47 protein-coding genes (2 of these 47 only partly in view) are annotated in these 57,671 nt (G+C 47.1%); 31 read left to right on the top strand and 16 right to left on the bottom strand.

The genetic code is table 11. From position 1 onward, the window contains the following. On the bottom strand, nt 1-1,046 hold the 5' portion of the coding sequence (locus tag BGP75_RS04255; protein WP_083704612.1) for a DmsC/YnfH family molybdoenzyme membrane anchor subunit. It extends 943 nt beyond the left edge of the window; the window shows 1,046 of its 1,989 coding nt (coding positions 1-1,046); its start codon is at nt 1,044-1,046; the stop codon falls past the left edge of the window. Between the two features lie 68 nt (nt 1,047-1,114). Next, nucleotides 1,115-3,304, bottom strand: a complete 2,190-nt coding sequence (locus BGP75_RS04250) for a molybdopterin oxidoreductase family protein (protein WP_076715520.1) — start codon at nt 3,302-3,304, stop codon at nt 1,115-1,117. 509 nt (nt 3,305-3,813) lie between these two features. Here BGP75_RS04250 and BGP75_RS04245 point away from each other — a divergent pair. Beyond that, a complete protein-coding gene (locus BGP75_RS04245) occupies nt 3,814-4,875 on the top strand; it encodes a hypothetical protein (RefSeq protein ID WP_076715517.1) in 1,062 nt (353 codons plus the stop codon). A 176-nt stretch (nt 4,876-5,051) separates the two neighbouring features. Then, nucleotides 5,052-7,877, top strand: coding sequence for an XrtA/PEP-CTERM system TPR-repeat protein PrsT (gene prsT / locus BGP75_RS04240; protein ID WP_076715514.1), 2,826 nt, complete (start codon nt 5,052-5,054; stop codon nt 7,875-7,877). A 52-nt stretch (nt 7,878-7,929) separates the two neighbouring features. Here prsT and narL read toward each other — a convergent pair whose 3' ends face one another. Both narL and BGP75_RS04230 read right to left on the bottom strand, forming a co-directional pair. Next, nucleotides 7,930-8,577 (bottom strand): two-component system response regulator NarL, encoded by a 648-nt coding sequence (narL, locus tag BGP75_RS04235; protein ID WP_076715511.1) that lies wholly within the window; start codon nt 8,575-8,577, stop codon nt 7,930-7,932. 83 nt (nt 8,578-8,660) lie between these two features. Then, the gene (locus BGP75_RS04230; RefSeq protein WP_076715509.1) at nt 8,661-10,520 is read right to left on the bottom strand and encodes a histidine kinase; all 1,860 of its coding nucleotides are present in this window, start codon (nt 10,518-10,520) and stop codon (nt 8,661-8,663) included. A gap of 231 nt (nt 10,521-10,751) precedes the next feature. On the opposite strand from BGP75_RS04230, the gene BGP75_RS04225 reads away from it, so the two are divergent. The 25 genes from BGP75_RS04225 (at nt 10,752) to BGP75_RS04105 (ending at nt 39,216) form a co-directional block, all read left to right on the top strand. After that, complete coding sequence (locus tag BGP75_RS04225) at nt 10,752-12,020, top strand: nitrate/nitrite transporter (protein WP_076715506.1); 1,269 nt, start codon at nt 10,752-10,754, stop codon at nt 12,018-12,020. An 83-nt stretch (nt 12,021-12,103) separates the two neighbouring features. Beyond that, nucleotides 12,104-13,708, top strand: coding sequence for an MFS transporter (locus BGP75_RS04220; RefSeq protein ID WP_076715503.1), 1,605 nt, complete (start codon nt 12,104-12,106; stop codon nt 13,706-13,708). 218 nt (nt 13,709-13,926) lie between these two features. Beyond that, nucleotides 13,927-17,679, top strand: a complete 3,753-nt coding sequence (locus BGP75_RS04215; protein WP_076715500.1) for a nitrate reductase subunit alpha — start codon at nt 13,927-13,929, stop codon at nt 17,677-17,679. Nucleotides 17,680-17,691: 12 nt separating this feature from the next. Continuing rightward, nucleotides 17,692-19,230: a nitrate reductase subunit beta gene (narH, locus tag BGP75_RS04210; RefSeq protein ID WP_076715497.1), complete on the top strand. Its 1,539-nt coding sequence runs from the start codon at nt 17,692-17,694 to the stop codon at nt 19,228-19,230. A gap of 2 nt (nt 19,231-19,232) precedes the next feature. Further along, entirely contained in the window at nt 19,233-19,958 is a 726-nt protein-coding gene (gene narJ, locus BGP75_RS04205; RefSeq protein WP_076715494.1) for a nitrate reductase molybdenum cofactor assembly chaperone, read from the top strand. A 20-nt stretch (nt 19,959-19,978) separates the two neighbouring features. Further along, on the top strand, nt 19,979-20,662 hold the full coding sequence (gene narI, locus BGP75_RS04200; RefSeq protein WP_076715491.1) for a respiratory nitrate reductase subunit gamma: 684 nt from the start codon (nt 19,979-19,981) through the stop codon (nt 20,660-20,662). 443 nt (nt 20,663-21,105) lie between these two features. Further along, the gene (locus BGP75_RS04195; RefSeq protein WP_083704610.1) at nt 21,106-21,939 is read left to right on the top strand and encodes a peptidylprolyl isomerase; all 834 of its coding nucleotides are present in this window, start codon (nt 21,106-21,108) and stop codon (nt 21,937-21,939) included. Between the two features lie 74 nt (nt 21,940-22,013). Further along, nucleotides 22,014-22,418, top strand: coding sequence for a putative zinc-binding protein (locus BGP75_RS04190; RefSeq protein WP_076715488.1), 405 nt, complete (start codon nt 22,014-22,016; stop codon nt 22,416-22,418). Nucleotides 22,419-22,532: 114 nt separating this feature from the next. Next, a complete protein-coding gene (locus tag BGP75_RS04185) occupies nt 22,533-22,952 on the top strand; it encodes a ribonucleotide reductase subunit alpha (protein ID WP_076715485.1) in 420 nt (139 codons plus the stop codon). A gap of 395 nt (nt 22,953-23,347) precedes the next feature. Further along, nucleotides 23,348-23,836 (top strand): HPP family protein, encoded by a 489-nt coding sequence (locus tag BGP75_RS04180; RefSeq protein ID WP_076715482.1) that lies wholly within the window; start codon nt 23,348-23,350, stop codon nt 23,834-23,836. Between the two features lie 211 nt (nt 23,837-24,047). Then, complete coding sequence (locus BGP75_RS04175) at nt 24,048-24,377, top strand: hypothetical protein (protein ID WP_076715479.1); 330 nt, start codon at nt 24,048-24,050, stop codon at nt 24,375-24,377. A gap of 68 nt (nt 24,378-24,445) precedes the next feature. After that, a complete protein-coding gene (locus tag BGP75_RS04170; protein WP_198939264.1) occupies nt 24,446-25,564 on the top strand; it encodes a PQQ-dependent sugar dehydrogenase in 1,119 nt (372 codons plus the stop codon). 94 nt (nt 25,565-25,658) lie between these two features. Beyond that, the gene (locus tag BGP75_RS04165; protein WP_076715476.1) at nt 25,659-26,417 is read left to right on the top strand and encodes a sulfite exporter TauE/SafE family protein; all 759 of its coding nucleotides are present in this window, start codon (nt 25,659-25,661) and stop codon (nt 26,415-26,417) included. 65 nt (nt 26,418-26,482) lie between these two features. Next, on the top strand, nt 26,483-26,965 hold the full coding sequence (locus tag BGP75_RS04160; protein ID WP_076715473.1) for a cyclic nucleotide-binding domain-containing protein: 483 nt from the start codon (nt 26,483-26,485) through the stop codon (nt 26,963-26,965). Between the two features lie 358 nt (nt 26,966-27,323). Continuing rightward, complete coding sequence (locus BGP75_RS04155) at nt 27,324-27,830, top strand: hypothetical protein (RefSeq protein WP_076715470.1); 507 nt, start codon at nt 27,324-27,326, stop codon at nt 27,828-27,830. Between the two features lie 10 nt (nt 27,831-27,840). Next, entirely contained in the window at nt 27,841-30,816 is a 2,976-nt protein-coding gene (locus tag BGP75_RS04150) for a cytochrome D1 domain-containing protein (protein WP_076715467.1), read from the top strand. Between the two features lie 220 nt (nt 30,817-31,036). Next, nucleotides 31,037-31,255: a hypothetical protein gene (locus BGP75_RS04145; RefSeq protein ID WP_076715464.1), complete on the top strand. Its 219-nt coding sequence runs from the start codon at nt 31,037-31,039 to the stop codon at nt 31,253-31,255. Between the two features lie 62 nt (nt 31,256-31,317). Continuing rightward, nucleotides 31,318-31,863 (top strand): hypothetical protein, encoded by a 546-nt coding sequence (locus BGP75_RS04140; protein WP_076715461.1) that lies wholly within the window; start codon nt 31,318-31,320, stop codon nt 31,861-31,863. 134 nt (nt 31,864-31,997) lie between these two features. Next, nucleotides 31,998-32,369, top strand: a complete 372-nt coding sequence (locus tag BGP75_RS04135) for a hypothetical protein (protein ID WP_076715459.1) — start codon at nt 31,998-32,000, stop codon at nt 32,367-32,369. 43 nt (nt 32,370-32,412) lie between these two features. Next, entirely contained in the window at nt 32,413-32,898 is a 486-nt protein-coding gene (locus tag BGP75_RS04130) for a hypothetical protein (RefSeq protein WP_076715456.1), read from the top strand. A gap of 220 nt (nt 32,899-33,118) precedes the next feature. After that, nucleotides 33,119-35,701, top strand: a complete 2,583-nt coding sequence (locus BGP75_RS04125) for an RND family transporter (protein WP_076715454.1) — start codon at nt 33,119-33,121, stop codon at nt 35,699-35,701. A 7-nt stretch (nt 35,702-35,708) separates the two neighbouring features. Next, nucleotides 35,709-36,584 (top strand): outer membrane lipoprotein-sorting protein, encoded by an 876-nt coding sequence (locus BGP75_RS04120; protein WP_083704609.1) that lies wholly within the window; start codon nt 35,709-35,711, stop codon nt 36,582-36,584. Nucleotides 36,585-36,636: 52 nt separating this feature from the next. After that, nucleotides 36,637-38,013, top strand: coding sequence for a hypothetical protein (locus BGP75_RS04115; protein WP_083704608.1), 1,377 nt, complete (start codon nt 36,637-36,639; stop codon nt 38,011-38,013). 63 nt (nt 38,014-38,076) lie between these two features. Then, nucleotides 38,077-38,328 carry a DUF2892 domain-containing protein gene (locus BGP75_RS04110; RefSeq protein ID WP_198939263.1) on the top strand — a complete coding sequence of 84 codons (252 nt, stop codon included), beginning with the start codon at nt 38,077-38,079 and terminating at the stop codon, nt 38,326-38,328. Between the two features lie 120 nt (nt 38,329-38,448). Beyond that, nucleotides 38,449-39,216, top strand: coding sequence for a hypothetical protein (locus tag BGP75_RS04105; RefSeq protein WP_076715451.1), 768 nt, complete (start codon nt 38,449-38,451; stop codon nt 39,214-39,216). A gap of 176 nt (nt 39,217-39,392) precedes the next feature. On the opposite strand, the gene BGP75_RS04100 is transcribed toward BGP75_RS04105, so the two are convergent. Continuing rightward, complete coding sequence (locus BGP75_RS04100; protein WP_143820972.1) at nt 39,393-39,677, bottom strand: DUF1127 domain-containing protein; 285 nt, start codon at nt 39,675-39,677, stop codon at nt 39,393-39,395. 549 nt (nt 39,678-40,226) lie between these two features. Here BGP75_RS04100 and BGP75_RS04095 point away from each other — a divergent pair. Then, nucleotides 40,227-42,158 (top strand): PhoX family phosphatase, encoded by a 1,932-nt coding sequence (locus BGP75_RS04095; RefSeq protein ID WP_143820971.1) that lies wholly within the window; start codon nt 40,227-40,229, stop codon nt 42,156-42,158. A 78-nt stretch (nt 42,159-42,236) separates the two neighbouring features. On the opposite strand, the gene BGP75_RS04090 is transcribed toward BGP75_RS04095, so the two are convergent. Both BGP75_RS04090 and BGP75_RS04085 read right to left on the bottom strand, forming a co-directional pair. Further along, nucleotides 42,237-42,779, bottom strand: coding sequence for a thioredoxin family protein (locus tag BGP75_RS04090; RefSeq protein ID WP_076715445.1), 543 nt, complete (start codon nt 42,777-42,779; stop codon nt 42,237-42,239). 391 nt (nt 42,780-43,170) lie between these two features. Further along, on the bottom strand, nt 43,171-44,349 hold the full coding sequence (locus BGP75_RS04085; RefSeq protein ID WP_076715442.1) for a hypothetical protein: 1,179 nt from the start codon (nt 44,347-44,349) through the stop codon (nt 43,171-43,173). A 146-nt stretch (nt 44,350-44,495) separates the two neighbouring features. On the opposite strand from BGP75_RS04085, the gene BGP75_RS04080 reads away from it, so the two are divergent. Further along, nucleotides 44,496-44,843, top strand: a complete 348-nt coding sequence (locus tag BGP75_RS04080) for a cupin domain-containing protein (RefSeq protein ID WP_076715439.1) — start codon at nt 44,496-44,498, stop codon at nt 44,841-44,843. 99 nt (nt 44,844-44,942) lie between these two features. Here BGP75_RS04080 and BGP75_RS04075 read toward each other — a convergent pair whose 3' ends face one another. The 4 genes from BGP75_RS04075 to BGP75_RS04055 form a co-directional block, all read right to left on the bottom strand. Next, the gene (locus BGP75_RS04075) at nt 44,943-46,550 is read right to left on the bottom strand and encodes a M48 family metalloprotease (RefSeq protein WP_076715752.1); all 1,608 of its coding nucleotides are present in this window, start codon (nt 46,548-46,550) and stop codon (nt 44,943-44,945) included. 130 nt (nt 46,551-46,680) lie between these two features. After that, the gene (locus BGP75_RS04070) at nt 46,681-47,184 is read right to left on the bottom strand and encodes a YgjP-like metallopeptidase domain-containing protein (protein ID WP_076715436.1); all 504 of its coding nucleotides are present in this window, start codon (nt 47,182-47,184) and stop codon (nt 46,681-46,683) included. A 133-nt stretch (nt 47,185-47,317) separates the two neighbouring features. Then, nucleotides 47,318-47,773, bottom strand: a complete 456-nt coding sequence (locus BGP75_RS04065; protein ID WP_076715433.1) for a hypothetical protein — start codon at nt 47,771-47,773, stop codon at nt 47,318-47,320. A 551-nt stretch (nt 47,774-48,324) separates the two neighbouring features. Next, nucleotides 48,325-48,936: a trans-aconitate 2-methyltransferase gene (locus BGP75_RS04055; protein WP_083704607.1), complete on the bottom strand. Its 612-nt coding sequence runs from the start codon at nt 48,934-48,936 to the stop codon at nt 48,325-48,327. Nucleotides 48,937-49,383: 447 nt separating this feature from the next. On the opposite strand from BGP75_RS04055, the gene ppk1 reads away from it, so the two are divergent. Beyond that, nucleotides 49,384-51,567, top strand: coding sequence for a polyphosphate kinase 1 (ppk1, locus tag BGP75_RS04050; RefSeq protein WP_076715749.1), 2,184 nt, complete (start codon nt 49,384-49,386; stop codon nt 51,565-51,567). A gap of 42 nt (nt 51,568-51,609) precedes the next feature. Here ppk1 and ppx read toward each other — a convergent pair whose 3' ends face one another. From ppx to BGP75_RS04025, 5 genes are all read right to left on the bottom strand, one after another. Further along, nucleotides 51,610-53,097, bottom strand: a complete 1,488-nt coding sequence (gene ppx / locus BGP75_RS04045; protein WP_076715428.1) for an exopolyphosphatase — start codon at nt 53,095-53,097, stop codon at nt 51,610-51,612. A gap of 29 nt (nt 53,098-53,126) precedes the next feature. Then, nucleotides 53,127-53,606 carry a hypothetical protein gene (locus tag BGP75_RS04040; protein WP_076715425.1) on the bottom strand — a complete coding sequence of 160 codons (480 nt, stop codon included), beginning with the start codon at nt 53,604-53,606 and terminating at the stop codon, nt 53,127-53,129. A 509-nt stretch (nt 53,607-54,115) separates the two neighbouring features. After that, a complete protein-coding gene (locus BGP75_RS04035) occupies nt 54,116-54,457 on the bottom strand; it encodes a YciI family protein (protein ID WP_076715422.1) in 342 nt (113 codons plus the stop codon). Between the two features lie 172 nt (nt 54,458-54,629). Further along, nucleotides 54,630-55,451, bottom strand: a complete 822-nt coding sequence (locus BGP75_RS04030; RefSeq protein ID WP_233152835.1) for an alpha/beta hydrolase — start codon at nt 55,449-55,451, stop codon at nt 54,630-54,632. A gap of 44 nt (nt 55,452-55,495) precedes the next feature. Further along, nucleotides 55,496-56,917, bottom strand: a complete 1,422-nt coding sequence (locus BGP75_RS04025) for a PLP-dependent aminotransferase family protein (RefSeq protein ID WP_076715419.1) — start codon at nt 56,915-56,917, stop codon at nt 55,496-55,498. A 247-nt stretch (nt 56,918-57,164) separates the two neighbouring features. Here BGP75_RS04025 and BGP75_RS04020 point away from each other — a divergent pair, with 247 nt between their 5' ends. Further along, nucleotides 57,165-57,671, top strand: the 5' portion of a protein-coding gene (locus BGP75_RS04020) for a DMT family transporter (RefSeq protein ID WP_076715743.1). 420 nt of this gene lie beyond the right edge of the window; the window shows 507 of its 927 coding nt (coding positions 1-507); the start codon lies at nt 57,165-57,167; its stop codon lies beyond the right edge, outside the window.

Below are 57,671 nucleotides of genomic sequence, written 5' to 3'. Positions count from 1 at the left end.
CCATAAGCACCTATTGCCGTCTGAGCAGACAAGGTAAACAGGACCAATGGATTCTCCCGCGAACTGAGACGAGTAAGATTCCAGTGCTTAGCCTTACCTTTTTTCTGATCAAGCTTCTTATTTCGATCAACAACAGGCTGGTAATTACCCTCTTCATCCCGATGATATTTTACTGGCATGGAGTCGGTACGAGTCATCTCTTCCGGCATAGAACGGGTTTGCTGAAAACGAATGTTGGGGTGAGTGATTTCAGGACTTGGGAATCCAGGAATGGAGCATTTGGCTTGCTCACGATTTTCAGGAATATCTTCAATCACACCAAAATCCAGCGCGTTACCGACACAGGCAGATACGCAGGCGGGTTTAAGCCCCTCTTCAAGCCGGTCAACACACATATTGCACTTGGAAACCTGCCCTTTGATTGGATCTAACTGAGGGGCATTGTACGGACACACCCAGGTACAATAGCCACACCCGAAGCAGGTTTCCGGATCCTGTAATACTGCACCGTACTCCACATGCTTGGTATAGGCTCGGGTCGGGCAGCCTTTCAGGCATACCGGATCGTCACAATGATTGCAGGCCATGGAAATATTCATGCGCTTGTAGTCAGGATAACTTCCCCCTTCAACGTACCCCACGGAGCGGAACGCCAGATGAGCTGGATTCTCATTCTTCTCACTACAGGCCGCTTCGCAGGCATGGCAGCCGATACAGTTATCAGCGGTAAAGAAAAAGCCGTGCTGCTTGTTCCGGTTGGGATTTTCACCCACTGCCGGATTTTCGTTGATATACATCGAGCGACCTTCCGGTAGCTGATGATCGGTCAGGTCCAGTAGATCAATCTTCTGTCCATAGGTATTGGTTTCTTTCGCTTCCACATCGCGCAGAAAAGCATAGGGGCGCTCTTCAGTACGCACCTCCCAGAGACCAACACTCCCTTTGGCGCCCGATTTCTCTAGGGCTACACCCTTATAAGCAGTCCCAAGATCGTCGCCAGGAATACCTTCGTACTTATTGTGAATTTTTGTATCTAGTGTGCTCATGACAACACCCTCTTTCTAACAATCTGGCTAGCAGGCTTTGATTGGCTTCAGCAATAGCGTTCAAATAATCAGAATGCACGGCGCTCAGCATTCAGGCGGGCAGCTTCCAACTGATCGACAGGCTCAACCCGAACCGCACACTGTTTAAATGCGGGCTGACGGGAATAAGGGTCCAGTAATCCGAGCGTTAATCGATTGACACAGTCGTGAAAATGAAAGGGAATAAACACCATATCCCGAGGGACTCGTTGCGTTAACTGCACCATCACAACGGCATCACCCCGGCGGGAAGCCAGCCTAATGTAGCTTTGGTGCTCGATACCCAAAGCCTCGGCAGCATCTGGATTCATTTCCATATACGGAGTCGGGCTGAACTTATTACAGTTACCAATTTTTCCAGTGCGGGTTCGGGTATGAAAATGCTCCACCACCCTGCCGCTGTTCATCCAGAACGGATAGTGCTCATCAGGACGTTCGTTATTATCGACAAAGTCCACACAGATAAGATTGGCTTTACCGTCAGGCGTCTGAAATTGTCCATCAGTATAGAGGCGTGAATGTCCCTTCAGGCCCATTTGACCTTCCCGAAAAGGCCACTGAATACCCTTGGCTTCTTCAAGCTTGTCGTAAGTCATACCGGAAATATCAAGAATACGACCATCACCTTTGGACAGCTCTCGCATCTCATTAAAGGCTTCTTCGGCGGTTTCAGGAAAACTGATAACATGGCCGTTTTCAAACCGCTTTGCCAGCTGATTAAAGATCCAGAAATCCGATTTTGATTCAGCATACGGAGGTAATGCATTACGAGTCAGATTTACCCTACGTTCCGTATTGGTATGACAGCCCTCTTTTTCAGCCCATACCGAAGCGGGGAAATAGACATGGGCATACTGATTTGTCTCCACATCCTGATAGCTATCCTGTACCACCAGAAATTCAAGCTTTTCCAGGGTTTTACGAATACGAGAAGTATTTGGCATTGAAGTCATGGGGTTGGTTGCAACCAGCCACAATCCTTTGATCTGGCCGGTTTCGATAGCCGGGAAGATATCCGTTTCAGCCAGACCTCGCTTTTCGGGAAAAAATGCCTGATCAATCCCCCAATAATCGGCAACTTCCTGTCGGTGTTGTGGATTTTCTAACAGGCGATATCCAGGCAGACCGGAACATGATGACCATTCGCGCGTCCCCATCGCATTACATTGCCCGGTAATCGACAGACTAGTCCCTCCGGGCTTACCGATATTACCGGTGACCAGATTAAGATTATTGATATTGGAAACACCATCGGAGCCATGAGTACTCTGATTGATACCCATCGTCCAGATACTCATCGCAGCACCAGCATTGGCATAAAGACGAGCGACATGACGAATAGTGTCTTCGTCGATTCCACAAATATGCTGTGCCGTTATGGGATCATAATCGTTGATAAGCTCTTCCAGCTCCGCCAGACCATGGGTATGCGCTTCCAGATAGGTGCGATCTTCCAGTCCTTCCTTGAAAATCACGTGCATCATTGCATTGATCAGCACGCAATCAGTGCCAGGGGTGATGGGTAAATGAATATCCGCAAACTGGGCCAGCATCGTCACTCTGGGGTCCACTACAATCAGCGGAAAACTGCGCTTCTCACGGGCTTCTTTCAAACGCCAATAAATGATGGGATGCTGCTCTGGAAGATTGGATCCGAATGCCATCAGGCAGTCTGTGTGTTCAAAATCATCATAACAACCCGGAGGGCCATCAGAACCGAAAGAGCGCTTATAGCCTGAGACTGCAGAAGCCATACAGAGGGTCGTATTGCCATCGTAGTTATTGGTGCCGATGCAACCTCGAACCAACTTACCAAGAGTATAAAACTCTTCTGTCAGCAACTGGCCGGTAGAAACCACAGCAAAGGAGTCGCGGCCATATTGGTTCTGAATTTCTTTGATTTTATCGGCTGTATGATCCAGGGCTTTGTCCCAACTGGCCGGAACAAAGGCTTCATGAAAGCGTTCACGCATCAGTGGCTGAGTACCCCGACCGGAAGAGTTAAACAGCTCATGCTCCAGCAGCCCCTTGATACACAGCTTTCCTCGGTTAACATCAGCGCCGGCATGCCCACGACTGGTAATAACCTTTCCTTTATCATTCAGCCCTAATTCGATGGAACAACCGGTTGAGCAGTAATTGCAGGTCGAGTATTTCCACTCTGTCACCTGCTTTTGGGGAATTGAGATCGGTTTCCTTTTTTTGCGACCAAACAACATACATCTACCTGCTGGATAAAGCTAAATCGTTAATTACCCTGATTTAGCAAAAATCACACCAGATCGACTAATAGAGCACCAATAAAAATATTATCTGTTTTTATTCAACGAGTTAAAAGATAAACAAAAGAGAAAAAGGAAAGGAAATAATCTTATTATTAGAATAGTCTAATTGACTTTTCGCACTATTTACGAACAAAAGCGCCCTATTTGAGAGCGCTTGTTAGCTTCCTGTAAACATTACTGCAGTCTGGATAAAAAATTAAAGGCAGTCAATGACACCCACAAGTGTCAGCTTTTTTAACACCCTCGATAATACAGTCGTTTGTATAACATATAACTCATTGATTAAATTTATATTAAAAATCGTAGTACAGTTTATGCATGTGCTTTTAACAGATAAACATGAGCTTGATAGTGCTAAGTCAGCTAGCGGCTCACAGAAAGCTTAACCTCAACTTGAAAATCAATCTGGTGAGAGTTGAGTAAGTTATAAGAAGGTGCATGCAATGATAAATATCACCAACAGCACAACCTTCCCACTCCGTTCCATGCTTGTAAAAGCTCTTGTACCCGTAGCACTTGTTATCAGCCTTGATGCAAAAGCCATCATCGACGATGTGCCATACTTTGAGCTTTATCCGGGAGCGACGGGGGTTAACAGTAGTGAAACTTCGGTCAGCCTCTGTGGTATTTCCGGGTGCGACTCCAGTTTGGATATGACCATCAGTGTCTTTGCTGAAAAAGGAGCGGGGTCCGGTAATCGTGATACTTTTCTTCGCTTACAAAATGACAACGCCAATATCACTACAGAAACTGCCTACAATACGGACGGTGGATTTAATGGGGGTACGACAGTCGATCCAACCTTTCTACAGGATGATAGTTTTTATGTAAATGGCGCCAAAGATACGACGGCAGGCAATGGTGATGATTTTAACAACGCTGTATTGCTTAGCGATCTAATGATTGTCGACGGGAAGTATCAGATAGTCTTGGATATTAATGAACCCGGTGGAAATAAGTCCCTAATTCGTCTGGATGAATTTGAAGTCCATTTATCGACGAATGGTATTCTTGAGCAATACCGTCCTGATGAAGACAAAACAACGCCGACCGATGACTCAGGAATGAGCACCTTTGCCGACTCGTCTTGGGCTGGGCTAGTCTACGATATGGATTTTGATCGTTTTGGTGGTGACCGCGATAATGATGGTACAGCCGGTAACGGTGCTCCTAAGCAGGATGATGGATTTGGAGGGCTGATATTGGATAGTCGTGCCAGCTCTAACGGCAGTGGTGATGAAGACTACCTGTTTGAATTGCCAACCAGTTTATTCACCAATGCCATCGACTCTGGGGGCATGTATCTTCATTTGGTAACCACTTTTGGAGAAGCCAATACCGATGTTGATCCAAATACCGACGGTTTTGCCGAATCCGGGTTTGAGGAGTGGGCTGCCGTATTAGGTGAAAATACATCTGGTGGAGACATACCCGTTCCCATACCCGCTACCGCTATGTTGTTGGTACTTGGATTAGCAGGGCTTATCAGATACCAGACACACTGAAACAACATTTAAGAAAAACCGGCAGATCGCCGGTTTTTTTTATGCATCTTCAATTTTGTCTGGGAGTCACAGCAAACAACCAATCACCTAAGGAACCTAAACTACAATAATCATTAACGACTATCATTAATAACAACTGTCATCAATTACGGTTGCTTAAGAGATTCGGTAGCTCGGTGAAAAAACTAAAACTTTCGACTCAAAGCCTCTTAATACTAGTTGCTATATGTAGCATTAGCACACTATCTTTTTTCACTAACAGTACTTTAGCCTCCACCGGCAACAATTATGAAAATGCGGTGCTTCAATACAACCTGAAACGCTATGACGAAGCCAAGATCCACCTCAAGAACGCCCTCAAAGATAACCCTGAGCATCTGCCTTCAAGACTTCTGATAGCACAGATTTATTTTAAAACAGGGAACATTCGGGCTGCTGAAAAAGAAGCTCAATTAGCATTTACCTTGGGTGCCAGCCCCGAGAAAGTGCAGCCATTATTAGGAAATATTCTTCTATCTCAACGAAAATACTCAGAATTATTGACAACAATCCAGGCAGTCAATCCAAGGGATTCCCTGGCAAGTGTTATTTACAATTTACGAGGTAGAGCCTATCTGGAGTTAGGTCAGTTAGAAAACGCAATGGAGAGCTTTAACTTTGCGGCGCTTAATTCGCCTGCAGATATCGAAGCTATTCTCGGCATTAGCGCAACACTGGCGGCGGGGGGTAACCTGCAAGAAGCAAAAACAAAACTCGCTCAGGCCATTAGTTTAGCTCCGGACAATTATGCGGTTTGGTATGAAAGTGGGAATATCAATGAAGCAATGGGGAGTTTCACAGCGGCCCTGGATAACTTTAATCAGGCAATTACCCTCAATCCTAAATCACATAAAACTCAAATAGCCAGGGCTCGGGTAAATCTAAAGCTTGGCAATCTGGATGAAGCTTTATCAGGTATCGAAATAGCTTATGAAAATAAACCCTATGACCTTAATGCCGGGTTGATTCTAAGTCAGGTCCTGGCCCGTCGAGGAGATCAGGAAAGAGCTGTTTTTATTCTCAAATCAATGCATGAACAGGTAGGGCGCATTCCACCAAACGTACTGATGAACGAACCGCTATTGCTGCGGGCAGCGATTATTATCAAGTACATGTCAAAGGAACTTGAGCAGGCAAGTGTACTGGCCACACAGTATTTAACAATTCAACCAGACAGTCCTGAAATTGGAAAATTGCTGGTCACAATAAAACTAGCGATGGGCCAAACGGATAAAGCCATCGATATCCTCTACTCAATTATAAAAAGTAGTCCGAATGACGCAGAAGTCTACTATCTTCTGGGTGAAGCTTTACTCCGCAAAAAAAGATTTGTTCAAGCGTCGAACACCCTTGAACAGGCGGCGGCATTAATGCCGGACAACCCCCGCATCAACACTAGCCTCGGCCTCAGCAGGTTTGGGATGGGGTACGTCGACCAAGGATTTGAAAACTTAACCAAGGCTTATCAAGCGAACTCTCAAAAATCAATTGGGGCGGGAGTAATACTGACACAAGTTTTTTTGAGGAAAGGCGAGATTAAAAAGGCCCAGAACATCGCCAATGAACTGATTCACAAGCAGCCTGATAACCCAATCCTATACAATTTGCTGGGAGCTACCTATCTCAGCAGTCATCAGTATGGTGAAGCCAGACTTTCTTTTGAGAAGGCATCCCGTGTATACCCTGGATTTCAGGGCTCTGAATACAACCTTGCGTTACTTGACATCTATGAGAAAAAATATGAGGAAGCCGGGCAGCGATTAAAATTACTACTGAATAACCATCCAGAGTCAGTGCTTGTATTGACAGCCCTTGCAGAATTGAGCCTTGCGCAATCAAACAGAAAACAAGCACAAGAATGGTTGGAAAAAGCAGCACGACTGAAAAACGCCTCTCCTAAAGCTATATCAGAACTCATTAAGCTCTATCTATATTTTGGTCAGCATAAAGAAGCTTTGAATCAAGCCTTACACCTCAAAAGAAAGCATCCAGATTCAAATCTGGCACTTTTCTTTTTAGCCAAAGCACAAATCAGGAACAATCTGATAATAGATGCGAAAAACAACCTCAGTAAGGCAACTCGTCAACACGAATATCCTTCCGACATGTTAATGGAAATATCAAAACTACAGATTGAAATCGGTGATTATTCAGGAGCCCGTTTTACCCTCTACAATTTGTCAAAAACGGACCATTTACTAGAGGCACGCGTTGCACAGATCCGTCTCAATATACTTGAAGAAAACTACGACTCAGCATTAATTAAAGCACTTGAGTTAAAAGCGACTGAAAACGATACAGCCATCGCTGATTTGCTGTTAGGTGAAATATCCACCAGCAAAGAACATTTTCCGGAAGCTTACCTGTCCTACAAAGCAAGCTTTGATCAGGAACCATCCTCAGCAGCGGTTATTGGCATGGCTAATGCCAAGTACAACTTGGGCGATAAGGCCTCAGTGATAAACCTGCTTCAGCTCTGGCTGGATCAAAACCCTAATGACGCAAAGGCCAGGCGCTATCTCGCACGAACATTCTTGTCCATGAATCAGTTTGAAAATGCTCAAAGACATTATGAAACCCTGTTAGCACAAGGTCGTTCCGACGCTCTTGTTTACAGTCGGCTATCCAGGATCTACCAGTTGCAGAATGACCACAGAGCCCTGGAGACCGCCGCAAAGGCTCTGGAAATCGCGCCGAAATCATCTGTCGCTTTGGATTCATATGGGTGGATTCTGGTTACAAATGGTGAGCTTCAAAAAGGGCTGGAATATCTCAGAGAAGCCTCATCAAGAAGCAGTGATCCAATGATCAAGTATCATCTTGCATCAACCCTGATAGAACTGGGAAGACAGCAGGAAGCCATCCACGAACTCAAGCAGATATTGCATACCAATAACAAAAAGCCATGGATGTCGAAAGTAGAAACGCTTTTGCGGGAATTAACTCAAGCAAAAACTCAATGAGTTCACTGAGTACAGCCAGTATTCAGCATAAATAACCGACGATAAACAGCCACTACTTCAGCTTGTTCTCCACAGCCCAGACAGCCGCTTCCACCCGAGAACGAAGATTCATCTTCTTTAACAGGTTTTTGACATGAACCTTGACGGTGCCCTCAGCTATATCAAATTTTCGGCCAATCTGTTTATTACTCTGACCCGCCGCAATTTGTTTGAGGATTTCTTTTTCCCGTTTGGTTAAGTTACTGATTTCGGGCTCTTTCGGGACCTTTGGATCATGGCGTAGTTCAGATGCAAGAATATGCATCAGCTCCGGGCTCAATACCATCTGTCCTGAGATGGCGCTTCTCAGGCGCTCCAGTAATTCTTCCGGCTCCATGTCTTTTAGTAGATAACCGTCAGCGCCACTACGCAGGGCATTGATTACATCTTCATTTTCGTCTGAAACGGTAAACATGATGATTTTTGCGCCGACATCATTTTCCCGCAGCAGCTTTAAACTTTCGATGCCATCCATTCCTTTCATATTCAGATCCATCAAGACAACGTCTGGATCCTGTTCAAGCACAACCTTAAGTGCATCTTCGCCGTTACTCGCTTCTCCTACAACACTAAAACTCTGCTCCAGGGCCAGTAGCTGAATAATTCCTTGTCGCATTAGAGGATGATCATCAACAACAACTATTTTACTCTGTTCGGTCAATTGTTATTCCTCAAATATTTGAAAACTTCAATTGGAGCAGTTAACTATTCCAGTTTCATTGATCTTCATTTTATCCAGTCGCTTTAGCCACTGAGCGTCTTTAATTCTGCAAAGGCCTGAGGCGCAAATTCAAGTTCAACACAGGTTCCGGTCGGTTCGATCCGTGAAACAGTCACACGCCCTTTCAGACTTTCTGCTCGGTCCTGCATTATTGCCAAACCATAATGGGCTGTTTTGCCTGGATTGTCCTTGATACCAATGCCATTGTCGCGTACCTGGACCAGAATTTTATCCTGATTGTTATCAAATAAAGAAATAGTAACCTGGTCCGCTTGCGAGTGGTGGAAAGCATTGGAAAGAGCCTCCCGTACAATCTGAATGACATTGACTTCTTCATTTGGGCTTAGTGCTTGCTGGGAAAGTGAATAATCCAGGGTCGCAGTAAAAACCCCTTTACGATTAAATTCTTCCACGGTACTACGTAAGGTTGGTTCCAGGCCAGAGCCATCAGTGGTTAACCTGAAGGTGGTCAGCAGCTCACGGAGCTGACGGTAGGCTGAATTCAACCCGTTACTCAGCTCGTCCAACACGGCTTCGGTTTTTTCGGCAGGCGCATCGTTACGCCAGAGGTTTTTGAACAGAGTAACTTGAATTTTCAGATAAGACAGTGCCTGGGCCAAAGAGTCATGAAGTTCCCGGGCAATCACCGTGCGCTCTTCCATCAGCACGATACGGCGCTGCTGTTCAGTATGGGTGCTGAGACGCAAACGTGTGGCAAAGGATTCAGCAACTGTTTCCATCAGCCGCCTCTCCCAGGCTTCAATCCCATTGGCAGTGCTGGCCTGCAAAGTACCATAGCGCTTTTCATTGTCACGGATCGGAAAATAATGAAATTCTCTGGAGCCACTGCCATCCGGTTTTTCCTCACAGGTATCGCAGGTATCACAACGCAGCAGTGAATCGCAGCTACTGGATATTCCTGATTGCTCAGAGGTCGTAATTAGCAACGCATTCTTAATGCTGGGTTTTTCAATGCATAACTGAATATCCCGCAAAGATGTAGCCGTTTCCAGTTGAGCCAGAATTTTGGTGAATTGGCTCTCTGGGTGCTGTTCATAGCTCAGCCGTTGAGTAATATCGTAAACCAGCGCCAAGGCATTATTGGCCTGGGTCAGTTTCCTGGTTTTAGTCACGACCCGTTGTTCTAAATCATCATAGAGCCGACTTAACTCATCGGTCATCAGATTAAAGGATTCACCCAACAGGCCCAGCTCATCGTCTCCCTTATAGGTAACACGAGCCGACATATCTCCCTTTCGAATTTTCTCAGCCGCCAGCACCAGATCATTCAATGGCGCAACAATGGTTAACCGTAAGCCATACATGGCGATAACCATAACGATGACGACGCCGAACATGCTGATTCCGCCAACAGCACGAAGCAACGTTATTTTATCCTCGGCTTTGTTCTGAATGAGCAGTACGACCTGGTCGACATCATTTACAAAATCATCAACCAGAGCCAGAAATGCCTGCCGATTCTCATCAATCTGTACGCTGGCGGGGTCAAGCAACGGACGCATTTTGTTATTCCACAAAGACGTCACATTCTGATATGCAGGAGTCAGCTCATTATGATCACCGGCAATACGAATATACTGAGTAAGCACAGGACTGTTTAAGCGAGCCTCGAAAGAAGCCGTTTCTGCTTCCAGCTTATTGAGGTCAACATTGGGTGCAGCCAATACCGTAGCAATACGATACGCCTGCATGCGCAAAGATCCGGAGATATTAATCGTGGCGGCATCACCGTCCGTACTCTCAGTGACGATCACCGATGCCAACCAGCTGAAAAACACTAACATCCCGACACCGAACAGAATGAGCGCAGCCCGAAACACGATGGAATGGTGTTTAGTGGAGCCTAATTCTTCATTCTGCACACGAATACCTCCAAATATTTCCGAATACTTTCAGAATCTGTCAAAACATCAAAAAGATATACTTTTATCTTATTTATCAAGAAATTAAACAGCATCAAGACACTACCACCATAGAGGTAGATGGAGCCCGATTGCCAAAAGCCGAATGATCTAGATCAAGTTTCCATATCACTGATATGGGTACCTTACACATCCATAACCATACCGAGCATTTTATCACGGAGTTGTTAAATGGCATCATTTCGAAGAAAGCAGCTGTCGGTGTTGACCATGAACACCTACGCCTTCACTGCTTGCTTTGCAGTCTGGGTGATGTTTTCGATTATCGGAATCCCAATCAAAGAGCTGCTAACACTGACCGAAACACAGTTTGGTCTGCTGGTCGCAACCCCTATTTTGACTGGTGCCATCTTTAGACTTCCTGCGGGGATGCTGACCGACAAATTCGGTGGCAGAGTGGTATTTATGTTACTGCTGTGCACCATGCTGGTGCCCCTGTGGTTGATTGGAGAAGCCACCCAATACTGGCAGTTTCTGATTCTGGGCCTTTTTGTCGGCATTGCAGGTGCATCCTTTTCCGTCGGTATCAGCTACACCGCCAAGTGGTTTGACAAAGATACCCAGGGACTGGCAATGGGTATCTTCGGTGCCGGAAACGCCGGAGCGGCTGTGACAAAGTTTATTGCCCCTTCCATCGTCGTCGCTTACGGTTGGACTGCCGTTCCGAAGGTCTATGCGGTATTCATGGCAGTCACTGTGGTGCTGTACTGGATGTTCACTTACTCCGACCCGGACCACAAAGTTTCTTCCAACGTAACCTTCAAAGAGCAACTTTCAGTCCTTAAAGATCGCAACGTCTGGCGCTACTGCCAATATTACTCCATCGTATTCGGTGGTTTCGTAGCCCTTTCTCTATGGATGACCAAGTATTACATCAACGAATATGGTTTTGAAATCCAGCAGGCTGCGCTACTCGCCAGCATCTTCGTTCTACCATCGGGTATCATCCGCGCTTTGGGTGGTTGGTTTTCCGATAAGTACGGCGCTTACAAAGTCACCTGGTGGGTGATGTGGATTTGCTGGGTCTGTTTGTTCCTGCTTTCTTATCCGCAAACAGCCTTCACTGTTCAGACCGCCGATGGTGGCAGCGCCACTTTTGAGTTTGGTCTGAATGTCTGGGTATTCACAGCTCTACTGTTCATCGTTGGTATCGCCTGGGGCTTCGGTAAGGCTTCGGTATTCAAATTCCTCTCTGAAGAATATCCGGAAAATCTCGGCGTCGTCTCCGGTGTGGTTGGTCTGGCCGGTGGTCTCGGAGGCTTCCTGCTACCGATCATGTTTGGCTTCTTCATCGACATGTTCAACATCAATTCCGCGATTTTCATGATTCTTTACGGTGCAACCTGCGTTTCATTGGTATGGATGCACTGGTCATTCGCCAAAGAAAAAGGCGCTGAGGAAAACAACTTTAAGGAGAACATGGCCGCTGAGCTGGAATAAGCGTGGCAGCTGAATTTGTAGTTAGTGTTTATGGTTTACGTTTTTTGGTTTGAAGTACTTTTTGCTCATTTGGAGGCAATTCAATGTCAGATATAAAAAACTGGGACGTCGAAGATCCCAAGTTTTGGGAGAGCGAAGGAAAGAAGGTTGCTAATCGCAATCTCTGGATCTCCATCCCAAGCTTGCTTTGTGGCTTCGCCGTATGGCTGTACTGGGGCATCATCACCATTCAGATGCTGAACCTCGGATTCCCATTTGCCAAGTCAGAACTCTTCACTCTAATGGCTGTGGCCGGGCTTACCGGTGCAACCCTGCGAATACCGAGTAGTTTCTTCATTCGTCTGGCCGGTGGTCGCAACACCATCGTCTTCACCACAGCCTTGCTGATGCTTCCAGCAATCGGTGCCGGTATCGCTTTGCAGGACAAGAATACTCCTCTCTGGGTGTTTCAGATCCTGGCCCTGCTTTCTGGTTTCGGTGGTGGTAACTTCGCATCTTCCATGTCCAACATCAGCTTCTTCTTTCCTAAGAAGCAGCAGGGTTTGGCTCTGGGTTTGAATGCGGGCTTAGGTAACTTCGGTGTTACTACCATGCAGATCCTGGTACCTCTGGTTATGACCTTTGGTATCTTCGGTGGTGAGCCGATGGAGCTGGTCAACACTTCCGGTACCCTGATCGGTAAGATTCCTGCCGGGTCTGACGCCTGGATTCATAATGCCGGTTACGTATGGCTGGTGTTCCTGATTCCACTGGCCCTGATCGGCTGGTTCGGTATGAACAACATCAAGGCTGACCATGTCACTCCTGATTTGCCGTCTCCAATCGCTTCCTTCTCAATGATCAGCGGCATGCTGGGCATAGGCTTCATTGCTGCGCTGTTCGGCTTATGGCTGCTGCTTCCTGAGAAAGTCGGTGGTTCCGGCTTTGGTGTCAGTAAGTGGATCGTACTACCGATCGTTATTGCCCTGACTGTATTTATGCTGAAATTGCTGCCTGGCCAGATCAAGCAGAATCTTAACCGTCAGTACAAAATTTTCAATAACCAGCACACCTGGGCCATGAGTGTTATCTACACCATGACCTTTGGATCGTTCATTGGTTTTGCTGCTGCTTTCGGTCTTTCCATCAAAGTAATCTTCGGCTACCAGCACGTACTGGTTGACGGTGTAATGAACCATGATCTGGCCAATCCTAACGGTCCAAGTGCCTTAATGTACGCCTGGATGGGCCCCTTCATCGGTGCTCTTATCCGCCCTGTGGGCGGTTGGATTGCGGACAAGGTTGGTGGTGCCAAGGTTACTCAGCTATGTGCCATCGTTATGATCGCAAGCGCAGTAGGCGTTGCTTACTACATGAAGCAAGCATATGCCTCAGCGACTCCTGAAGAGTTCTTTGTACCCTTCCTGATTCTGTTCCTTGTGTTGTTTGCAGCAACAGGTATCGGTAACGGTTCCACTTTCCGCACCATCTCAATGGTATTCGACAAAGAGCAGGCTGGCCCGGTACTGGGTTGGACTTCAGCAGTTGCCGCTTACGGTGCTTTCATTATTCCTAAGGTTCTTGGTGAGCAGATCAAGCTGACCACTCCAGAGAATGCACTTTACGGCTTCGCTGTTTTCTATGCCCTGTGTATTGCTATCAACTGGTGGTACTACCTGCGTCCAGGTGCTGAATTCAAGAATCCTTAATTTGTAACTCTTAACCCCTCCGCTTAACTGGAGGGGTTAATTACGACGCGCTTGTTACATGATTTGAGGAAGATCCACAAATCAGCCACCTGAGAGAGCGCTTTCAGGTGGCATTTTGGTCAACGGTTTACCGCCGTAATCATGGAAGATAACTAATAATAATCATGCGCTGAGGGGCCGAGTCCCTAAAAAACTCAATCCATTTGGAGTTAAAGGCAATGAGTCATTTTTTAGATCGCTTACAGTTCTTTAAGAAAAAACAGGGCGAGTTCGCAGATGGTCACGGTGAAGTGACCAACGAAAACCGCGCCTGGGAAGATAGTTACAGATCCCGCTGGCAGCACGACAAAATCGTACGCTCCACTCACGGTGCAAACTGTACTGGTTCCTGTAGCTGGAAAATTTATGTTAAAAACGGCCTGATCACCTGGGAAACCCAGCAGACCGACTACCCTCGTACTCGCCCTGATCTGCCAAACCACGAACCTCGTGGTTGTCAGCGTGGTGCCAGTTATTCCTGGTACACTTACAGTGCCAACCGTCTTAAGTACCCTAAGGTGCGTAAGCCATTATTAAAGCTATGGCGCGATGCCCGTCGCAGCATGTCTCCAGTAGATGCCTGGTCATCAATTGTTGAAGATCAGGCCAAAGCCGACTCCTATAAGACCAAGCGTGGCATGGGTGGCTTTATTCGTTCTTCCTGGAACGAAGTTAACGAAATGATCGCCGCCGCCAACGTATACACGGCGAAGAAATACGGTCCTGACCGTATCATCGGCTTCTCGCCAATTCCTGCGATGTCCATGGTTTCCTATGCAGCAGGTTCTCGCTACCTTTCCTTGATTGGTGGTGTCTGCATGAGTTTCTACGACTGGTACTGTGACCTGCCTCCATCTTCTCCAATGACCTGGGGTGAGCAGACTGACGTACCAGAATCTGCAGACTGGTATAACTCCAACTACATTATTGCTTGGGGTTCCAATGTTCCTCAGACTCGTACTCCGGATGCTCACTTCTTCACTGAGGTACGCTACAAGGGAACCAAGACTGTTTCCATCACCCCGGATTACGCCGAAGTATCCAAGCTGACCGACATGTGGCTAAACCCCAAGCAAGGCACTGATGCTGCCCTGGCGATGGCGTTCGGTCACGTTATCCTGAAAGAATTCCACCTCGACAAGCCTAGCGAATACTTCACTGAGTACGCTCGTCAAACTTCCGACATGCCAATGCTGGTTATGCTGGAAGAGCATAAAGACGGTGTCCTGAAGTCCACTCGCTTCCTTCGTGCAGCAGACCTTGACGGTAATCTGGGTCAGGACAACAACCCGGACTGGAAAACTATCGCTTTTGATGAAAAGAGCGGTGAAATGGTTGCACCAAACGGATCTGTCGGTTTCCGTTGGGGTGAAGACGGTAAGTGGAATCTGGAACAGCGCGAAGGTCTTAAGGGCGCCGAAACGAAACTGCAACTATCCCTTATTGACGGTGAAAAGAACGCAGTACCTGTTGGCTTCCCTTACTTTGGTGGCCAGGAACATGCTTACTTCACGGCTAACAACCAGGATGATATCCAGGTCCGTAACGTTCCAGCCCGCACCATTAAGCTGGCTGACGGCTCTGAAGCCAAGGTCGCTACCGTGTACGACCTGATGATGGCCAACTACGGCCTTGATCGTGGTCTGGGTGGCGGCAACGTGGCAACCAGCTACGACGACGATATCGCTTACACTCCGGCATGGCAGGAAAAGATCACCGGTGTCAGCCGTGACAAGGTGATTCAGGTAGCCCGCGAATTCGCAGACACCGCCGACAAGACCCGGGGTCGCTCGATGATCATCGTTGGTGCCGCCATGAACCACTGGTACCACATGGACATGAACTACCGTGGCCTGATCAACATGCTGATGATGTGTGGTTGTATCGGTCAGTCCGGTGGTGGCTGGGCTCACTACGTAGGTCAGGAAAAGCTGCGTCCGCAGACGGGTTGGCAGCCACTGGCATTCGGTCTGGACTGGAGCCGTCCACCTCGTCACATGAACTCCACCTCCTTCTTCTACGCGCACACCAGTCAGTGGCGCCACGAGAAGTTGAATGCCAAGGAAGTTCTTTCTCCACTTGCTGACGAAAGTACTTTCCCTGAGCATATGATTGACTGGAACGTTCGCGCAGAGCGTATGGGCTGGTTGCCATCTGCTCCGCAGATCAACAAGAACCCACTGGAAGTCACCAAAGCTGCTGAAGAAGCAGGCATGGATCCAAAGGATTATCTGGTACAAGAGCTGAAGAGTGGCGGTATCAAGTTTGCCTGTGAGAATCCAGACAGCCCAGAGAACTTCCCGCGCAATATGTTCATCTGGCGTTCCAACATCCTCGGTTCTTCCGGTAAAGGTCACGAGTACTTCCTCAAGTACTTCCTGGGCACCAAGAACGGCGTGATGAATGATGACAATGGTGTCGACGGCGTACGTCCGACAGAAGTCGAGTGGGTTGAAAATGCACCGACCGGTAAACTGGATCTGGTAGTCACTCTGGACTTCCGCATGTCCTCTACCTGTGTGTTCTCTGATATCGTACTGCCAACAGCAACCTGGTACGAAAAAGACGATCTCAACACCTCTGATATGCACCCCTTCATTCACCCGCTGACCGAAGCTGTTGACCCTGCTTGGGAAGCGCGCAGTGACTGGGAAATCTACAAGGGCATCGCCAAAGCGTTCTCAGAAGTTTCCGAAGGTGTTCTCGGCGTAGAGAAAGATATCGTTACTGTTCCATTGCTGCACGATACCGCAGGCGAGCTGGGTCAGGCTTACGGCGCCAAAGACTGGAAGAAAGGCGAATGTGACCTGATTCCAGGAAAAACAGCTCCTAGCATGGTTGTCGTTGAGCGTGATTACCCTAATACCTACAAGAAGTTCACCTCCGTAGGTCCTCTACTGGAGAAACTGGGTAACGGCGGTAAGGGCATCAGCTGGAACGCCGAAGAAGACGTTAAGCTGCTGGGTGACCTTAACCATCGCGTGACTGACGAAGGCATCAGTGAAGGACGTCCAAACCTGGAGTCCGCAATAGACGCCGCAGAAATGATTTTGACTCTGGCCCCTGAAACCAACGGTAACGTTGCAGTCAAGGCCTGGGACGCACTGGGTAAATTCACTGGTCGCGACCACACTCACCTGGCTAAGCCAAAGCAGGAAGAGAAGATTCGATTCCGTGATGTAGTGGCTCAGCCTCGTAAGATTATTTCATCTCCTACCTGGTCCGGACTGGAAGACGAACATGTGAGCTATAACGCGGGTTACACCAACGTTCACGAATTGATTCCATGGAGAACCATTACCGGTCGTCAACAGTATTACCAGGATCATGAGTGGATGCAGGCCTTCGGTGAGCAACTATGTAGCTACCGTCCACCGATCGACACCAAGACTGTTAGTCCGATCATGAACAAAAAGTCCAACGGCAATCCTGAGATCGCCCTGAACTGGATCACACCTCACCAAAAATGGGGTATCCACAGTGTGTACACCGACAACCTGTTGATGCAGACCCTGTCTCGTGGTGGACCAATCATCTGGATGTCTGAAGTAGACGCACAAAAAGTTGGCATCGAAGACAACGACTGGGTTGAAGTCTTTAACGTCAACGGCGCAATTACCTGCCGTGTTGTTGTCAGTCAGCGCGTTAACGAAGGTATGACCCTGATGTATCACGCACAGGAACGTATCACCAACATTCCAGGTTCTGAAACAACCGGAACCCGTGGTGGTATGCACAACTCCGTGACCCGTGTTGTGACTAAGCCGACCCATATGATCGGTGGTTACGCACAGCAGTCTTATGGTTTCAACTACTACGGCACCGTAGGTTGTAACCGTGATGAATTTGTTGTCGTTCGTAAGATGAGCAAGATTGACTGGCTCGACGGCGAAGACGATCAAATTCCACAGCCACTGCCTACAGAAGTTTAAGGAGCCAGCATTATGAAAATTCGTTCACAAGTCGGCATGGTGCTGAACCTTGATAAGTGTATCGGTTGCCATACCTGTTCCGTAACCTGTAAAAATGTCTGGACCTCCCGGGAAGGCATGGAGTACGCGTGGTTCAACAACGTTGAAACCAAGCCAGGTATCGGTTATCCGAAAGAATGGGAAAACCAGGACGTCTGGAATGGCGGCTGGCAGCGCAAGGCAGACGGTAACATTGAACTGAAGATCGGTGGCAAGTTCCGTATTTTGTCCAACATCTTTGCGAACCCTGATCTGCCTCAGATCGACGACTACTATGAGCCGTTCGACTTTGATTACCAGCACCTGCACACCGCGCCGCTGGGAGATCACATGCCTACTGCACGCCCTCGCTCGCTGATCAGCGGCAAGCGCATGCAGAAGATCGAATGGGGTCCAAACTGGGAAGAAATTCTTGGTACTGAATTCGCCAAGCGTAGCAAGGACAAGAACTTCGACAACATCCAGAAAGAAATGTATGGCGAGTTCGAGAACACCTTCATGATGTACTTGCCACGTTTGTGCGAGCACTGTCTGAACCCAGCCTGTGTTGCATCCTGCCCATCAGGTGCAATCTACAAGCGTGAAGAAGACGGTATCGTTCTGATCGACCAGGACAAGTGCCGCGGCTGGCGTATGTGTGTTTCCGCCTGCCCGTACAAGAAGATCTACTATAACTGGAAGTCCGGTAAGTCTGAGAAATGTATCTTCTGCTACCCACGTATCGAAGCGGGTATGCCGACTGTATGTTCCGAGACCTGTGTTGGTCGTATCCGTTACCTGGGCGTATTGCTCTATGATGCGGACCGTATTAAAGAAGTAGCCAGCACACCTTCTGAGACTGATCTTTACGAGAAGCAACTGGAAGTATTCCTTGATCCGTTTGATCCACAGGTTATCGAGCAAGCTCGCAAAGATGGCGTTCCAGACTCTGTCCTCTCTGCAGCTCAGAAATCTCCAGTTTACAAAATGGCGATGGACTGGAAAGTGGCTCTGCCTCTGCACCCTGAATATCGCACACTGCCAATGGTTTGGTACATCCCACCCTTGAGCCCGATTCAGTCCGCTGCAGAAGCTGGCCACGTAGGCATGAACGGCGTTATCCCTGATGTTGATTCGCTGCGTATTCCGGTCAAGTATCTGGCCAACCTGCTGACCGCCGGTGATGAGAAACCTGTAACCCTGGCTCTGAAGCGGATGCTGGCAATGCGTGCCTTCAAACGTTCAGAAGAGGTCGATAACGTTGAAGACCTTGAAGTGCTGAAGGACGTTGGTCTGACTAAGAAGCAGGTCCGTGAAATGTACCGCTACATGGCGATCGCTAACTACGAGGACCGTTATGTGGTACCGACCGCCCACCGCGAAGACGCAATGCATGAAGCGTTCGACGAGCGTGGCGGCTGTGGATTCAGCTTTGGTAATGGTTGTTCAACAGGTACAAGTGATCTCAACCTGTTTGGCGGCAAGAAAACAAACAGAAGGGATATCATCGACACCGTTCAAATTTGGGATTAGTCATGAATATTCTTAAAGTTATATCAGTGCTAATGAACTACCCCACAGAAGAGCTCCAGCAATTTGCAGGAGAACTCACTGAAGAAGTCCGCTCCGCTCGGGAAATTCCTCCCGAGCTGCGCGAGCAGATGGTCGGGCTGGTAGATTCCGTCTGCCGCCGTGACCTGATGGAAGTTCAGGAAGAATACGGTGTTCTGTTTGATCGAGGCCGTTCGGTGTCTCTGCTGATGTTTGAACACGTTCACGGCGAAAGCCGTGATCGTGGACAGGCGATGGTAGACCTGATGTCCAACTACGAGCGCAATGGCTACGACATTGCCGTTCGTGAGCTGCCTGATTACATCCCTTTGTATCTGGAATTCCTGGCTCAACGGCCAGAAATTGAAGCCCGCCAGGGTTTGGCAGATGTAGGTCACATCTTTGGTGTGATCAGCGCTCGCCTGCAGGAACGCCAGAGTCTTTATTCTGTGCTGTTTGACGCACTTCTTATTATCGGTGGCACCCAGGTGGACATCGAAAAGCTGAAGGCGGAAGCCGCAGCTGAAGAGCGCGACGACACCATGGAAGCAATGGACAAGGTTTGGGAAGAAGAGCAGGTCACCTTTATGGCGAATCAATCGCCCGAGGCAGGTTGCCGTCCACAGACGCATCGACCACCAACAAAAAATGATGAAGCAGTTCCAATCACTTGGATGCCTTCTGAATTAACAAGCTCTCAGAACCACTAATAAAGAGTGCGGAGATAATTATGTCTTACTCAAATATGCTGTTATTCGGGATCTATCCCTACGTTGCGATCGTTATCCTGCTACTGGGTAGCTGGGTGCGTTTTGATCGCGAGCAATACACCTGGAGATCTGGTTCCAGTCAGCTGCTTCGCAACGATTTACGCGTTGCCAGCAACTGCTTCCACGTTGGTGTTATTTTTGTACTACTGGGACACTTTGTCGGTCTGCTGACACCCGCAGCCATTTACCATCACTTTATCTCAACCGAAGCCAAGCAGCTGCTGGCTATGGTTTCCGGTGGTATTTTTGGTCTGATCTGCCTGTACGGTCTGGTTGGACTGCTGAAGCGTCGTATGACTGACCCACGTATCCGTGCGACCAGTTCTATGTCCGATATCGTTATCCTCTGGTTGCTGTTAATTCAGCTGCTTTTAGGTTTGGCGACTATCTTCGCTTCTGCCGGGCATATGGACGGTTCAGTGATGGTTCTGCTGGGTACTTGGGCCCAGAGCATCGTCACCTTCCAGATCACTGACGCTGCAGTCGCCATGGAACCTGTAGGACTGATCTACAAGCTTCATGTATTCTTCGGCATGACCCTGTTGCTGGTATTCCCGTTTACTCGTCTGGTTCACGTCATCAGTGCCCCAGTCTGGTACCTGGGTCGCAGCTATCAATTGGTTCGTCAAAAAACTCACCGCTAGTATCAACAGGTTGAAACAGCTGGATTTCATACCGATGAGATCCAGCTTTTCCGCCCCAGATGAACAACGTAAAATGTTCATTCTGATGATAGGTTAGTGGAATTCTGAAGATTGAAGCAGGCCCTTGTTTTATGACTCACCGGGTCCTGCTCTTCTCTATTAGTCTTACCAAGTCAGCATCTTTGCTTTTATTGCAATGTTGCAAATAGCCCTGTATCCAGATAAAACATATTTGAACGACAGCCCATTCTTCAGGATACCGACGTACTGACACGGAGGTTACCCGATATGAAAAAAAACCAATGAATACTCTTCAAATGAGATCCAGTTAACCGAACTCAAGTTGTTTAAACAACTCGGCTGAGATAATTAGCAAGTCTTATTCGAAGAATAGTTATTGAACAACTGTTATTGAAGTATCACCTCGATTTAAAGGTCGCATTATGTCTTGTCCAAGCATCCCAAAAGCTCCTGAAGCTCCCGAGACACCCACAGCTGACGTACCTGCCATTAAGGTCAACGGTGTCGTAATCAGTGAAGAGGCGATTTCCAAGGAAGTTGAACACCATCCGGCTGAATCCCTCCAGTATGCTGTCAACAAGGCAGCTGAAGCGCTGGTTATCAGAGAACTATTACTTCAGAAAGCACGGGCTGAAGGGCTTGGCGGTGACGGAGATATAAGCTCAGAAGACGAGGAAACACTGATCAGCACTCTGCTTGATCAACAGATCAGCACCCCTAAAGCCAATGAGAGTGACTGCAAAGCCTACTTTGAGGCCAATCGGGAGAAATTCAAAAGTCCGGTTTTGTTGGAAGCCAGCCATATACTGCTCGCAGCGGCCCCCGACGACGACGAAAAGCAAATAGAAATGAAAGCTCTGGCCGAAGAACTGATAGCAACCCTCAAGTCCCAACCAGAGCAATTCGCAAGCCTGGCGCAACTTCATTCTGCCTGCCCCTCCAAGGATATAGGCGGTAGCCTTGGTCAACTCAGTAAAGGCAGCACCGTACCAGAATTTGAAAAAGTCATGTTTGCAGCAGCTGAGGGACTGTTTGATAAGCCGATTAGCTCCCGCTACGGCTATCATGTATTGAGAGTCGATCATCGGGTGGAAGGAGAACCTCTACCATTCGAAGCAGTAGAAGACAAAATATCTCACTACCTCGACCATCAGGTCTATCGCAGAGCAATCAGCCAGTATATCGGTATTCTCGCAGGGGAAGCTGAAATCGAAGGATTTGATATCAACGCTGCCGATTCTCCTCTCGTTCAGTAATGAAGAAACACAGAGAGTAGCTATTGATTCCGAAGAACTCAATCTCAGGATACAAACACCTGTAAACCCATACCATGAAAGCAATCAACGCCATCAGGACTCAGAACGACAACTCTACCGGAGCACTCCCGCTGATATACTCCTGCTCCGGATGTTCTAATATTGCTCAACTGGCCAATCAAGTGGCTATTGAGCTCTTTCGTGAAGGACAAGCGGAAATGTCCTGCATCGCAGGCGTTGGCGGAGGGGTAAAAAACCTGGTGAAGGTCGCCAAATCAGGGCGACCCATCATTTCACTGGATGGCTGCCCCCTCCACTGCGTTAAGAACTGTCTTAACAATCATGGAATCGAATCAACATACCACTACACCCTGACTAAATACGGGATAAAAAAACGGCCAAATCTGGACTTTGATCCCGTAGATGTGAAAAGAATCAAAGCAATAGTGGTGGATAACCTGGTCGGTAGCAGTGCTTAACGGGCTGTTTTACTATTGATTGTCCGGATATGAATAACCCGGATACACATAGCCCGGAAACCAACTGTCATCCAAGCAGGTCTTTAATAGCAAAGAATCAGGAAGAACAGCATTATGAGCATTAATATTTCCAACTATGAGAAACTGCTGGAAGCCGCGGGACAACAGGCTGAACCCCAGCGAATACTCTTCGTGTTTACCAAAGCGGAACTTCCAGAGGATGCTGACGAAGAGGAAATCGCACGATTTAAGGAAGGACAGGGTGGTGCCTTAACTCCGGTAATGTGCGTAGACAAGTCATTGAATGAGCTCAGTGACTTCTCATCCCTGATAGAGGAATCAAAGAAAACAGGCCAGGAATGGGATGTGATTTTTGCTGCCTGCCAGGCCGGACGGAACGGTGTCATGCCAACGACCGAAGAAGCGCAGCAGCCTATGGCCATGATGGTCGAATCAATACAGCAAGGAGGGGTTGCACGTTTTCTGGCCTTTGATCGAGACGGTAATACATTACACATTGATACCCCCAGATAGATCCGTTGAAAGATTCGTTGATGGTGAGTGGCTGATATCGGTAAATTCTGAAAAATGCTCCGGTAACAACAGCTGCGTATTAACATTTATGTAACGACATTTGTGTAATAAACAGTCGCGACCAGATCTCTAACGGATATCAGCTTGTTGTGAACCTGACCTGGATAGACAATCATCTATCGCACGTGACTTAGTTAAGAATTTCAGCACGGTTGTAGAATTTACCTCTTTTGGTTTAGGTCTCCTTTTGCCCCCTTCCTGTTAGCTCTGGAGGCCTGAACCACCCTTCATCCCACTGTGTTTTGCTGCTAACCTATTTCTTGTACCACTAACCTAACCAGGTTTTATGTTTAGTTCTTATTTTGAGTTGTTCCCCTACCGACGAAGGAGGTTCTATGACCACAATGGGTTCCAAAGAGCTGACTTTCTCAATAATCGGTGCATTTATCAGCACTTTGATTGCTTCCTTTTTCAGTCTTTCCATTCTGACTGAAGAAGGGCTGCCGATGATCCTGGCTTCCACCGGTGCTTCTGCAATGCTCATATTTGGAATGCCTCACGCCAGCGTATCCCAACCTTGGAACCTGATAGGAGGACATTTGATATCTGCCGCTGTCGGGGTCAGCTGTTACCTGTTTATCAGTAGCGAATTATTGGCTTCATCTCTGGCAATCCCCCTGGCAATGCTTTTCATGCACTGGTGTCGTTGCATACACCCTCCCGGCGGCGCAACAGCAATTACGGCCGTAATCGGCGGAGCCAACGTACATGCCCTTGGCTACGGCTTTCTTATTCTCCCGGTTTTTCTTAATTCTATTATCTTACTTTCATTTGCTATGGCCATTGGCACCTTTCGAGCTCAAAACCCCTTCGAAACCCGCTAGGCTCCTCATCGTTCCACTAAAGCAAGCACGTAAAATTGACAACCCTGCCGCTTCCAGAAAAACCTGTTCTGCAATATCTTTACAGTCTCTCTGTTAGCTCCTATAACTAATACTGTCCACAGGACCGTTAGACTTAAGGTCGAAGCGAATCCTCAGTTAGATAATTGCCCTTTCCTTCATTGAGGAAATGGCAGACATCCTAGGAGGCAACATGAGTAATCAAATTTCACAGTATATCAGTGAGCTACTGGCAAGCGATGGAACAGGTGATTACAGCTGCGATATGGTTAGCTCATCTGTACATCAGGTACATGCTCCTATCCCCACAGAGTTATTTCACGAGTTAAAAGCCCTGTCGGCAGTCTACAAGCGAGATTCAAACTGTGTAGCTGGAGACCTGCTGACTATTGCGCTAAAAGAGGCGCTGTCGAGCCTGCCTGATAAAGTTAGAAATAATATTCGTAAAGCCAGAGAAGAATACGAACAGGATGAAGTCGCGCACTTGATGGAAGCTGCCGAATATGATGCGGGAGGCACCTAGTCTAAACATAATATCAGGGGTAGCTCCCTCACCGACTCACTTGTCACAGACGCAAAAAGGACTTCATAGTGCGACTGAATTCAGCCCTGCTTTGGGCGTTTACTACGGTTTTTATTTCAACATCCATAGCGGCTACTATCGTTCCGCACAGGACCGGGGCAACTGACTTTGTAGTAGAGGAAATCGCCAACAATCTCGGCGTCCCCTGGGGAATGGCCTTCTTAAGCGCTGAGAAAATACTCATTACAGAGCGTAATGGAAGTATTAAATTGCTGAACCCTGAGACCGGATTGCTCACCCCCATACAGGGTAATCCCAAAGTACTTGCGAATGGCCAGGGAGGGCTGATGGATGTGGCCATTCCACCGGACTACAGACCCGGTGGTTGGATCTATTTTACCTACACTAAAAATATTCAGGGTCAGGGTGTCACGACCCTTGCGCGATCTCATTTATCAGGAGACAGATTAAACAACTGGCAGGATATAGTCATTTCCAGTTCAGCCAGCTCTGCTGGACGACACTTTGGCAGCCGAATTACCTTCGATGGCCAGGGGCATCTGTTTTTTACCATTGGGGATCGAGGAAAACGAGCCAACGGACAGGATCTCAGTACCCATGCCGGTTCAGTACTCAGAGTTAACCTTGATGGTAGCGTAGCGACGGATAATCCTTTTATCGGCCAGAGCAACAGCCTACCGGAAATATGGAGCTACGGTCATCGTAACCCTCAGGGCATCGCCTACGATAGACAGAAGCAACGGCTTTGGTCAATTGAGCACGGTCCACGGGGAGGAGATGAGATAAACCTGATAGAACCGGGCAACAACTATGGTTGGCCAGTTATTTCCTATGGAAAAGAGTACTGGGGACCCATAGCTGTCGGGGAAAGCACTGAAAAAGAAGGAATGGAACAACCAATTAAGGTCTACATACCTTCCATCGCCCCAAGCAGCCTGATTCTTTATTCAGGCAAAGCCTTTCCTGACTGGAAAGGAAACTTGCTGGCGGGCGCTTTAAAACTCCAGCACATCAATCGAGTTGTCGTGGATGACTCGGGGAAAGCAATAGCCGAAGAGCGCCTGCTGACATCCCTGAAAGAGCGTATTAGAGCATTAGCAGAAAGCCCCGAAGGTTGGATTTACTTTTCAACCGACAGTGGACGCATTCTGCGGATTCGCCCCTGATGTACCGCATATAATTACTCATTTCTCCAGAACACCGTTAAACTCAGCAGCCTTTCGTTCCACCACAGGACAGAAAGATAGAGAAATCGAGTCTATGGAGATATCCTTTTTCAGTGCTATTCTTCTGGTTTTCGTTGGTCTGATTGCTGGAGGCATCAATACCTTGGCAGGAGGCGGTTCAAATCTGACCCTCCCCGTATTGATGACGCTAGGAATGTCACCAGAAATAGCCAATGCAACCAACCGGGTTGGCGTAGCTTTGCAGTCAGTAGCTGGAGCACTGGGATTCAGGGCAAACGACAAACTGCCGAGCGAAGATATAGGCCCCATTCTTCTGCCGACTCTGGTTGGAGGCTTAGCGGGTGCTGTTGCAGCCTCTTTTGCTCCAAGCTGGGTATTAAAGCCGCTGTTGTTGGGTAGCATGCTCACCATGGCCCTAATCATCCTGGTTCGCCCTTCTGTTGTTTGCCCTCCCGCTGGAACACCCTCTTACAGAGTGGCCGAACGTCCCTCATCCTGGTGGTGGCTTGGCATCGCTGGCTTCTATGGAGGGTTTGTACAAGCCGGGGTTGGTTTTATTCTTTTAGGAGCGTTAGCCGGCACTCTGCGATACGACCTTGTAAGAGCCAATGCACTGAAGCTTGTCTGCTCTCTGGCATTTACGGTGGTGGCGCTAATGGTCTTTGTCGTACGTGATCAAGTCTTGTGGCTGCCAGGATTAATACTGGCAAGCGGAACAATTATTGGAGCCCGGTTAGCAGTCAAATTCGCCCTTGTAGCAAAACAACAGACCCTAAAGTGGTTTTTATTTGTAATGACTCTTTGCGGCTGTATTGCTGCGCTGACCTTCTAATCCGCTGAAAAATCACCCGATCAGATGCATACTTATAGGTATCGGTCTTACAGGGGCGAAAACCAGTGACAAAAGAAGCTCAATCCCCTCGCTATCAACCTCTGCAGTCTTATGCACTGTTTGGTGGTGTAAGCGACGATGAACTGCCAGTCATTGAATCATTGCTGAAAACAGAGCACTTTGCTACCGGTGAGTATCTTTGCCACCAGGGAGATCCGGGAGACCGGTTGTTCCTGATCCTGTCTGGTTCAGTAGAAATACTCAGCGAGTCTGCCAACGGAGAGCTTACCTGCCTGGCAGTCAGGAAACAGGGCGAAAGTATTGGAGAAATGACTCTGATTGATATACAAAATCGCTCTGCATCAATCAGAGCCCTGGAAAAAGTGACCGTGCGGTCACTCTCTCATTTTGATTTGCAACAGCTTTATGAAAGCCATCAACAACTGTTTATCCTGATTATTATGAATATCGCCCGGGAAATCAGTCGTCGCTTGAGAACAATGAACGCTCTGCTTTGTTCCGCGCTATATGATCAAAAAATCCCATAGCTGCCAACCTTCAGTTTATTCATATCAAATCTAAAGCGGCTCGCTTACCCATATAAAAAATTCAATGTTGAACAACTGACATATTGATAATCACTGAATCAAAAACACTTTTACATATACACCGGGGCTCACAAGGATTTCATTTTGGATATCTACTCACCTTTCCCCCGATCACCTCGCTGGGTTTAAGATGATAAGTACAGTACTTATTATCTGAAACTACGCTCAATTACTCAGATTTTTGATCTATGTCTAGCGACGACCAATAGTCATCCGAGTTTGTTCTGGACTTTTGTATTGCAAATATAAATAATAACCATTCTTATTATACTGTTGCCTGTGCACACACCTGTAAACTATGTCAGTCAGTTCACTTAATGCGCTACCACAATCTCTCGGTAACTACTGGCGCCAACTCGCTTATAGAAACCGTGCAGCAGAAGTCTGTCTGTACGTTCTGTTAGCCAGTGGTTTACCACTGTGGAGCGGTTTTGATCTACCTTGGTTTGCCGCTCGGGTTTTACTGTTTCTTCACTGTTTTTCGGGCCTGATTCTGTTCCCGGTGTATGTTGTGCCATTCTGGTTCAGCCATCGACGCCTTCTCCGCAATAGCAATAAACCTCTACTGAAAGTTACCGGTCAGTTACTCGATCTACTGTTACTGCTCAGCACAGTCAGTGGTTTCTTTCTGCTACTGGTTGGTAATCGCGGGGAATTTATCGGTTGGGTTAACCACTATACACACTTGATTACCGCTCTTCCCCTCGGGCTCTTATTAATGCGCCATGCTGCCCGCTGGTCTGTATTACGCCCTTTATACGGCCTTCCTTACAGACTCCTCTGCCGCCTGTTTCTTAATCGCTGATGTATTGCCAATGATCATTACCCGAATTCCCATTTTCTTTAGTCTGCTGGCCCTGCTGATTCTCTCTTTGTGGGTAAACCAAAGCAGTCTTGCTGCAACCAGCAGCGGATCAATCCAGGCTTCTAGTGATGGTAATGTTCTCTACACCGCCAACTTTGATGCCGGTAGCCTGACGCGCACCAACCTCTCCGAGATAGAGGATCAGATTGAAGTCCAACTCGGAAAAGATATCCGCCGTCTGGCAGTGAGTGATGATGGAAAAGTACTCGCCGCCTCTGATTACCTGTCAAAAACAATCTTTTTACTGGATGCACAAACCCTTGAAATCCGTGCACAGGTGGCAACAGGTCGTCGTCCCTTCGCGATCGCCTACGATGGTAAACACTCTCTCTTTTGGGCCACCATCTTCGAGGACGGACAGTTAATAGGCTTTGATCATAAGGGCAAGATCCAACACCAGCTGCAAACAGCAGAGACCCCTCGCGGCCTCGCCTTGACCGATGACAACAGGTTGTTGGTAACCCATGCTCTGACCGGTGAACTGTCGATTTACGATATCAGCGCCACTCCCCCCCGGCTGACTCGAACTATCGAACTGAAATCCACCCAGAAAGAGGATGAATTTTCCTCTCAGGGAGTCCCTCGCCTGCTGGACGATATTGCAATTAGCCCGGATGGTTCAGAAGCCTGGCTACCTCACTTGCTATGGAATCTGGACCATCCGTTCCAGTTTCAATCAACAATTTTTCCTGCAGTCTCAGTTGTTGATCTGACCCCCGGAGCAGAGGCAGAAAAAACAGACCTGCGCAAAGAATTATTCCGTCAGATAAATATTGTCGATAATGCTAATCATACCCGCATTGTCAGTAACCCTCACGATGCGGAATTCTCTGCCAACGGCAAGCGCCTGTACGTTACTCTTGCTGGTAGCGAAGACCTGATGGTGGTTGACCTCTCACGTCGATCCAGCGGCGACAAAAAGAAACGTAGCAAACGACGAAAGGGTAAAAAATCCAAAGGAGGGGCTCAGGTTACTCAAATCCTCCGCCACCTTCCCGGAGATAATCCCAAGGGGCTGGTTGTCATCAACGACGACATCTATGTTCAGAATGCTGTCAGTCAGGATATCACCAAAATTGATAACGGTGGAAACAGCACCTTTGCCCGCGCAACAGTAAAAAACCACCCCTTTTATAAGACGGTTAAGAACGACCCTCTGAGCCCGCAGCAACGTCTGGGGGTTCAACTGTTTAACAACGGCAACAGCGATAAGTTTGCTGACGGCCCCATGGCCGGAGATTTCTGGATGAGCTGTAACAGCTGCCATCTGGATGGATTTAACTTCACCAATCGTTTCCTTATGGCTGATGGCCGCACAGGGAAAAATAAGTTCGAAGACGCCGTAACTGGTCACAGAGATATTATCAAAATGTTTGCCGGAGCCCCTGAAAGCGCACTGGCCGATGTTATTCAGAAAACTCAGGGAGGCATGGGAGCCGATGATGGCAACCAGGAACTTGACCCCATTAATCCCCAACTGTTGTCGCTTCCACTTCAGGAGCGGATGCAAGCTCTAATGAGCTACATTACCGCTGCTGAAAACCTCCCCTTTCTTTCAACCTGGTTAAGATTGGAAGGTAATGGCAAAACAGCCCATAAATCAGAATGGCTTAACTCTGCATCCTGTGCAGAATGCCATCCAGCTATCTTCGATCAATGGGCAAATTCAAACCATGGAACGCTGATGGACCACCCCTACTACCGCTTTCAGGAAAACTATGCCGCGCAGCAGGAAGGAGAAGAGTTCCGTAATCTTTGCAGGGGTTGCCATATGCCCCAGGCCCTTCTGAGCGGTGAAGCAATGCCCCAGTCTGCCATGGCCAATATGCATGAAAAAGACGGAGCAAGCTTAAAAACAGCATTGTCACAAGGACGCCCCGTTGTTGAAGCAGGAACCGGGTGCCTTTTTTGCCACCGTATCGTCAATGCTGAGAACGCTGGCGGTAACGCCGATTTAACGGTAAACATTGAAACAAGGTCTGACTATCTGTTCGAAGGTAGCAACAATATGCTCACGGAATGGCTGGCAAATCGAATGATCAATGCCAAGCCAGCAGCTCACAAAGCTACTTATAGCAATCCGGAGCTCTACCAGGATTCTCTCTATTGTGCGACCTGTCATAACGAGTTTACTTCTGGCCCTGGAGCTGAAGTCAATGACAACTATGGTGAATGGCTCGCATCATCATTTAACAATCCCCAAAACCCCGAGCAGCATAAGAGCTGTATTGACTGCCATATGCATGCGGACATTGAACGCATCGGCGACCCTATCCCCGGACGTTCAACAACCGGTGGGTCCATAAAGGAAAATGTACGTACGCACCATTTTGTCGGAGCAAACAATTCTCTAGTAGGCTTGCGCAGTGAAGAACATAAGGGGCTCAGTGAAGCCTTACTGAAGTCGGCGGCCAAACTGGAGACTAAGATTGAAAATAATCAGCTGGTTGTCACCGTCAGTAACGTAAATGGCGGTCATAAACTTCCCGGAGGCGCACGGCGTCAACTATGGCTGGAAGTTACGGTAACCGACAAAAATCAGCAGACCGTTTTTACCAGTGGGCACCTTGACCCAGATAACCGGGTGCCCAAAAACGCTCGGAAATTCCATAAGGTCAGTGGTGATCGACACGGTAATAAAGTGGGATTGAGTTTTTGGCGTTACGAAAAGATGCTCAAAGACACCCGTATCCCGGCAGATGGCAGCCGAGACGAACGTTATCTCTTACCCGATAATTTGATCTACCCGCTGGATGTCAAAGTTCGATTACTGTTCAAAGCATTCTCCAAAGGTCTGACCGATAAAGTACGGGCAGCTTTTCCCGATGAGAATATTCCTTATGCTCCCATTGTGGAAATGACTGCGATTACAAAGCGTATTGAATCCTCGGCAGTTAAGCTTGTTGCCCACCAGCCAAAACAATAAATCGATTTTAAGCTGTAAAAAGCGACCTGAAAAACCGGCCCAAACAGAACCGAAATACCGCAGCAGAAGTCATTTATTGATTTTTATGGAGCAAAAATGAATAAATGACTTAGATCATGAATCGTATCAGTGGTCTAGACAGCTAGAAAAAGGACTGATAAAGTCGAATCTAGTAGCTCAGATATAGAGCAGTAGAATTAATGTAAAGGTAGAGGGTGGTATGGATACCCCATTGAAATCACTGCAGAGAAAAGTCATTGACGCCTATTCAGAGGGTCTGGACTTTAATCAGTTTTATACTCAAATCGCACCAACCGGTACGTTACCAAAGAACGAATATCTCGCCTTGGAATCTAACGGTTTTGGCCATATTCCTGAAGCCGCAGCAAACGTCCTTTGGCAAACAACCCTAGGGGTTACGGTGTCCAAAGTTCGTTAGCCCCCCCGTAACACCTCAACTGAGAAGAAGACCTCTTTGGCAAGATATTTGGAGACGTTGTTATGGAAAACAGAGCTATGGAAAACAGGTACTTGGAAAGCAAAGTTACGGAAAACGATGACTTAGAAGCCAGGGTTATAGACACCTTGAAGTCGAATTCGTCACTACGCCCCTCCCCGCTCGTACGTGCCCTAAAAGATCGTCTTGAGTATCAGTGGATTGTCGCAGACGATCACGAGCAATGGGAACTTCGTTTTTTATTTCAGCTGGTTGAATTCAGTAAAACCCGCTTCAGAATCAATATCACAATGGTCGCCAATCGTGATGGAAATCCCCAGGACCAGCAGCATTCGGCCTACCTGGAGCTTAACAGCGATGACGGGGAATTATCTCTCAACTGGTCTTCCTCTGTAAAAAACAGTATTACGGAAGCTTTTTTTCAACTCAAGGGCATATACCCCTTAAATCAACTAATTACAGATATCGTAACCGCCTTAAACCCTCATAAGGTAAAAGTAATGTTCCCGGAAATAGGTACACTTCTGCTAAAGTCTGCCGCGCCCGTTTCAACACCATCAAGCAGAATTGCCTTTAGAGGTGCTCGCTGAAACCCTGTCCTGGCACCCCGCTTACTTATACTCTGCAATTGTGTTTCAATGAGGTTCATTGAGGTATATCATTTTTTGGACTTCCGATTTTACCATCACCGCACGTTTTACATCTTACTTATGAGCGAGGCTTTATGCGCCCTTTCACTATATTTCTACTGAGCTTGTTTCTTTACGGTTGTCTGGACAATGACAATGCAGCTCAGGGTCCCTGGGAAGGTATGCTGGTTAGCAATGGCACTGCGGTAAGCATCGGTACGGTGTATATCGGGGACAATTACATTGATCTCTCCAACATTGGCGAACGATACAATCAACTGTCCTTTGAAAGTGAAGGGAACAAAGTATTGTTTAGCCGAAAAGCCAGTATGCGAACTGAGGGCGATGTCGCTCTTTCAGGCAACTCCCTTCGCTATCCTAACGGTACCATTAAGTTCTCAACAAAAAACGCTGCCAGAATGGAAATTAACAAAATTCAGGGCTTTATTGAGCTAACAAGATCATGACAGTGCAGCCGCTGTATTAATCCTGATCGGAAAGAAACTACTGATGCACCGAAAAGCACTCGAATGGATCGTTAACTTACTAGAAAGCAAGCAAATACCTTTTCAGGTTTGTGGTGGTTTGGCTGCCATAGGCTATGGTTCAAAACGCCCCTTGAATGATATTGACCTTTTTGTGCCCGGAGAACGATTCCAGGAAGTGGCAACGGCTGTTAAGGAACGAATATCCAAACCCGCTGGCCACTATTGTGAAGAAGGCTGGGACCTTGAATACCTGCAGTGTAAGTACGAGGGCTGTAAAGTAGAAATTGGCAATGCTGACAACACCAAAATACTCAACTCAACCCATGGCAGATGGGAAACACTGAGAATAGACTTTTCTGACACGCAACATAAAACCATCTTTGGACTGGAAATACCTTTGATGAGCCAGGCCAACCTGATTCGCTATAAAAGTGTTCTAGGCCGCCCGGTCGACCTTCAGGATATTAAAGCCATGAATGCTTATACAGCTCTCTCCATACTCCCCTGAAGACAAGCAAATCTCTTACTTGGAATATATCCAAACCCTTCACTTAAGCTTACAAACACCCTTACTAATCTCAACGATAATACCAGGCGAACATCGCTTTTTGTGCCCACTCATAATGATCAAAGTTAGAGTCCTGTCGGAATCAGCAGAGAGCAACTGCTTGAAGTTCAGATAACAAGCCTGTATTGTATTAGATATTACTTATTTAGGTAATTCTTTTATGAGTTCTATGATCGTACGCTGGGCCATCCGCGCCCCTCTTCGAATATACAGCGCTGTACTCCTATTGGTGATCGCAACGGCGTCGATGATTCCTTCAATCCAGGTCGATACTGACCCTGAGAACATGTTGCCGATAGACAACAAGGCTCGACTGTTCCACAACGGAGTAAAACAGCGATTTGCGATGCATGACGCCATTGTTGTCGGTGCGCTGAACGAAAATGGAATCGCTACACCGGACTCTTTAAACGCATTACTTCAACTCACTGAAGACATTCTAAGCATTGAAGGTGTTATAGATCAGGATTTGATGGCCATTAGCCGTAGCGACAATATCACACAAGAAGAATCAGGCAGTATCCGTTTTGAATGGCTTCAGCAACAGCCCTTGAAATCAATATCTGAAGCGCAAAACCTGAGGGAAGCAATCAAACGATTACCCCTCCTTGATAATACTCTGATGTCCGCTGACGGTATCTCCGCCGCTATCTACGTACCGATTACCGACAAAGATCAGAGCTATCGTATTGCTGAAGAAATTCGTCAGAAAATAGCTCGATTGCCCGGCGAAGATCAATATCATATTACCGGTCTACCCATTGCAGAAGATCAATTTGGGGTAGAGATGTTTATCCAAATGGGCATTTCTGCTCCCTTGGCCGGTTTAATGATTTTTGCGGTCATGTGGTGGTTTTTCCGCAACCTACAGCTCATTGTTGCTCCAATGCTAGTAGCAATGGCCACAGTAATCATCACCATGGGGCTGCTGATCGGTATGGGTTTTACGGTGCATATCATGTCTTCGATGATCGCCATCTTTCTAATGCCAATTGCCGTTGTTGATTCCGTACATATCCTTTCTGAATTTGCTGATCGCTATAAAGCAGGCAAACAAGCAAGCCAGACTGTGAAGGAGGTGCTTGAGCATCTTTTTGTTCCAATGCTATTCACCTCCATAACGTCTACAGTCGGTTTTCTGTCCCTGTTATTAACCCCAATCCCACCCGTACAAATATTCGGCGCCTTTGTCGGATTCGGAATCATGCTGGCATTTCTGATTACAATTTTTCTGGTACCTGCCTACATCTCTCGAATGAAACCGGACACATTGCTGGCGTTGCAACATACCTGCAACAGCCGGTCAACAGCTCATTCCGGTGGCCCGTTTAATCGGGTAATCGCAGCCCTGGGCGGCATATCTACTCGTCACGCGAAACCAATCCTTGTGATCTTCTCACTGTTGCTCTGCATTGCCGCTGTCGGAGTGATACAGATTCAGATCAATGACAATCCGATCAACTGGTTCAAAGCAGATCATGAGATACGGATTGCCGATCAGCAATTAAATAAACACTACGCAGGGACCTACAACGCATACCTGGTATTGGATTCACAGCCTGATAAAACAGATCCCAAACAATTTGTAGAACCAGCAATAACAAAGCTGGAAGGCCTTAATATCGATACTACCGAGCTGATAAAGGCACTGGAACAGGCACCATCCATCAGTGATGCCATTGCGATAGCCGATGATGCGCTGTTTGAGATGCCTCCTTCAGCCCAGCCGGAACTTAGCCGTCTACTACAGCAGCTAGAACAGCTGCAGGCGCAACAAAAACGTTTTCTGCAACTTGATGTACTGCAATGGATCAGCAACCTGCAAGATTATCTGCAAGAAAGCGGTATAACAGGCAAGAGCAACAGTCTGGTTGATATCATAAAAACGGTTAATCGAGAGCTGCTTAGCGGTGAGGCTGTCGATTTTAAACTGCCTGACACAGCCAACGGTGTCGCACAAACACTATTACAATTCCAAAGCTCACATCGACCTTCGGATCTGTGGCACTTTGTAACGCCTGATTATCGCTCCAGTTTGATCTGGTTACAGCTTAGTAGCGGAGACAATCAAGATATGGCTCAGGTCATTGATCTTGTAGACAGCTTCCTGGAGACGAACCCATTACCATCAGGACTGAACCTGAACTGGGCAGGCAAAACCTTCATCAATCTGGTATGGCAAGATGCCATGGTGAGCGGCATGCTGCACAGCCTGCTATCAGCCTTCATTATTGTGTTCCTAATGATGGCTCTGCTGTTTCGCTCATTAATCTACGGCCTTTTGGCAATGTTGCCACTCACTTTCACCATAACGCTAATCTATGGTCTGATCGGCTGGACTGGAAAAGATTACGATATGCCAATCGCCGTTCTATCAGCTTTAACATTAGGGTTATCAGTAGATTTTGCGATCCACTTTCTCGAACGGGCCCGTGCTCTGTATCAAAAAACCGGAAGCCTGGAGAAAACAGTTTCCGCATTATTTCAAGAACCCGCCAGAGCCATCAGCCGCAATGCTCTGGTCATTTCGATAGGTTTTACCCCTCTGCTGCTGGCTCCCCTTGTACCCTATATTACCGTCGGTGTATTTCTCGCAAGCATAATGATCATATCAGCGCTGGTCACACTTCTGCTATTTCCGGCACTAGCGCAGGTATTGAGAAAGCCTCTGGTGCAATCCTCATTCCCGTCAAAACCCTCACCAGGAAATCCAGCTTCAGCCAATTCTGAGCAAAGAGGTTAAAGCAAACATGTGTAATTGGAAGCCTGATAGAAAAACAGCCCCATTAGTCTCTAATTTGCTAACCCTGAACTCCCCGGGTTTTAGCGCCCTGTACCTGCTTTTAATCTCCTTCGTATTGCTGGTAAGTCATCCCCTTATCGCACAAGCCACGCCCACCCCGAGAGCCATTGTAAACAAAGCTAATTTGGCATCTTTTTACCCCGGAAATGATGGACGTAGCGATGCGCGAATGACAATCACCGACAGTCAGGGTCGTGTGCAGCGTCGCCAATTCACACTATTGCGAAGGAATATTAGTAACTCTGGCGACCAGGATATGATGATTTTCTTCTCTCGCCCGGCCGACGTAAGGGGAACGGTTTTCCGCGTAGCCAAGCATCTGAGCACAGATGATGATCGGTGGATCTACCTGCCAGGATTAGATCTGGTCAAGCGTATTTCGGCTGGAGATAAACGAACCTCTTTTGTGGGTTCACATTTCTTCTATGAAGATGTTTCCGGCCGTAACCCCGACCTGGACAACTTCAGCCTGGTAGAGCAGACAGAGGCACATTGGTTGATTGAAGCCACTCCCAAACAACAGGAAGGTGTCGAATTCAGCCGCTATCAGGTGTGGATAAACAAAGCCAGTCATCTGCCTGTAAAAGTCGATTTCTATGACCATGGGGATAGCCTTTACCGTCGCCTGGAAGTACTCAAAGTGGAGACTGTTGACGGCTTTCCAACAGCCATGACTTCGCGAATGAGTGATCTGAACAGCAACGCCAATACCCTGTTGGAGTTTCGTTTCGCGGCCTACAACCTCGGATTACCGAAGGATATTTTTGGCGAACGCAGCCTTCGCACACCACCAAGACAATACCTGAAACGTCCAGAACGCTAATCAAATAATGCGCGAACCCAGTAATGACCAGATAAATAATGCCAGATAAATAATGAAAGTATCAGCTGTCCAGAAATACAAAATCAGCCTGAGTCTTTTGATGATAGCCGCTGTTGCCACTATCGATTACGCCTCAGCCAGATCCTATGAAAGTGGCACGCTCAAAAACAACTATGGACATAAAAAGCAGATAGAAGTATCAGACAGCAATTCCGATTGGGATGACGGCTGGACTGACGACAGTTGGGATAACCAAGACTCCAGATTCTGGAAGTGGTCAGGATACACCGAATTGGCCTTTGGATATCGATTGCAGGAGGACCCACTGATAGGTGATAGCCGTAACAGCCTTGGCGAGTTGCGACAACAGATCGAACTGACCCATTCTGCAATTGTTTGGCAGTTCAGCGCTAAGGCCGATTTAATTGCAGATAGTGTTACTGAAGAGTTTGAATTAGATCTGCGTAAGGCCGAATTTGCCTGGTCCCCATCCCCGGCCTGGGATCTCAAACTGGGTTCCCAGGTGTTAACCTGGGGAACAGGTCAGTATCTGTTTGTTAATGACCTGTTCCCTAAAGACTGGCAAAGCTTCTTTGCAGGTAGGGATGACGAGTATCTAAAGGCTCCGGCAATCGCGTTGAAAGCCAGTTATTTTAGTCATCGATTCAACCTGGATCTGGTATGGCTGCCTGAATTTACCAGTGATCGTTATATAACAGGGGAACGTTTTTCGTTCTTTAGTCCAGATACCAACATGCAAGTTGCACCAGAGCCCCACTTTGATGCCGATGAACCAGACAACAGCGAGCTGGCGATCAGATTGTTTAAGACATTTGATACGATTGAGGCAGCAATCTACGGTTATCGTGGCTACTGGAAAACCCCCTCCGGCTTAGATCAGGTTGGAACCGCTTATCATCCTCGGCTGAACGTTGTTGGAGCCAGTCTTCGCGGTCCTGTCAGCAGAGGTATCGGTAACGTCGAAATGGCCTGGTACGACAGTAAAGAAGAACCGGGAGGAAACACCGCCAGAACACCTACTAACCAATTTCGCTTGTTACTCGGCTACGAACAGGAAATTGCCGCCCGATTAACTGCAGCCGGACAATTCTATCTGGAATGGCTACAAGACTATGAGCAACTGGAACAACCCCGGCCTTCCCTCTACAACAGCGACGAATATCGTCAAGTACTTACGTTTAGCTTGCGTTATCGAACCTTGCAGGACCGACTGATCCTGCATTGGTTCAGCTTCTATTCCCCCAGTGATCGGGACTATTTTCTGAAACCCAGTGCTCACTATCGAATCAACGATCACTGGCAGCTGACAGCTGGACTGAATATCTTTGGCGGCGACAGCCCCCATACAACGTTTGCACAGATGGAAAAATCCAGTAACAGCTATGTCCGTGTCCGTTACCAGTATTGATTGCGTTATCTGACCCGTTGCACTTGTTGTGTGACTCTCGCTCAACTCAATGAGGAAAAAACAATGCCTATATCTATCGAACGTGCCATTCTTATTTTTGCCGGTAGTATGATTCTGATCAGCTTGATCCTGACCTGGTGGGTCCATATATACTGGGCGGGATTCACGCTATTTATCGCATTGAATATGATCCAGAGTGCTTTCACCGGGTTCTGTCCCGCAGCGCTTGTCATGCGTAGATTTGGACTTCGTTCAGAGTCCGAACTGTCAATAAAGCAGTACAATTCTTTAAAATCAGGAATAGCAAACAACTGAGAAAATAAAGAAAACCAATGAATATCAAAATCTTACAAACCAAATAAAACTATCAGCTTTACATTCCGGTAGGATAAACTAGGTTTATTACATCAACAGTTTTTCCTATCGGGTTTCGGAATGAGCACCTTTCTCCGATTTATATCGCTATTTGTTTTACTGCTGGGCAGTTCCTGGGCTCTCGCCGCCGAATCAATCCGTTTCGACTTCTGTTATGAAGATCGGGAGCTGCTGCCTTACTACCGCGGAAACGGTTCCGAGATACCCGAAGAGAACCCCGGAAAAACGATAGAGGCCGTTAGAAAGCTGGATGAGCGTGTAGATGAAGTCAATATCCACTATCAGCGTGCTCCCTGGAAACGTTGTCTGGCGCTGTTGGAAAAGGGCGTTGTCAGCGGAGTCATCGCCAGCTATAAAGCTCAGCGGGAAGAAATTGGAGTTTATCCCAAGAAAAACAACAGAGACGATCTGAAGCGGGCATTTTCCCTGACAGGTTATTGTCTGTTTGTTCGGCAGGACAGCAATCTAAGCTGGAATGGAAAGGCTTTTATCGGAGATCTTCGTAGCAACCTGGCGGTACCCCGGGGTTATTCCATTACCAGCATGCTAACTCAGCACAAAATATCTTTCGACGAAGTGGATTCTACGGATCAGGCACTCTTTTTACTTCATAATCAGCGTGTGTCCGGAGTCGTGACCCTCTGTGATTCGGGACAGCAAGCGCTTAGCAATAATCCCCAATACGCCGAAATAAACACCATCGCTCCACCTCTGGTTGTTAAAGGAGGATACCTTCTGGTTAGTAAACACTTTTACCAAGCTCACCAGAAAATAGTTGAGAAAATGTGGCTAAAGCTGGTCCAGGTTCGTATTGATATGAATCTTTAGAGCGTTTAATACGCAATAGCGACTATGGTAAAAGGTGATTAACCCAGGGGGAAAAAGGTGATCATGGCAGAGAGAAAGGAAACACCCGCCGGGCAGAACATCAACTCTGCCCGGCCAACCAGCATTATCCTGGCTTTACTATTTAGCCGCTACCTAATCCTTAGGCAGCGGCTTGGCTATCCCCCCACTCCCTCAGGCTCAGCGTTATAAGCCAGCTTCTTTTCAGAAACAGGTTCGAGAGTGGCAGCCGGAGCTGTTTTTGCTTGCTTGGATGAGCTATCTTCAGGAGCGAGTTCATTGACACCAGTCATCGGAAAAACACGCCCCTGCTCAAGTCGTAATCCGATATCCCGCAACAAACGAGGATCCAATTCACGCAAATCCCGATAAGCGGAACGCGCAGCAACAGCTTGGCGGGTACGGCTATATGTCGCAGCTAAAAGGCCTAACAAAGTCATCATTAATCTCCAGATATTAAGCCGGGGATCAATTCGCGGAGAGGATTGCGTTTTACAACTGGACGCTAGAAGCCGCGAAGAGATCCGCGGCTAGTGGGCTTAGTTATTCACTTAACACGCAGACAGGAACACCTCGATCCCAAATCGAATTGGGCAGATGTTTTTGGGCTGTATATGCCATGGAGGTTGTGCACATGGTCTAAATACCTGTCAGTTAAGCGTTTATGCGTCCGCAATTGGACCCAGCCATTAAAACCTGATCCTTAATGGCAAGTCAACAGTGTAGATTAAGAAAAATATAATATATGTCATTATTTTCAAATAATCGCCTTGTCATCCCATTGACATCTTTACGTCATCAAACAGACACAGATTCAATTTAGTCTCAAAAAGCTGACAACAAAGGCCAAAGAATAAAAAAATAAGAAGCCAAACAACCAGCTTTGCCAGGCACTTCCAGTGACTTAAGGCTTATAAAAGACCAGTCTGTAAATCCAATTGCGACAGAACAGCCTTATCAGGGCTGCAGCAAACAAGATAGGGGGAAAACCAATGAACAGCTTTGACCATCAACAAGAGCCCAATAAGCCAATGGACGATGCAGCAGATAATAGACTCTCCAGCGATACCACTTCTGAATTCAGCCAGTTGATCGACAAAGCCTTGAGCCGACGTCAGTTCATGGCCGCTTCAGGTGTTCTTGGTCTAGGCGCATTCTTAGCAGCAAACCCCGTTAACAATGCCTTTGCAGCGATGTCAAAAAATCAGCTGATGGGCTTTGAAGCCATTCCTGCCAGCACTGAAGACAACGTAACTGTTCCCAAAGGTTATCGGGCAGAACCCCTCATATCCTGGGGAGATCCATTGTTTGATAATGCTCCTGCTTTTGATCCTTCGGGGACCTCTTCATCCAGTTCCCAAGCCCTCCAGTTCGGCGACAATAACGATGGTATGAGCCTGTTTCCATTATCTGACAACAGGGCCATTCTTGCGATCAACAATGAATATACCAACTACGAATATTTATTTGATCACAAAGGAAAAATGTTGACAGCTGATGATGTGAAAAAAGCTCAGGCAGCACATGGTGTCTCTATTTTTGAAATAGAAAGAAAAGGCAGTCGCTGGTCGGTCATCACCGACTCCATATACAACCGCCGTATTACCGCTAACACCGAAATGGAGCTGACAGGTCCCGTTGCAGGCCACCCATTGATGAAAACAGAAGCAGACCCCAGTGGCCGTACTGTTTTCGGAACCTTTAACAACTGTGCCAACGGCGAAACGCCATGGGGCACTTACCTCACCTGTGAAGAAAATTTCAACGGCTATTTCGGTAGCAGTAGCGAAATAGCACAAACTAAAGACCAAAAACGCTATGGTATCCAAGCCAAAGATCGCTATCAATGGCACAAATTCGATGAGCGTTTTGATCTGGCTAAGAACCCAACAGAGCCAAATCGATTTGGTTGGGTTGTAGAAATTGATCCAATGGATCCCAGCTCCATTCCCAAGAAGCGTACAGCTCTGGGGCGCTTTAAGCATGAAAATGCAGCCTTAACAGTGAATGCCGACGGTCATGTCGTTGTTTACCTGGGAGATGATGAGCGCGGCGAGCATCTATACAAGTTTGTTTCTAAAGATAAATTCAATCCCAACAATAAGATGGGCAATCGTGAGCTGCTGGCAGAAGGCACAATGTACGTCGCCAAATTCGGTGCAAACGAAGGCGAAATGAAAGGTACTGGTCAATGGATTGAGCTAAGCCACGGAAAAAACGGACTGACCCCTGAGAACGGCTTTGCAGATCAGGCAGAAGTTCTGACATTTATTCGCCGCGCAGCGACCCAGGTAGGCGCTACCACCATGGATCGTCCGGAATGGGTTGCGGTTCATCCTGGCGGTAAACACGTATGTTGCACCCTTACCAACAATAAAAACCGTGGCGTTAAGACTAACCAGCCAGTTGACGCTGCCAACCCTAGGGCTAATAACAAATACGGGCAAATTGTCCGCTGGATGCCCGCGGGTGGTGATCATACAGCAAGCACCTTCAACTGGGACCTTTATCTGATAGCCGGGAATCCAGGCGTCCACAGTGAAGGCTTGAACGCGGGGAGCGACAACATAAACATCGATAACATGTTTAACAGCCCTGACGGAATAGGCTTCGATGCTGCAGGACGCCTTTGGATTCAAACCGACGGTAAGTATTCCAACAGGGACGACTTTGCCGGCATGGGCAATAATCAGATGCTTTGCAGTGATCCTGATACAGGTGAAGTGCGCCGCTTCCTGACCGGTCCTATCGCCTGTGAAATAACGGGGTTAGCTTTCAGCCCTGATTATCGAACCATGTTTATAGGTGTACAGCATCCAGGAGAGAAATCCAAGCCTTCACACTTCCCTGATGGAGGTAACAGTAAGCCCCGCTCTTCAGTGATGATGATTACCCGTGAAGACGGAGGCATTATTGGAGCCTAACAAACCCTCCCAGAGATAAGCGATAAGCCCCCGCCCAGACGGGGGCATTTGTTTGTAAACGGTCCTCTCCATTTACCTTTATCGCCATTTAATACTGCAACCAATACTGGGAATTTGCATATCACTGATCGGATTTCCTGATAGCAAAGCTTCAAAGGCGGCTTTCAGGTCTTCTCCAGTGACGGGCTGGCCATTTCCTGGGCGAGAACTATCAAATTGGCCCCGATAAACACACTTCAGATCAGCATCAAACAAGAAAAAGTCCGGCGTGCACTCCGCCCCGTAGTCCCGAGCGACTTGCTGAGTCTGATCAAACAGATAAGGAAATGGATAGGCTTTCAACGCCATTTGTTCAGGCCCGTCCTGTGGATAAGTTTCAGCATCGTTAGCACTGATCGCAACAATGTTAATGCCGCTTCCCTCATAAAGTCGCCCGAAATCAGACAGAGCTGTTTCCATATGCTTGACGTAGGGACAGTGGTTACAGATAAACATCACCAAAGTGCCTTTATCCCCCTTGAGGGACTGGAGGGAACGAACATCTCCCGTTTTTGGATCTGGTAGGGCAAAATCGGGAGCAACTGTCCCCAATGGCATCATGTTAGATTCAATTAGCGCCAATTTGGTACTCCTTATTGATCAAGCGAACAGTATCTTCAGTTCGTTCACACAGGTGACGGGTTATTATCATTGAACAGGGCCGTCAGTGTAATCAGCATAGTTGAAAAAATAAATGCTTCTGCTTCCTGATAATCCGCCCAGTACTGAATAACAATTATGGTAAGACAGCAGGTCCAGTATCGATGGACGAAGCCTTGAGAAAAGGTAAAGTATCGGTATTGGAGCCCACAAAGACTATATCCGGCAGGGAGTCTCTATCGGCACAGTCCCTGAATACTATCATCTGGGACGGGTTGCTGCGGGCTACATTCACCGTCAAAAAAGGGAGTTATTGGCTGAAATTCCAATCTACCGGGTAAAAAACCCGCAACAGCTGATTAACGAGACCCATTTATACCGCTAAATCAATCTGCTGAACCGATCCCTGACCACCATCCTCTGTCAAAAACACTCCTGTAGACCTAACGATCCCCTGCAACTCGTTATTGCTGTCTTTTAACTCAAAGGATGTCTCTGCCGACCCCAGATAAATGGCACCAATGTTCTTGTCACCAAGAGCAAGCAGCTGATCGGTACCGTCATCCTGTTTAACCCAGATCCGCAGCCGATCGTAAATCTCATCGCCCTCATCAATAAATCCGTTGCCATCCTGATCAAACTCCGCCAGTTCAGCAAAACCCTGCCCACTAAGTGCACCAAATAATTCGCTGCCATCATTGATAGAGCCATCGTCATTACGGTCCAGGGCCAGAAACCCACTGTGGCTTTTGACAAAACTAATCTGATCATCAAGACCATCTGCATCAATGTCGAAGCTGTATTTCTTCTCTGTCAACTCAGTGGCGGGTCCATCAAAATTAATCACTAACGGGTCTTTTAATCGTGCCCCGGCATCAATCTGCAACTGACTGTACTGGACAAAACTGCGAGACATATTCACTTCAAGATCAATCGATATGGTACGGCCATCACTCGTACTAACCTGCCCTTCAGCAGAGAAGCTGGTATGTTCTTCTTCTCGGTACATTTCCACATACCGATAACTCAAACCAAGCTGACTGGAAGAGGAGTTTGAAGGCTCAACAGAATCGTCCGTTTCCGCAGATTCGGTCATGACCGCAGATTCGATACCGGAACTTTGCAGATTAACGGGGTCAATAAATGAAAAGCTCTTACCAGAGACAAACTCAATAATCTGCTTAATCAATGACAATCGGGAATCAAGACCCAGGCTTTCCTGAACAACAGAATTCTTAGAAATAGGGATGATACCCTGGGTTACCTCTTGATCCTCAGTCTCGACAGACTCTTCTTCAGCCTTTTGGGCGGCAAGCTGCTCTTCATACGCTCGTTGTACATCCCTGTCTAGTTCGGGATCATTTTGTTCAATGCGAGCTGCCAACTCTAAGGCTCTTTTCGATAAACTGACCTCATCGCGTTCGATGTTAACAGATTGCTGAGTTTGCCCATCTGCTGAGACACGAAAAAGCCGCAATGATTCCTGGCTCTGTGTGGATTCAGAACGCTGATGAGAAGCAGTCAAATCCAGTTGACTGTGATTGATAATCATAGATAGACACCTCGGTGCCGATACTCAAGCGGACAGCTATAGAAACACGCATCATCGACAAAAAATTTAGGCTGGGGTAACTATTGTTATCGGCAGGCTTTACTATTATTTAAGCGAATTTATCTATCGAGAGTGCTTTGTACAGAATGATTCCCATTGATACTCAAAACTTATTTGAGAACATCCCGGAACAGCTCCCTGATGAGTTGATCTCCATTCTTTTAAACCAGGCTGGACTGCGACTAGAACGAATTGTCTCAAAGGGCCATTCATCTGCTACTGATTTCTGGTATCAGCAAGAGCAGAACGAATGGATGTTGTTAATTCAAGGGCAAGCCAGACTGGAGTTCGAGACCCCTTCCAGAAAGCTGCACCTTAACGCCGGAGATTATCTCAATATCCCTGCAAATATCCGCCACAGGGTGGACTGGACCAGTTCTGATCCAGAAGCGATCTGGCTGTGTATTTTTTATTCACCGATCCAGGAGCCATAAACCAGTCGCGCTAAGCAAATGCTATGGCAATAACCGTAACAGACTCCTGGCTTTAGCGATGTATCGTTGTGGATATATAGCCCGTCATTCAGACTGCTGTTAATTATTAACTATTTTGGCATCAGCAATGGAGCTGCCATAGCGATCAACCAGTGCGGGATTAATGAGAATTCGAGTGTTAAGGCGCTGCGTTGAGCCCGCAGCTAACACACCGCTAATACGTCGTTTACTACTTCTCATACGCCCTTGCTTATCGGGATATTCTATCTGGACAATCACAGAACTGACATCTTTCGGTGTAGGGTTGGATATCTCAATCAACCAACGCCCCAAGCCGTCACTGATATTCCTGAGTTTGAGGTAATTCTCAGGGTTTTCGGGCAGGTCAATTTCAACCAATGAGGCATAAGCTTGCTTTCCAGCCTGATCTGAATTCTGCGCCGCTTTGGCGAAATAGGCCTTGGCTGCTGCCAGATCCCCCGAGTCACGAGACAGATTCCCCAACGCATTGTACGCACTGGCCGTGGGCAACAACTGGGTACTGCGCTCCAGATCCATCTTGGCTCTGGTATCATTGTTAAGCTTCTGATTTACCAGCCCTCTACGTAGATGGTAGTAGAAAAACTCCTCATTCAGTTTTATGGCCCTGTCGTACTCTCGATGGGCACTTTTATAGCGTTTTTCACCGTATTCAATATCTCCCAGAAGTGAGTAGAAATGGCCCTCTTTCGGCTCAATGGAAATTGCTTTTTTTACCAGTGAGCGCGCTGTTTTCTTATCTCCCTCATTAAGGGCTTTTTGAGCCTTATCATAAGCGCTGTAAGCCGCCTCAGTTTTGTTCAGATGAGCCATCACTTGCTGATATCGGGCTTTGCCTACTTCCCCTCCTCCAGGCAGCTGAGCCGCCATCCTGATATTATTTTCGACCCGTTCCTGAGAAGCAGGGTGACTGGACAACATACCTTCCAACCAGCTTTGCTGCTTGCCTTCGGACATTTTTACAAAGGTCCTTTGCAACTCAACAGCCCCCAGGGGAGAATAGCCCGCACGAGACATGTATTGCATGCCGTACTGATCAGATTCCCGCTCAGCATCACGACCGTATTTGGTGTTTACCAATTGAGCCCCGAGAGTTGCTCCCATTTGAGCAAGATTGGCATATTCTTCACCTTGAGTAGCAATACTGGCTCCAACGACCGCCCCCTGTAGCAGCAATCCCCGCTGCATACCCTGAGCACCGTGCTTAGCTGCTGCGTGGACAATTTCATGACCGAGTACCGCAGCCAGTTCTGCTTCTGATTTAAGTTCAGTCAACAGCCCCCGGTTAATGGATATCTTTCCACCCGGTAACGCCCAGGCATTAGGTACAGAATTGTTAAGGACATTAAATTCATACGGCAGCTTACGGTCACTCACTGCTGCTAAACGCTGGCCAACTTCCTTTACATAGGCTTCCACTTTGGGATCGGCAACATAATCCCCCCCCTGAGACTGTCGCATCGGCAGGTATTGTTGTTGGCCGGTTGTAATTTCCCACTGCTCAGAAACAAGGCTAAGCTCCTGTTTTCCGGTAACCGGGTTGGTGGCGCAACCTGTTGTCGCTATGATGGCAAACAGTACCAGAGCAGAAATCAGTTTCGTTTTTATGGAGTTTCCTTGAAGTAGATATAACTTTAGATCCATGGGATTTACACTCTTTTTGTTCATAGGTTCCTTAGCCTCGACCACCCTGATATCCATGAGAATAAGCACTATAAGGATGGCAATGTTCATTCGTTTTAGCCAGTATCCTGTATCCACCGACAATCACAAATTAACTTCTGCAGCTCTGCTTAAGCTAGTAGATGGGACCGATCAGCTCCTTGCAGGTAAGGTACAACCGTAGATCAAATTCCAGCTGATGGTAACTCGGTTCCATATACTGACAAAGCTTATAGAAGGCTTTGTTATGAGATTTTTCCTTAAGGTGTGCAAGCTCATGCACCACAATCATTCGTAAGAATTCTAAGGGCGCCTCTTTAAAAACAGAGGCTATTCGAATCTCATTTTTAGACTTTAGTTTAGCTCCCTGTACTCTGGAAACATAGCTATGTGTGCCCAACGCATTTTTTATAACGTGAATTTTATCGTCATAAACAACCTTGCTTAATGGGGCCGACTTTCGCAGGTATTCGGATTTAACCCCATTAACATAATCATAGAGCGAGCGGTTAGCTTTCAAGTCATGAGTGCTGGGATAACGCTGCAACAATAGATCTACCAGTTTTCCAGAGTTAATCAGAGCCTGAACCTGCTCCAGTGTCTGCTCTGGATAGCCTGAAAGGTACTTAAAATCAGTCATTTGACAACTAGCAAAAAGGAGAGATGACTTATTATTTTATAATGCCAACCCTAACATGTGAAACGATAAAACAATCTCATCGCTAAAAAGCACTCAAACAAATCCCCAGAGTCTCTGGCTTTGGAAATGCCCACTAGATTCTCTGGGAAACTCTAAGAGGCTCCAGATTCTTGACTGTAACGACCTTCAGCTCTTCTTTATGCTGTCTGAGCAACTTTAACGCATTACCGACATATTCCCCCGATGTTAATTTATCCGACGAATAAAGCCCCAGCAAAGTGAGCCATTTCTGATGAACAGAACAATGATTATGTTGCCCGTTGAGATTTAAAGGACAGTCGTGACACTGACGGTCTGAAGCTCGGCGATGAATTGTTTTTTTCTGCCATTGACGCCGATAAAGTTCGGCGTGCTGCTCAATCCACTGTAGCGCCTTCGCTTCTTGCTGATCTTCCGGGAGGTCCTGAATGTAGCGATTGAGAGTACGGATCTGATCCTGACAGAAGGCTTCATCATCACCCTCAATCTCTTCGTTATTAACCACAAAACGAACAATCAGCGCCAGTAAGGGATCGTCTACGATGGTCATTGATGCATTCTCAACCTGATAGACTCAATTTGAGACAATTTGATGGACACCCAAGCAACGGTCGATAATGGGCACAGACTTACAGATTATCCCAATACCGGTTCTTATCAACACCTTCCAGTCCTGGAGTCCACAGAACAGAGAACTGGTTCACCGGTTCCCTTAACAAACCAAGTCCTGTTTGCCAGATGTACTCTATTTTCTGCTCTAACTTTTGCGGGGTCAACGCTTTAACTTCCCCATAGCTTCTGAATTTGAATTTCTGCCTCTAGCTTTTGCGCCAGCCCATTGTCCGCTTCCAGGAATTATAACGGCCGAAAGGATAAAACTTATAACCAACGTCTGTCACAACCTTTCCACTGCCGGTTAACGTTCTGACGTGTAAATATAACCAGGTTCGGCGTAAAATATGGAATTGGATAAAATTAAGCCAACAATCAGCAGTATTGCAGCAACTACTGGTATATTGATAATTGGCCCACTATTAAGTTTGATTTTTATCAATTATTACTAATACAGAAGTTTTTTACTTTTTATTAATAACAGATTAATTAAATACCGCCTTTGGATAAAATCATTCCAATACGGCCTTTATCATTAGCGCCATCAGGTTTATTAACAACAATAAACTTTTCAACTGTGAATCCAATTTTATCACAGAGTGCAATCAATATATCTGGGGTATACGAATCATAAAAAAATTCGACACCAAACATAAAGTCAGTAAATGGAGGCTGGTCAATGTCGCTTCCTCCACTTGAAAGCATAAGAAGCCCTCCTTTCGGAAGAGTTTGATATACTTTTTCCAATATGAGTCGGTGCTGCTCACGAGGCAGATGAAACAGACAGTCCCAGAGAACAACTCCACTATACTCGGTGTCTATATCATAGCTTTCAATTTCAGCTGTTAAGAATTCCCCCTGAGGTACATTCTCTCTAGCTTGTTCCAGTAATTTTTCAGACCGATCAATACCCACAACGGAGAAGCCTGATTCTGTTAACCTTTTCGCAATGGGTAAACCTGATCCACAACCTAAATCCAGCACTTTGCTAGGCCTGGGTAAACCATTTAAGAAGAAATCAAATAACTCGCTATCTTTCCCAGGCATTTCGTTCCTAACAGCTTTCCATTGCTCACAGATTAAATCATAGTTTGCTTTCATAAGAACCCGCCTTATCAGACTGAGAAACCTTCGAATAAGTCCATTATATTCCCAGGTTCCTTAACAACATCTCTGGAAAAAAATCAATAATATCAAAATACGGTCTGGTATAAATCTCAGTATTCCTTAAAGCATCAATCAAGAAGTAATTCTGTCAGTTTCATACACTGAAATAGCACTGCTTTTATGGCTAAAAGATTCTACCTCATACAAACGAACAGAAACACTGGAATACTTTTGTAAAACGACGCGAATTCAACTCTAAAGTACGACACTCTCCTATTACAGCCTGAGACATCTTCTTTGAACATAACTATGAGTACTGATGTCATCCTGATGTCATCCCTGTCTGTCAAAGTAGTCCTTTTGAATATTGTTCCCCGAACATTACTTAAGCAGAGAGGAACCAGCGTGAAGCAAGAGCTGTTGGATGTAAACGAGTTAAAGATTGAGATTAACGAGATAACAACGGTGCCTGCCAGTCCTGCTGCTGAGCAAACCACGGTCGATCAAACCATCGAAGTCGTCTCCCCCTTTGCACCAATAGCAGACGATTCGGAAGAAGCAATCGATCTGAATGACAGCAAATACTATATAAATCGTCAGCTCAGTCACCTGGAGTTTAACCGTCGTGTACTTGAGCAATCACTGGATGAAACACATCCTCTACTTGACCGCTTAATGTTTTTGCTTATTTTTTCCAGCAACCTTGATGAATTCTTTGAGATTCGCGTGGCGGAACTCATGCATCAGATCAAATACGGCAGAGAAAAAGCGGGAGTCGATGGAATGCATCCTCAGGAGGTGCTTTACCAGATCCGTGCACGCTGTCACGAAATGGTTGATCGCCAATACAAGATACTAAATGAAATTCTGTTCCCAGCCCTCAATAAAGAAGGGATATACTGCGCACGTCGCAGCGAATGGACCGAAGTACAACGGAGTTGGATCAAGCAGTATTTTATCAATCATATTCTGCCGGTTATCAGTCCGTTGGGGCTTGATCCATCCCACCCATTCCCACGCTTGGTCAATAAAAGTCTCAATTTTATTGTCTCACTGGAAGGCAAAGATGCCTTTGGACGGGACAGCGGCCTGGCGATTATCCCAGCTCCGCGCTCGTTACCCAGGTTGGTGAAATTGCCCGACGAACTGGTTGAAGAAAAAGGAGACCAGCTGGTATTCCTGACTTCAATCATTCATGAATTTGCCGATGATTTATTTCCGGGGATGACAGTACTGGGTTGTTACCAGTTCAGACTAACCCGTAACGCGGATCTGATCTTTGATCAGGAAGAGGTCGAGGATTTAGCGCGCACCTTGCGTGGAGAGCTACATAGTCGTCATTATGGTGATGCAGTGAGACTGGAAATCGCTCACAAATGCCCTGAGCCTTTGGTGTCATTTCTACTGAAGCAGTTCAACCTGAGTGAGACGGAGGTCTATTGTGTCGATGGCCCTGTCAACCTGACCCGGATGATGGCCATCGACGAGCTGATTGATCGTCCGGAGTTATCCTACGCTCCTTTCAGTCCAGGCTTACCAAGACGCCTCCTGAATCAGAAGAACATTTTTGACTCTCTGAAACAGCAGGATTTCATGCTGTTCCACCCGTTCGAATCTTTTGCCCCGGTCATTGATCTTCTGCGGCAATCGGCAAAAGACCCAGACGTTCTCTCTATCAGACAAACCCTCTACCGGACCGGAGCCGAGTCAGAAATAGTCAGCGCTTTGGTAGAAGCCGCTCGCAACGGAAAAGAAGTGACGGCAGTGGTTGAGCTTCGTGCCCGTTTTGATGAAGCCAACAATCTGGCCCTGGCCAGCAGATTACAGGAAGCCGGAGCCTTGGTGGTTTACGGCGTTGTCGGTTATAAGACACACGCTAAGATGACTCTGGTCGTTCGACGAGAAGAGGGCGAATTTCATCACTATGTCCATCTGGGTACGGGTAACTATCATGCCGGTACCGCGCGGGTATATACCGATTACAGTCTGTTAACCTCCGATACCGCAATTGGTGACGACGTGCTGAAGTTATTTCAGCAGTTGACGGGAATGGGGAAAATTCGCCGATTAAAAAAACTGCTGAGTGCACCTTTTACATTGCATAAAGGAATTATTGAACTGATCCTGAAAGAGGCACGCTATGCTCGTGAAGGAAAAAATGCCCGGATCATTATCAAGGCAAACGGACTGACAGAGCCTCGTTTGATCAGGGCTCTGTATAAAGCCTCTCAGGCAGGAGTACAGATTGATTTGATTATTCGCGGTATGTGCTGCTTGAGACCCGGAGTTTCTGGCGTATCTGAGAATATTCGGGTCCGCTCTGTTATTGGCCGGTTTCTTGAGCACAGCCGCAGTTACTATTTCAACAATAATGGTGCCCCCCTGTTTTATAATGCCAGTGCTGATCTGATGGAACGAAATATGTTGCACCGGGTGGAAACTTGCTTCCCAATACTGAATAGCAAATTGCTGCAAAGAGGCCTGCGTGAGCTTGAACTCTATCTTTCAGACAATACTCAGGCTTGGGAGCTTGAACCAGACGGCCACTACCAGCACCTGCAACCAACAGCTGATAACGAACCAACCAGCGCCCAGCTGAGTTTGCTGGAGCGCTACGCTAAGTAACAAAAAGGCTGAAGACAAAGATTTTAGCGGTGAGTAGCAGCTTTAGCGGACTGATATATCGATATTAACCGACTGTAGGTAACTGGCTTCCTGTTCCAGATCCGCTCGAGTCAGCGGGTGCTGGTTCAGCCAGTTGTCCGGAAACACAATCCTGATCAGTCGGTCGTCACCAAAGGAAAATTCAAAGCAGGGGACTGATTGCGCCTGACGGCTGCGATGAAGCAGCACCGCCAAGCGCAATAAAATCATCAAGGTTAACAAATCCTGTTGCCGATCGGATGGCATTAATTCCAGCTCAGCTACCGGTAACTTTCTACGGTGTCCGCGAATCAATAGCGCTAGTATTGCCTGATCCGATTGATTGAACCCCATCAGATCTGAGTGCTGCACGAGATAAGCACCATGCTTCTGGAACTGGCTATGAGAAATAGACAAACCAATTTCATGCAAGCGCGCAGCCCAACTGATTAGATCGCAGTTTTCATCTGTATTGAGATTGATCTGACACAGACAGTTCAGCGCAGTACGCTCGACAGCATCCCCCTGTTCCAGATCAGTGTGGTAACGCTCCATCAGCGCAATAACAGAACGTTCTCGCACATCTTCATGCTGCAACCGGCCAATATGATCATAAAGCAGCCCTTCTCGTAAGGCTCCATCTGAATAACTCATACTCTCAATATTCAACGCTTCAAAAACAGCAATCAGGATAGCAATGCCGGCCGGTAATACGGCCGCACGCTTATCTTTCAGCCCTTCTCGATGAATCCCATGAATATGTCCGACCTCTATCAGCTGCTCTCGAAACTGAGTGAGCGCCCTGAGGGTAATAGGTTGGTAAGTATATTCATCTGCGGATAACAGCTGATAGGCGGCCTTGATGGTTCCGGACGAGCCGACAACCTCCGTCCAACCGGCCTTGCGATAACGATAACCAATATTAAGCAGCTCTCGGTGAGCACTATTAGTCGCCATCGAAAAAGCCTCTTTTGTTAACAACCCTAACGGGAAAAATCGCTGGCTATAGGAAATACAGCCCATTTGCAGGCTTTCAAGTTGTAACGGTGAAAAATGTTTGCCAAGAATAAATTCAGTACTACCACCTCCTATATCAACCACCAGCCTCTGCTCCTGATCATCAGAAAAACTGTGGGCGACACCCAGATAGATCAGCCGAGCCTCTTCCCGACCAGAAATAACTTCTACCGGACAACCGAGGATACTCTCCGCACGCTGAATAAACTGTTGACGATTTCTGGCCATACGCAGCGTATTGGTACCAACGACTCTAATCAGCTTTTTTTCAACGCCCTGTAGTCGCTGGGCAAACATACGTAAACAGTTAAGTCCCCGCTCAATGGCCTCATCAGAAAGCTCTGAACAATGATTAAGTCCAGCAGCAAGCTGTACTTTTTCAGCCAGACGATCAAACAGTTGCAGCTCTCCCTGGACTTCTCTGGCAATGGTCAGGTGAAAGCTGTTGGAACCAAGATCAATGGCTGCTAGCTGAGTATTGATTGACGAATTCATATGTTGACACCATTCCGACAACAGCAACCTTAAAAGGACTGCCGGGTCCGGTCCCCGTCGACGCCAGCACCGATAGAATACGCAGGTACTCTTTTCGGCAGATACTCCTGCGTATCGGGCGTTATTCTTTGCAGACGCTGAAACGCTGATTGCTTTCGCATAAAGTGCTCGGATATATGTTGACGACAGACCAGGGATTTTTCGGTCGTTGCTGCTTTCGTTTTAAGTACATTCCAACCGGTCAGGTCCTCTACTTCCCGAACACGACGTTTAAAGGTTTCAACGAAACGATGATTCCGCTTGATATCTGAAATGTCAAAACTCCCCTTTAACAGCATAATTTCATCATTTTCTTTACAGAAAATGCGAGATTCACTGAACTCAAACAGAAAATTGGCATATTTTTCGTCAAAGCTGATGGGCAGGTCCACATCCTTTCGCCGACCTTCAGCAATACGCAAACGACCTTGTGACCCTTTGATAGCAAGAACGTAAGTGGGAATGTGCATGACTGATCTCCCTTTGATCGCCGTGAATTTCCTAGTGGAACATAACCAACTGCGCCAAGCCTTAACCGGGCTCCCGCCATAACGCAGCAACAGCCAGCACTGGACTTCAACAGAGTAGCCAGAATAACAGTCCAATATGACGATTTATTGAATGCGGAAAATGGAATATTCAGGGATCAGAGTTTTCAGGAAAGGCTCTTTTTCAGGTAGAGAACCGACGAATCAACAGCTTTTTCACAGCACCGGTACAAATCGGCTAATACCGCACTCCACAGATAAGAAATACTCAGGATCAACGTCCTTAACACTGACAAGATCTTCTCCATTTTGGTTGAGAATTCGATCCCGCCCAGCTCGCTGGCGCAGTTCTCCTACAAGATTGTTATGGGCCGCCTTAAATAGCCAGGCAGAGGGGTTGTCAGGCCCCCCTTACCTGTCCACGAGGAAAGCACAGCCATCAGCTTTCCGTACTCATGCCGAAAAAAGTGTTCAGCTAAATTCAGCGGTGCTCAAGAAGTACTGATCTCTCTGATTTCAACACTTGAACCGGGCATTGCAACACCCGGACTTTCGCGGACCACTTCCATCGCCTCTTCCATGTTCTTTGCTGAAATAATCATAAAGCCACCAATAATTTCCTTGGCTTCGACAAAAGGACCATCAGTTGCTGCCTCATGGGTCAGGACCTTTCCCTCTGCACTCAACTTCCCTCCCATATCGATAATATTTTTCCCAAACTTTTCTTTCCACGCATGGAACCTGGCGTACATCTCTTCCATTTGGGAGGGAGAAGGAGGCTCACACTTTCCGGTTTGACTGCGCTGAATACAGAGATACTTGTGGTTTGACATAACTATTCCTTATTTTTGACTGTTTGTGTGCCAAAGTTACATCGATTAACACAATCGATACCTATATGACGGATGGGCAATCTCCTTTTGGACACCTTTAGTTATTTTTTTAAACCTTAGCTTCAGACACCTTTCTGCCACCAAAACACAGATTCTTTAAGGCCCCAGACTCTTACCGTTTCAGAGCATTCTGCAAAGCCGGAAGGTAACGGGGATCAGCTGATATGGAATTATGTCCAACCCCCTCAAACAGAATCAATGACACTACATTCCTGGAAAAACGAGAAGAAAGCATTTCCGTACTTTGACGAGGAATAACCTGATCATGTTCCGCCATAAGTATAGTGGTGGGGATCTTTATGTCCGGTGCATATTTTCCAGAATTATATTTGTCACGTAATAACAACCCGACGGGGATATATGGGAATTTATTCGAGGCTATGGCTTCGATACTGTCGTAAGGAGTTACAAGCACCAGGTTCGTTGCAGGAAACTGGCTAGCCAGCCTTGTAGCAATCCCTGTCCCCAGACTTCGGCCAATGATTGAAATACTGGAATGATCTTTTTGAACGGTTTTAAACAGGGCAACGGCATCGCTGTAGTTAGCTGCTTCAGATGGAGTTCCAGAGCTACCGCCGTAACCTCGATAATGCATAAGATAGACAGCCTGATTGGGGAACACCTTGTCGAATACAGGAAGGTTCTGCGACACATCTTCGCTGTTGCCACCAAAATACAGAATGGCTTTTGATCCGGAATGTGGCCTGGTCGAAATGACAATTTCTTCACTCTGAACAGGCAAAATCAACGTATTTTGAGGAGAAGATAAGGCTCTTGGTTGAGGAAAATAAATCAAGGAATCTTGAATAAGGTATAGAAAACCACAGAGTGCGACGTAAGCTGGAACAGCAAAAGAAATAATCGTACATGTGGCTTTTATCATAGAATCAGTATCATCTCCGGACATACCAGAGCCAATGCCCGGGCCGTTCATTGAGCCATCTATTAAGTATTCTAATCTAGTCGATCCTACAGTAGTCAACCACCTGAGGAAGCTAACTCCCCCTGGATTAACTCTCCTAAGGTTTTCATCGCGTTCAAATAGCGCTCTTCTGGTTGAAAAGCTGCATAGTTCAGTCGCAGACAGTGCCTGAAGCTGTTATCACTGGAAAATAGACTTCCCGGGGTAATACTGATTTTACGCTCATGAGCCTGTTGAAATATCTGATCACAATCCGTTCCTGCCGGAAGGGTAATCCAATTCAGAAATCCCCCCTGTGGAGTAGAGGACGTGAGTTCACGAGGCCAGTACTGACAAATTGCTTCTTGCAGTAACTCATAGCGCTGGCGGTACGCACGCCTCGCTGTACGCAGGTGACGCTCGTAACGGTTATCATCAAGAAACCGGGCTGCACTCTGCTGAAGCAATCCCGGAGAGGCCATGGTAGTCACATACTTAAGATAGTTAATTTTATCAAAATGACGTCCGGCAACGACCCAGCCAAGACGAATATCAGAGTGAAGCGTTTTGGACAGAGAGGTGCAGTAGATTACCCTGTCCTCGGTATCCAGGCTTTTTAATGTAGCCGGACGAGTCTCAAAGTACAGTTCACCAAACGTATCATCCTCTATGATCGGCACCGAATATTGATTGGCCAGTTGCAGTAGCCGCTTTCTGTTCTCCAGCGGCATGCATGAGCCTGTAGGATTGTTATGACTGGGGTTAAGCAACATGGCCTTGATTGGCCATTGCTCCAGGCTCCTCCCCAGCAACTCAAGATCAATACCATCTTTGGCGTTGGACGGAATTTCAAGTACCTTCATTCCCAGAGCTTCAATGCACTGCAAGTTGCCATAGAAACAGGGAGTCTCAACCACAATGATGTCGCCAGCCTGCGCTAATGCCAGCAACCCCAGACTGATTCCTTCCTGAGCCCCGTTTGTAATAATAATATCCTCAGCAGATACCAGTGTATCCAGTGCCTGAAATCGTCGCGCCAGCTGTCGCCGTAATTCAGGCAGGCCAGGAGGCTGGACGTAGTGGCTGTTCGGTTTATCGCTACCAGCAAAGCGATAAGCATCCCGGGCCACCTGTTTATAGAAGTCACGGCAAGCTGGAAACTGGATAGCAGGATGCGCGCTCCCCAGCGGAACGCGAGTCTGATCAATTGCCGCCGCGACCACTTGCAGCGATGTAGCTCCGAGCTTAACTTCTCTCGGCTCAGGCTGAAGGTTTGCCTCTCCTGCTGAACAACGACGAGTGACGACGAAACCACTACGACTCCGGGGTTCTATCAGACCCTGATCCTCAAGCAGCATATAGGCCTTGATCACCGTATTTTTGCTAACATCCAGCTGCTGGCTGAGACTGCGCAATGATGGCAGCAGGCTACCGGGTCGAAGCTGAAGATCCTGGATTTGTCCGCAGATGTAGTCCACAACCAGTTGATATCTTTTCATGGGTACAGTTTACAGATAAAACCATCAAGCAAGCCAGTATCCATATCTGTACCCATAAACTAACCGGCGTTCTGGGCCTGTTGCTAAGCATTCAATTCCGTCACATTAACCAAACGCTCCCTCTCTTTGTTTATTAGTCGCTTGAGGGTTCTGTGTAACCTATATCAATCTGAGCCCTGTATATCGTTATAAACCCTTTTGCTGCTATCGTTAACTCTGCTGCCGCAATCAGAAAATGGCAATCGCTATGGTGAACTCTGCATCTACTTTAACCCGATGGGTCCCATTGATATTTGTCGTGCTATGGAGCACTGGATTTATCGGTGCCAAATACGCTCTTCCTTATGTGGAACCCTTTAATCTGCTACTTATCCGGATGCTGATCACTTTGGTAGTTTTTGCAGCCTTAATGTTGTTTTTCCGTTCCAAGTGGCCATCTCGTCAACAAATACTTCATCAGCTGGTTGTCGGATCTCTGGTCCACGCCGCCTATCTTGGAGGAGTATTTGCTGCAATCAAGCTGGAGATGCCTGCTGGAATTGCAGCCTTACTGGTGGGTTTACAGCCTTTGCTTACCGCCCTGATGGCCTGGTCTACATTGGGAGAACGCTTGCATCCCAGACAGTGGATAGGATTACTGCTTGGGCTGGTGGGAGTCGCAATGGTATTGCTGAGAGGCCAGGATCTGGGTCAGTTTGATATCAGCATGGGAGCCTTAATGGCAGCAATGCTGGCATTATTGGGAATATCCATT

The sequence above is a fragment of the Motiliproteus sp. MSK22-1 genome (assembly GCF_001968815.1).
Classification (GTDB): Bacteria; Pseudomonadota; Gammaproteobacteria; order Pseudomonadales; family Balneatricaceae; genus Motiliproteus.
Note: the sequence above shows the minus strand (reverse complement) of the source record. Positions and strands in the feature narration are given on the sequence as shown.

Excerpts from the sequence above, each read along its gene's own strand:
- BGP75_RS04105 (WP_076715451.1), top strand. The coding sequence starts at position 38,449 with ATGAGCACCTTTCTCCGATTTATATCGCTATTTGTTTTACTGCTGGGC.
- BGP75_RS04180 (WP_076715482.1), top strand. The coding sequence starts at position 23,348 with ATGACCACAATGGGTTCCAAAGAGCTGACTTTCTCAATAATCGGTGCA.
- BGP75_RS04110 (WP_198939263.1), top strand. The coding sequence starts at position 38,077 with ATGCCTATATCTATCGAACGTGCCATTCTTATTTTTGCCGGTAGTATG.
- BGP75_RS04025 (WP_076715419.1), bottom strand. The coding sequence starts at position 56,917 with ATGAAAAGATATCAACTGGTTGTGGACTACATCTGCGGACAAATCCAG.
- BGP75_RS04065 (WP_076715433.1), bottom strand. The coding sequence starts at position 47,773 with ATGACCATCGTAGACGATCCCTTACTGGCGCTGATTGTTCGTTTTGTG.
- BGP75_RS04150 (WP_076715467.1), top strand. The coding sequence starts at position 27,841 with ATGATCATTACCCGAATTCCCATTTTCTTTAGTCTGCTGGCCCTGCTG.
- BGP75_RS04135 (WP_076715459.1), top strand. The coding sequence starts at position 31,998 with ATGCGCCCTTTCACTATATTTCTACTGAGCTTGTTTCTTTACGGTTGT.
- BGP75_RS04055 (WP_083704607.1), bottom strand. The coding sequence starts at position 48,936 with ATGAAAGCAAACTATGATTTAATCTGTGAGCAATGGAAAGCTGTTAGG.
- BGP75_RS04095 (WP_143820971.1), top strand. The coding sequence starts at position 40,227 with ATGAACAGCTTTGACCATCAACAAGAGCCCAATAAGCCAATGGACGAT.
- BGP75_RS04250 (WP_076715520.1), bottom strand. The coding sequence starts at position 3,304 with ATGTTGTTTGGTCGCAAAAAAAGGAAACCGATCTCAATTCCCCAAAAG.
- BGP75_RS04125 (WP_076715454.1), top strand. The coding sequence starts at position 33,119 with ATGAGTTCTATGATCGTACGCTGGGCCATCCGCGCCCCTCTTCGAATA.
- BGP75_RS04195 (WP_083704610.1), top strand. The coding sequence starts at position 21,106 with ATGTCTTGTCCAAGCATCCCAAAAGCTCCTGAAGCTCCCGAGACACCC.
- BGP75_RS04140 (WP_076715461.1), top strand. The coding sequence starts at position 31,318 with ATGGAAAACAGAGCTATGGAAAACAGGTACTTGGAAAGCAAAGTTACG.
- BGP75_RS04130 (WP_076715456.1), top strand. The coding sequence starts at position 32,413 with ATGCACCGAAAAGCACTCGAATGGATCGTTAACTTACTAGAAAGCAAG.
- ppx (WP_076715428.1), bottom strand. The coding sequence starts at position 53,097 with ATGAATTCGTCAATCAATACTCAGCTAGCAGCCATTGATCTTGGTTCC.
- BGP75_RS04120 (WP_083704609.1), top strand. The coding sequence starts at position 35,709 with ATGTGTAATTGGAAGCCTGATAGAAAAACAGCCCCATTAGTCTCTAAT.
- BGP75_RS04220 (WP_076715503.1), top strand. The coding sequence starts at position 12,104 with ATGTCAGATATAAAAAACTGGGACGTCGAAGATCCCAAGTTTTGGGAG.
- BGP75_RS04225 (WP_076715506.1), top strand. The coding sequence starts at position 10,752 with ATGGCATCATTTCGAAGAAAGCAGCTGTCGGTGTTGACCATGAACACC.
- BGP75_RS04185 (WP_076715485.1), top strand. The coding sequence starts at position 22,533 with ATGAGCATTAATATTTCCAACTATGAGAAACTGCTGGAAGCCGCGGGA.
- BGP75_RS04075 (WP_076715752.1), bottom strand. The coding sequence starts at position 46,550 with ATGAACAAAAAGAGTGTAAATCCCATGGATCTAAAGTTATATCTACTT.
- BGP75_RS04070 (WP_076715436.1), bottom strand. The coding sequence starts at position 47,184 with ATGACTGATTTTAAGTACCTTTCAGGCTATCCAGAGCAGACACTGGAG.
- BGP75_RS04085 (WP_076715442.1), bottom strand. The coding sequence starts at position 44,349 with ATGATTATCAATCACAGTCAACTGGATTTGACTGCTTCTCATCAGCGT.
- BGP75_RS04080 (WP_076715439.1), top strand. The coding sequence starts at position 44,496 with ATGATTCCCATTGATACTCAAAACTTATTTGAGAACATCCCGGAACAG.
- BGP75_RS04155 (WP_076715470.1), top strand. The coding sequence starts at position 27,324 with ATGTCAGTCAGTTCACTTAATGCGCTACCACAATCTCTCGGTAACTAC.
- BGP75_RS04030 (WP_233152835.1), bottom strand. The coding sequence starts at position 55,451 with ATGAACGGCCCGGGCATTGGCTCTGGTATGTCCGGAGATGATACTGAT.
- BGP75_RS04100 (WP_143820972.1), bottom strand. The coding sequence starts at position 39,677 with ATGATGACTTTGTTAGGCCTTTTAGCTGCGACATATAGCCGTACCCGC.
- BGP75_RS04040 (WP_076715425.1), bottom strand. The coding sequence starts at position 53,606 with ATGCACATTCCCACTTACGTTCTTGCTATCAAAGGGTCACAAGGTCGT.
- BGP75_RS04115 (WP_083704608.1), top strand. The coding sequence starts at position 36,637 with ATGAAAGTATCAGCTGTCCAGAAATACAAAATCAGCCTGAGTCTTTTG.
- BGP75_RS04215 (WP_076715500.1), top strand. The coding sequence starts at position 13,927 with ATGAGTCATTTTTTAGATCGCTTACAGTTCTTTAAGAAAAAACAGGGC.
- BGP75_RS04145 (WP_076715464.1), top strand. The coding sequence starts at position 31,037 with ATGGATACCCCATTGAAATCACTGCAGAGAAAAGTCATTGACGCCTAT.
- narH (WP_076715497.1), top strand. The coding sequence starts at position 17,692 with ATGAAAATTCGTTCACAAGTCGGCATGGTGCTGAACCTTGATAAGTGT.
- BGP75_RS04190 (WP_076715488.1), top strand. The coding sequence starts at position 22,014 with ATGAAAGCAATCAACGCCATCAGGACTCAGAACGACAACTCTACCGGA.
- BGP75_RS04035 (WP_076715422.1), bottom strand. The coding sequence starts at position 54,457 with ATGTCAAACCACAAGTATCTCTGTATTCAGCGCAGTCAAACCGGAAAG.
- BGP75_RS04245 (WP_076715517.1), top strand. The coding sequence starts at position 3,814 with ATGATAAATATCACCAACAGCACAACCTTCCCACTCCGTTCCATGCTT.
- narI (WP_076715491.1), top strand. The coding sequence starts at position 19,979 with ATGTCTTACTCAAATATGCTGTTATTCGGGATCTATCCCTACGTTGCG.
- BGP75_RS04175 (WP_076715479.1), top strand. The coding sequence starts at position 24,048 with ATGAGTAATCAAATTTCACAGTATATCAGTGAGCTACTGGCAAGCGAT.
- BGP75_RS04165 (WP_076715476.1), top strand. The coding sequence starts at position 25,659 with ATGGAGATATCCTTTTTCAGTGCTATTCTTCTGGTTTTCGTTGGTCTG.
- narJ (WP_076715494.1), top strand. The coding sequence starts at position 19,233 with ATGAATATTCTTAAAGTTATATCAGTGCTAATGAACTACCCCACAGAA.